General features: G+C 42.8%; 52 protein-coding genes, 1 tRNA gene and 3 rRNA genes. 18 read left to right on the forward strand and 38 right to left on the reverse strand.

From position 1 onward, the window contains the following. Positions 1-36: 36 nt before the first annotated feature. The 4 genes from rrf to CHJ_RS14870 all read right to left on the reverse strand — a co-directional run bounded on the left by rrf (position 37) and on the right by CHJ_RS14870 (position 5,379). Positions 37-152 (reverse strand): 5S ribosomal RNA (gene rrf / locus CHJ_RS14855). Between the two features lie 294 nt (positions 153-446). After that, positions 447-3,338, reverse strand: a 23S ribosomal RNA gene (locus CHJ_RS14860). Between the two features lie 330 nt (positions 3,339-3,668). Further along, positions 3,669-3,744: transfer RNA gene (locus tag CHJ_RS14865), tRNA-Ala, on the reverse strand. 83 nt (positions 3,745-3,827) lie between these two features. After that, positions 3,828-5,379 (reverse strand): 16S ribosomal RNA (locus tag CHJ_RS14870). The 16S, 23S and 5S rRNA genes sit together here with 1 tRNA gene alongside, the layout of an rRNA operon. Positions 5,380-5,994: 615 nt before the next feature. Between CHJ_RS14870 and CHJ_RS14875 the strand changes: the two genes are divergently transcribed. Continuing rightward, positions 5,995-6,531 carry a gamma carbonic anhydrase family protein gene (locus CHJ_RS14875; protein ID WP_317918031.1) on the forward strand — a complete coding sequence of 179 codons (537 nt, stop codon included), beginning with the start codon at positions 5,995-5,997 and terminating at the stop codon, positions 6,529-6,531. 51 nt (positions 6,532-6,582) lie between these two features. Here CHJ_RS14875 and CHJ_RS14880 read toward each other — a convergent pair whose 3' ends face one another. From CHJ_RS14880 to CHJ_RS14895, 4 genes are all read right to left on the reverse strand, one after another. After that, the gene (locus CHJ_RS14880; protein WP_171754934.1) at positions 6,583-6,849 is read right to left on the reverse strand and encodes a DUF1488 domain-containing protein; all 267 of its coding nucleotides are present in this window, start codon (positions 6,847-6,849) and stop codon (positions 6,583-6,585) included. Then, positions 6,849-7,682, reverse strand: a complete 834-nt coding sequence (gene aroE / locus CHJ_RS14885) for a shikimate dehydrogenase (protein ID WP_317918032.1) — start codon at positions 7,680-7,682, stop codon at positions 6,849-6,851. The genes CHJ_RS14880 and aroE overlap by 1 nt, the downstream gene beginning before the upstream one ends. 63 nt (positions 7,683-7,745) lie before the next feature. After that, positions 7,746-8,651 carry an oxygen-dependent coproporphyrinogen oxidase gene (gene hemF / locus CHJ_RS14890; RefSeq protein ID WP_171754936.1) on the reverse strand — a complete coding sequence of 302 codons (906 nt, stop codon included), beginning with the start codon at positions 8,649-8,651 and terminating at the stop codon, positions 7,746-7,748. A 7-nt stretch (positions 8,652-8,658) separates the two neighbouring features. Then, positions 8,659-9,216: an L-threonylcarbamoyladenylate synthase gene (locus tag CHJ_RS14895; RefSeq protein WP_171754962.1), complete on the reverse strand. Its 558-nt coding sequence runs from the start codon at positions 9,214-9,216 to the stop codon at positions 8,659-8,661. Positions 9,217-9,520: 304 nt separating this feature from the next. Here CHJ_RS14895 and purE point away from each other — a divergent pair, with 304 nt between their 5' ends. Both purE and CHJ_RS14905 read left to right on the forward strand, forming a co-directional pair. Further along, positions 9,521-10,006 carry a 5-(carboxyamino)imidazole ribonucleotide mutase gene (gene purE, locus CHJ_RS14900; RefSeq protein WP_171754937.1) on the forward strand — a complete coding sequence of 162 codons (486 nt, stop codon included), beginning with the start codon at positions 9,521-9,523 and terminating at the stop codon, positions 10,004-10,006. Between the two features lie 3 nt (positions 10,007-10,009). Beyond that, positions 10,010-11,149, forward strand: coding sequence for a 5-(carboxyamino)imidazole ribonucleotide synthase (locus tag CHJ_RS14905; RefSeq protein WP_317918033.1), 1,140 nt, complete (start codon positions 10,010-10,012; stop codon positions 11,147-11,149). A 17-nt stretch (positions 11,150-11,166) separates the two neighbouring features. On the opposite strand, the gene CHJ_RS14910 is transcribed toward CHJ_RS14905, so the two are convergent. From CHJ_RS14910 to dprA, 3 genes are read right to left on the reverse strand one after another with little or no spacing between them, the layout of a single operon-like run. Continuing rightward, positions 11,167-11,736: a type I DNA topoisomerase gene (locus tag CHJ_RS14910; protein ID WP_317918034.1), complete on the reverse strand. Its 570-nt coding sequence runs from the start codon at positions 11,734-11,736 to the stop codon at positions 11,167-11,169. A gap of 32 nt (positions 11,737-11,768) precedes the next feature. Then, positions 11,769-12,242 carry a DUF494 family protein gene (locus CHJ_RS14915; RefSeq protein WP_171754940.1) on the reverse strand — a complete coding sequence of 158 codons (474 nt, stop codon included), beginning with the start codon at positions 12,240-12,242 and terminating at the stop codon, positions 11,769-11,771. Positions 12,243-12,244: 2 nt separating this feature from the next. Beyond that, positions 12,245-13,348 (reverse strand): DNA-processing protein DprA, encoded by a 1,104-nt coding sequence (dprA, locus tag CHJ_RS14920; protein WP_317918035.1) that lies wholly within the window; start codon positions 13,346-13,348, stop codon positions 12,245-12,247. A gap of 272 nt (positions 13,349-13,620) precedes the next feature. On the opposite strand from dprA, the gene def reads away from it, so the two are divergent. The 5 genes from def (at position 13,621) to CHJ_RS14945 (ending at position 19,307) form a co-directional block, all read left to right on the forward strand. Then, positions 13,621-14,133, forward strand: a complete 513-nt coding sequence (def, locus tag CHJ_RS14925) for a peptide deformylase (protein WP_171754942.1) — start codon at positions 13,621-13,623, stop codon at positions 14,131-14,133. An 11-nt stretch (positions 14,134-14,144) separates the two neighbouring features. Beyond that, the gene (gene fmt / locus CHJ_RS14930) at positions 14,145-15,092 is read left to right on the forward strand and encodes a methionyl-tRNA formyltransferase (protein WP_317918036.1); all 948 of its coding nucleotides are present in this window, start codon (positions 14,145-14,147) and stop codon (positions 15,090-15,092) included. A 63-nt stretch (positions 15,093-15,155) separates the two neighbouring features. Continuing rightward, entirely contained in the window at positions 15,156-16,436 is a 1,281-nt protein-coding gene (gene rsmB, locus CHJ_RS14935) for a 16S rRNA (cytosine(967)-C(5))-methyltransferase RsmB (RefSeq protein WP_171754944.1), read from the forward strand. Between the two features lie 36 nt (positions 16,437-16,472). Beyond that, a complete protein-coding gene (gene trkA, locus CHJ_RS14940; protein ID WP_171754945.1) occupies positions 16,473-17,849 on the forward strand; it encodes a Trk system potassium transporter TrkA in 1,377 nt (458 codons plus the stop codon). A gap of 12 nt (positions 17,850-17,861) precedes the next feature. Continuing rightward, positions 17,862-19,307, forward strand: a complete 1,446-nt coding sequence (locus CHJ_RS14945) for a TrkH family potassium uptake protein (RefSeq protein WP_317918037.1) — start codon at positions 17,862-17,864, stop codon at positions 19,305-19,307. 16 nt (positions 19,308-19,323) lie between these two features. Here CHJ_RS14945 and trhA read toward each other — a convergent pair whose 3' ends face one another. Together trhA and CHJ_RS14955 are read right to left on the reverse strand one after the other, a co-directional pair. Then, complete coding sequence (gene trhA / locus CHJ_RS14950; protein ID WP_317918038.1) at positions 19,324-19,977, reverse strand: PAQR family membrane homeostasis protein TrhA; 654 nt, start codon at positions 19,975-19,977, stop codon at positions 19,324-19,326. A 68-nt stretch (positions 19,978-20,045) separates the two neighbouring features. Continuing rightward, positions 20,046-20,846 carry a sporulation protein gene (locus CHJ_RS14955; RefSeq protein WP_317918039.1) on the reverse strand — a complete coding sequence of 267 codons (801 nt, stop codon included), beginning with the start codon at positions 20,844-20,846 and terminating at the stop codon, positions 20,046-20,048. A 379-nt stretch (positions 20,847-21,225) separates the two neighbouring features. Here CHJ_RS14955 and CHJ_RS14960 point away from each other — a divergent pair, with 379 nt between their 5' ends. The 5 genes from CHJ_RS14960 to CHJ_RS14980 all read left to right on the forward strand — a co-directional run bounded on the left by CHJ_RS14960 (position 21,226) and on the right by CHJ_RS14980 (position 25,120). Further along, positions 21,226-21,393: a hypothetical protein gene (locus tag CHJ_RS14960; protein ID WP_171754949.1), complete on the forward strand. Its 168-nt coding sequence runs from the start codon at positions 21,226-21,228 to the stop codon at positions 21,391-21,393. An 86-nt stretch (positions 21,394-21,479) separates the two neighbouring features. Beyond that, on the forward strand, positions 21,480-21,743 hold the full coding sequence (locus CHJ_RS14965) for a YihD family protein (RefSeq protein WP_171754950.1): 264 nt from the start codon (positions 21,480-21,482) through the stop codon (positions 21,741-21,743). Between the two features lie 253 nt (positions 21,744-21,996). Further along, positions 21,997-23,415: a cytochrome c oxidase accessory protein CcoG gene (gene ccoG, locus CHJ_RS14970; protein WP_171754951.1), complete on the forward strand. Its 1,419-nt coding sequence runs from the start codon at positions 21,997-21,999 to the stop codon at positions 23,413-23,415. A 59-nt stretch (positions 23,416-23,474) separates the two neighbouring features. After that, the gene (locus CHJ_RS14975) at positions 23,475-24,461 is read left to right on the forward strand and encodes a serine/threonine protein kinase (RefSeq protein ID WP_317918040.1); all 987 of its coding nucleotides are present in this window, start codon (positions 23,475-23,477) and stop codon (positions 24,459-24,461) included. A 59-nt stretch (positions 24,462-24,520) separates the two neighbouring features. After that, positions 24,521-25,120, forward strand: a complete 600-nt coding sequence (locus tag CHJ_RS14980; RefSeq protein WP_171754953.1) for a thiol:disulfide interchange protein DsbA/DsbL — start codon at positions 24,521-24,523, stop codon at positions 25,118-25,120. Between the two features lie 65 nt (positions 25,121-25,185). Here the strand turns inward: CHJ_RS14980 and CHJ_RS14985 are convergent, their stop codons facing one another. Both CHJ_RS14985 and CHJ_RS14990 read right to left on the reverse strand, forming a co-directional pair. Beyond that, the gene (locus tag CHJ_RS14985; RefSeq protein ID WP_317918041.1) at positions 25,186-26,067 is read right to left on the reverse strand and encodes an acyltransferase; all 882 of its coding nucleotides are present in this window, start codon (positions 26,065-26,067) and stop codon (positions 25,186-25,188) included. A gap of 90 nt (positions 26,068-26,157) precedes the next feature. Beyond that, positions 26,158-27,687 carry a YifB family Mg chelatase-like AAA ATPase gene (locus CHJ_RS14990; protein WP_317918042.1) on the reverse strand — a complete coding sequence of 510 codons (1,530 nt, stop codon included), beginning with the start codon at positions 27,685-27,687 and terminating at the stop codon, positions 26,158-26,160. 697 nt (positions 27,688-28,384) lie between these two features. On the opposite strand from CHJ_RS14990, the gene ilvG reads away from it, so the two are divergent. From ilvG to ilvA, 5 genes are read left to right on the forward strand one after another with little or no spacing between them, the layout of a single operon-like run. Next, a complete protein-coding gene (gene ilvG / locus CHJ_RS14995; protein WP_317918043.1) occupies positions 28,385-30,031 on the forward strand; it encodes an acetolactate synthase 2 catalytic subunit in 1,647 nt (548 codons plus the stop codon). Continuing rightward, positions 30,031-30,300 carry an acetolactate synthase 2 small subunit gene (gene ilvM, locus CHJ_RS15000; protein WP_171754957.1) on the forward strand — a complete coding sequence of 90 codons (270 nt, stop codon included), beginning with the start codon at positions 30,031-30,033 and terminating at the stop codon, positions 30,298-30,300. The genes ilvG and ilvM overlap by 1 nt, the downstream gene beginning before the upstream one ends. Positions 30,301-30,314: 14 nt before the next feature. After that, positions 30,315-31,253: a branched-chain amino acid transaminase gene (locus tag CHJ_RS15005; protein WP_171754958.1), complete on the forward strand. Its 939-nt coding sequence runs from the start codon at positions 30,315-30,317 to the stop codon at positions 31,251-31,253. Positions 31,254-31,271: 18 nt separating this feature from the next. Then, entirely contained in the window at positions 31,272-33,122 is a 1,851-nt protein-coding gene (ilvD, locus tag CHJ_RS15010) for a dihydroxy-acid dehydratase (protein WP_317918044.1), read from the forward strand. 3 nt (positions 33,123-33,125) lie between these two features. Further along, positions 33,126-34,658 carry a threonine ammonia-lyase, biosynthetic gene (gene ilvA / locus CHJ_RS15015; RefSeq protein WP_171754960.1) on the forward strand — a complete coding sequence of 511 codons (1,533 nt, stop codon included), beginning with the start codon at positions 33,126-33,128 and terminating at the stop codon, positions 34,656-34,658. A gap of 53 nt (positions 34,659-34,711) precedes the next feature. Here ilvA and glmU read toward each other — a convergent pair whose 3' ends face one another. The 23 genes from glmU to CHJ_RS15130 form a co-directional block, all read right to left on the reverse strand. Further along, positions 34,712-36,076 carry a bifunctional UDP-N-acetylglucosamine diphosphorylase/glucosamine-1-phosphate N-acetyltransferase GlmU gene (glmU, locus tag CHJ_RS15020; protein ID WP_317918045.1) on the reverse strand — a complete coding sequence of 455 codons (1,365 nt, stop codon included), beginning with the start codon at positions 36,074-36,076 and terminating at the stop codon, positions 34,712-34,714. Positions 36,077-36,307: 231 nt separating this feature from the next. Beyond that, positions 36,308-36,730, reverse strand: a complete 423-nt coding sequence (locus CHJ_RS15025; protein ID WP_317918046.1) for a F0F1 ATP synthase subunit epsilon — start codon at positions 36,728-36,730, stop codon at positions 36,308-36,310. A gap of 18 nt (positions 36,731-36,748) precedes the next feature. Further along, positions 36,749-38,152 carry a F0F1 ATP synthase subunit beta gene (atpD, locus tag CHJ_RS15030; protein ID WP_171754526.1) on the reverse strand — a complete coding sequence of 468 codons (1,404 nt, stop codon included), beginning with the start codon at positions 38,150-38,152 and terminating at the stop codon, positions 36,749-36,751. Positions 38,153-38,186: 34 nt separating this feature from the next. Beyond that, complete coding sequence (gene atpG / locus CHJ_RS15035; RefSeq protein WP_171754525.1) at positions 38,187-39,053, reverse strand: F0F1 ATP synthase subunit gamma; 867 nt, start codon at positions 39,051-39,053, stop codon at positions 38,187-38,189. Positions 39,054-39,119: 66 nt separating this feature from the next. After that, complete coding sequence (atpA, locus tag CHJ_RS15040) at positions 39,120-40,661, reverse strand: F0F1 ATP synthase subunit alpha (RefSeq protein WP_171754524.1); 1,542 nt, start codon at positions 40,659-40,661, stop codon at positions 39,120-39,122. A gap of 13 nt (positions 40,662-40,674) precedes the next feature. Further along, positions 40,675-41,208 carry a F0F1 ATP synthase subunit delta gene (gene atpH / locus CHJ_RS15045; RefSeq protein WP_171754523.1) on the reverse strand — a complete coding sequence of 178 codons (534 nt, stop codon included), beginning with the start codon at positions 41,206-41,208 and terminating at the stop codon, positions 40,675-40,677. Between the two features lie 15 nt (positions 41,209-41,223). Next, a complete protein-coding gene (gene atpF / locus CHJ_RS15050) occupies positions 41,224-41,694 on the reverse strand; it encodes a F0F1 ATP synthase subunit B (RefSeq protein ID WP_171754522.1) in 471 nt (156 codons plus the stop codon). Between the two features lie 76 nt (positions 41,695-41,770). Further along, positions 41,771-42,025, reverse strand: coding sequence for a F0F1 ATP synthase subunit C (gene atpE / locus CHJ_RS15055; protein WP_171754521.1), 255 nt, complete (start codon positions 42,023-42,025; stop codon positions 41,771-41,773). A 59-nt stretch (positions 42,026-42,084) separates the two neighbouring features. Beyond that, entirely contained in the window at positions 42,085-42,897 is an 813-nt protein-coding gene (gene atpB / locus CHJ_RS15060) for a F0F1 ATP synthase subunit A (RefSeq protein ID WP_171754520.1), read from the reverse strand. Positions 42,898-42,905: 8 nt separating this feature from the next. Then, positions 42,906-43,295, reverse strand: a complete 390-nt coding sequence (locus CHJ_RS15065) for a F0F1 ATP synthase subunit I (RefSeq protein WP_171754519.1) — start codon at positions 43,293-43,295, stop codon at positions 42,906-42,908. Between the two features lie 192 nt (positions 43,296-43,487). Beyond that, on the reverse strand, positions 43,488-44,366 hold the full coding sequence (locus CHJ_RS15070; RefSeq protein WP_171754518.1) for a ParB/RepB/Spo0J family partition protein: 879 nt from the start codon (positions 44,364-44,366) through the stop codon (positions 43,488-43,490). A 29-nt stretch (positions 44,367-44,395) separates the two neighbouring features. Next, positions 44,396-45,169: a ParA family protein gene (locus CHJ_RS15075; RefSeq protein ID WP_171754517.1), complete on the reverse strand. Its 774-nt coding sequence runs from the start codon at positions 45,167-45,169 to the stop codon at positions 44,396-44,398. 10 nt (positions 45,170-45,179) lie between these two features. Then, on the reverse strand, positions 45,180-45,815 hold the full coding sequence (gene rsmG, locus CHJ_RS15080) for a 16S rRNA (guanine(527)-N(7))-methyltransferase RsmG (protein ID WP_171754516.1): 636 nt from the start codon (positions 45,813-45,815) through the stop codon (positions 45,180-45,182). Further along, on the reverse strand, positions 45,816-47,708 hold the full coding sequence (gene mnmG, locus CHJ_RS15085) for a tRNA uridine-5-carboxymethylaminomethyl(34) synthesis enzyme MnmG (protein ID WP_317918047.1): 1,893 nt from the start codon (positions 47,706-47,708) through the stop codon (positions 45,816-45,818). A gap of 478 nt (positions 47,709-48,186) precedes the next feature. Next, on the reverse strand, positions 48,187-48,624 hold the full coding sequence (mioC, locus tag CHJ_RS15090; protein WP_317918048.1) for an FMN-binding protein MioC: 438 nt from the start codon (positions 48,622-48,624) through the stop codon (positions 48,187-48,189). 43 nt (positions 48,625-48,667) lie between these two features. After that, positions 48,668-50,029, reverse strand: a complete 1,362-nt coding sequence (gene mnmE / locus CHJ_RS15095; RefSeq protein ID WP_317918049.1) for a tRNA uridine-5-carboxymethylaminomethyl(34) synthesis GTPase MnmE — start codon at positions 50,027-50,029, stop codon at positions 48,668-48,670. Between the two features lie 104 nt (positions 50,030-50,133). Then, positions 50,134-51,753, reverse strand: coding sequence for a membrane protein insertase YidC (gene yidC, locus CHJ_RS15100; protein WP_317918050.1), 1,620 nt, complete (start codon positions 51,751-51,753; stop codon positions 50,134-50,136). Positions 51,754-51,755: 2 nt separating this feature from the next. Then, complete coding sequence (gene yidD / locus CHJ_RS15105; protein ID WP_171754511.1) at positions 51,756-52,013, reverse strand: membrane protein insertion efficiency factor YidD; 258 nt, start codon at positions 52,011-52,013, stop codon at positions 51,756-51,758. Then, positions 51,980-52,336 carry a ribonuclease P protein component gene (rnpA, locus tag CHJ_RS15110; RefSeq protein ID WP_171754510.1) on the reverse strand — a complete coding sequence of 119 codons (357 nt, stop codon included), beginning with the start codon at positions 52,334-52,336 and terminating at the stop codon, positions 51,980-51,982. Before rnpA ends, yidD begins: the two co-directional genes overlap by 34 nt. 12 nt (positions 52,337-52,348) lie before the next feature. Further along, complete coding sequence (gene rpmH, locus CHJ_RS15115) at positions 52,349-52,483, reverse strand: 50S ribosomal protein L34 (RefSeq protein ID WP_009600312.1); 135 nt, start codon at positions 52,481-52,483, stop codon at positions 52,349-52,351. Between the two features lie 197 nt (positions 52,484-52,680). Then, entirely contained in the window at positions 52,681-53,415 is a 735-nt protein-coding gene (locus tag CHJ_RS15120) for an amino acid ABC transporter ATP-binding protein (protein WP_171754509.1), read from the reverse strand. Next, positions 53,412-54,083 (reverse strand): amino acid ABC transporter permease, encoded by a 672-nt coding sequence (locus CHJ_RS15125; protein WP_171754508.1) that lies wholly within the window; start codon positions 54,081-54,083, stop codon positions 53,412-53,414. The genes CHJ_RS15120 and CHJ_RS15125 overlap by 4 nt, the downstream gene beginning before the upstream one ends. 188 nt (positions 54,084-54,271) lie before the next feature. Further along, the gene (locus CHJ_RS15130; RefSeq protein ID WP_317918051.1) at positions 54,272-55,027 is read right to left on the reverse strand and encodes an amino acid ABC transporter substrate-binding protein; all 756 of its coding nucleotides are present in this window, start codon (positions 55,025-55,027) and stop codon (positions 54,272-54,274) included. Positions 55,028-55,272: the final 245 nt, after the last annotated feature.

Genomic DNA, 55,272 nt, shown 5'->3' on the forward strand with positions numbered 1-55,272 from the left:
AAAAGCCCGTTCAGAGAACGGGCTTTTGTAATGTAAGCCTGGCGATGTCCTACTCTCACATGGGGAAACCCCACACTACCATCGGCGCTATTGCGTTTCACTTCTGAGTTCGGCATGGAATCAGGTGGGTCCACAATGCTATGGTCGCCAAGCAAAATTGGTGTAATAAAACCGCTGGCTAAAACGCTCGCTCTCTACGTTAGATTGCTTATTCGCTCAGTCACTTACCAATGTAAGCTCCTTCTCTCATCTCACAATCTGCCTTGATAGCAAACCTTTTACCTGCGCTCGTATCGAGCTAAGGCTTTATCACTTTAACTTGGAAAACTAACTTTAAAAGTTCTTTACACATTCAATGTTCTATTTGAGTCCACGACCTACACGGATGTAGGAAGTGCTGAGGATTGTCTGAAACAATCTCAGTAACAAAACCCCTTGGGTGTTGTATGGTTAAGCCTCACGGGCAATTAGTACAGGTTAGCTCAACGCCTCACAACGCTTACACACCCTGCCTATCAACGTCGTAGTCTACGACAACCCTTTAGGATACTTAAAGTATCAGGGAGAACTCATCTCAAGGCTCGCTTCGCGCTTAGATGCTTTCAGCGCTTATCGATTCCGAACTTAGCTACCGGGCAATGCCATTGGCATGACAACCCGAACACCAGAGGTTCGTCCACTCCGGTCCTCTCGTACTAGGAGCAGCCCCTTTCAATTCTCCAACGCCCACGGCAGATAGGGACCGAACTGTCTCACGACGTTCTAAACCCAGCTCGCGTACCACTTTAAATGGCGAACAGCCATACCCTTGGGACCGACTTCAGCCCCAGGATGTGATGAGCCGACATCGAGGTGCCAAACACCGCCGTCGATATGAACTCTTGGGCGGTATCAGCCTGTTATCCCCGGAGTACCTTTTATCCGTTGAGCGATGGCCCTTCCATTCAGAACCACCGGATCACTATGACCTGCTTTCGCACCTGCTCGAATTGTCATTCTCGCAGTCAAGCGGGCTTATGCCATTGCACTAACCACACGATGTCCAACCGTGTTTAGCCCACCTTCGTGCTCCTCCGTTACTCTTTGGGAGGAGACCGCCCCAGTCAAACTACCCACCAGGCACTGTCCTCATCCCCGATTAGGGGACTAAGTTAGAACATCAACACTACAAGGGTGGTATTTCAAGGTTGACTCCACTCCATCTAGCGACGAAGTTTCAAAGTCTCCCACCTATCCTACACATGTAGGGTCAATGTTCAGTGCCAAGCTGTAGTAAAGGTTCACGGGGTCTTTCCGTCTAGCCGCGGGTACACTGCATCTTCACAGCGATTTCAATTTCACTGAGTCTCGGGTGGAGACAGCGTGGCCATCATTACGCCATTCGTGCAGGTCGGAACTTACCCGACAAGGAATTTCGCTACCTTAGGACCGTTATAGTTACGGCCGCCGTTTACCGGGGCTTCGATCAAGAGCTTCGACCTAAGTCTAACCCCATCAATTAACCTTCCGGCACCGGGCAGGCGTCACACCGTATACGTCATCTTGCGATTTTGCACAGTGCTGTGTTTTTAATAAACAGTTGCAGCCACCTGGTATCTGCGACTTCCGATAGCTCCATCCGCGAGGGACTTCACCGTCAGAAGCGTACCTTCTCCCGAAGTTACGGTACCATTTTGCCTAGTTCCTTCACCCGAGTTCTCTCAAGCGCCTTGGTATTCTCTACCCGACCACCTGTGTCGGTTTGGGGTACGATTTCTTACAATCTGAAGCTTAGAGGCTTTTCCTGGAAGCATGGCATCAATGACTTCACGCCCTTGGGCGCTCGACATCGGGTCTCAGCCTTAATGATTTCCCGGATTTACCTAAGAAATCAGCCTACACCCTTGAACCTGGACAACCGTCGCCAGGCCCACCTAGCCTTCTCCGTCCCCCCATCGCAATTGTAAGAAGTACGGGAATATTAACCCGTTTCCCATCGACTACGCCTTTCGGCCTCGCCTTAGGGGTCGACTTACCCTGCCCCGATTAACGTTGGACAGGAACCCTTGGTCTTCCGGCGTGGGGGTTTTTCACCCCCATTATCGTTACTCATGTCAGCATTCGCACTTCTGATACCTCCAGCAAACCTTACAGTTCACCTTCAACGGCTTACAGAACGCTCCCCTACCCAATACTCAAAAGAGCATTGCCGCAGCTTCGGTGTATAGCTTAGCCCCGTTACATCTTCCGCGCAGGCCGACTCGACCAGTGAGCTATTACGCTTTCTTTAAATGATGGCTGCTTCTAAGCCAACATCCTGGCTGTCTGAGCCTTCCCACATCGTTTCCCACTTAGCTATACTTTGGGACCTTAGCTGGCGGTCTGGGTTGTTTCCCTCTCCACGACGGACGTTAGCACCCGCCGTGTGTCTCCCGGATAGTACTTACTGGTATTCGGAGTTTGCAAAGGGTTGGTAAGTCGGGATGACCCCCTAGCCTTAACAGTGCTCTACCCCCAGTAGTATTCGTCCGAGGCGCTACCTAAATAGCTTTCGGGGAGAACCAGCTATCTCCAGGTTTGATTGGCCTTTCACCCCTAGCCACAAGTCATCCGCTAATTTTTCAACATTAGTCGGTTCGGTCCTCCAGTTGATGTTACTCAACCTTCAACCTGCCCATGGCTAGATCACCTGGTTTCGGGTCTATACCTAGCAACTCGACGCCCAGTTAAGACTCGGTTTCCCTACGGCTCCCCTAATCGGTTAACCTTGCTACTAAATATAAGTCGCTGACCCATTATACAAAAGGTACGCAGTCACCCCACAAAGGAGGCTCCTACTGCTTGTACGTACACGGTTTCAGGTTCTATTTCACTCCCCTCACAGGGGTTCTTTTCGCCTTTCCCTCACGGTACTGGTTCACTATCGGTCAGTCAGTAGTATTTAGCCTTGGAGGATGGTCCCCCCATATTCAGACAGGATATCACGTGTCCCGCCCTACTCGATTTCACTGATTGTACGTTGTCGGTTACGGGGCTATCACCCTTTATTGCGAGACTTTCCAGACTCTTCACCTGACGCACTAAAAGCTTAAGGGCTAATCCAATTTCGCTCGCCGCTACTTTCGGAATCTCGGTTGATTTCTACTCCTCCGGGTACTTAGATGTTTCAGTTCCCCGGGTTTGCCCTGTTAACCTATGTATTCAGTTAACAGTAACTGCTTATGCAGTTGGGTTTCCCCATTCGGAAATCGTAGACTCAAGTGGCTTTTACTGCCTAATCTACGCTTATCGCAAGTTAATACGTCCTTCATCGCCTCTGACTGCCAAGGCATCCACCGTGTACGCTTAGTCACTTAACCATACAACCCCAAAGGGTCTTATGAGCAACCAAGGTTTCTATCGTTGTCTCATTATTTGAATGAGCGAGACAACATTTCGATTTTGCCGGACTCAAATATAAACAGCATTACTATGTAATGTTGTTTCCAAGAACACTTGAATGTGTGTTGGTACCTAAATCTAAAAAAGACTTAGGATTTGAGAACTTTTAAATTAGATAACAATCAATCAAATTGTTATCTGTCAGCTTTCCAAATTGTTAAAGAGCAAAGATTTTTTTCTACTTAAAGAAATAAACCATTTTTAAGAACACTTAAGTCTTTTACTTAAAAAAGAAATGTACTTAAAGATGGTGGAGCTATGCGGGATCGAACCGCAGACCTCTTCGCTGCCAGCGAAGCGCTCTCCCAGCTGAGCTATAGCCCCATCTAGGAAAAGCAATTCCTTTCTCTTAACTTTCTAAACCATATCAATCTGTGTGGACACTCATAAACGAGCAATCTTCGTATTAAGGAGGTGATCCAGCCCCAGGTTCCCCTAGGGCTACCTTGTTACGACTTCACCCCAGTCATGAACCACAAAGTGGTAAGCGTCCCCCCGAAGGTTAAACTACCTACTTCTTTTGCAGCCCACTCCCATGGTGTGACGGGCGGTGTGTACAAGGCCCGGGAACGTATTCACCGTAGCATTCTGATCTACGATTACTAGCGATTCCGACTTCATGGAGTCGAGTTGCAGACTCCAATCCGGACTACGACGCACTTTTTGGGATTCGCTCACTTTCGCAAGTTGGCTGCCCTCTGTATGCGCCATTGTAGCACGTGTGTAGCCCTACTCGTAAGGGCCATGATGACTTGACGTCGTCCCCACCTTCCTCCGGTTTATCACCGGCAGTCTCCCTGAAGTTCCCACCCGAAGTGCTGGCAATCAAGGATAAGGGTTGCGCTCGTTGCGGGACTTAACCCAACATTTCACAACACGAGCTGACGACAGCCATGCAGCACCTGTCTCAGAGCTCCCGAAGGCACACCTGCGTCTCCGCTGGCTTCTCTGGATGTCAAGAGTAGGTAAGGTTCTTCGCGTTGCATCGAATTAAACCACATGCTCCACCGCTTGTGCGGGCCCCCGTCAATTCATTTGAGTTTTAATCTTGCGACCGTACTCCCCAGGCGGTCTACTTAACGCGTTAGCTCCGAAAGCCACGGCTCAAGGCCACAACCTCCAAGTAGACATCGTTTACGGCGTGGACTACCAGGGTATCTAATCCTGTTTGCTCCCCACGCTTTCGCATCTGAGTGTCAGTATCTGTCCAGGGGGCCGCCTTCGCCACTGGTATTCCTTCAGATCTCTACGCATTTCACCGCTACACCTGAAATTCTACCCCCCTCTACAGTACTCTAGTTTGCCAGTTTCAAATGACCTTCCCAGGTTGAGCCTGGGGCTTTCACATCTGACTTAACAAACCACCTGCATGCGCTTTACGCCCAGTAATTCCGATTAACGCTCGCACCCTCCGTATTACCGCGGCTGCTGGCACGGAGTTAGCCGGTGCTTCTTCTGTCGCTAACGTCAAATAATTGCGCTATTAACGCAACTACCTTCCTCACGACTGAAAGTGCTTTACAACCCGAAGGCCTTCTTCACACACGCGGCATGGCTGCATCAGGCTTGCGCCCATTGTGCAATATTCCCCACTGCTGCCTCCCGTAGGAGTCTGGACCGTGTCTCAGTTCCAGTGTGGCTGATCATCCTCTCAGACCAGCTAGAGATCGTCGCCTTGGTGAGCCATTACCTCACCAACTAGCTAATCTCACTTAGGCTTATCCAATCGCAGAAGGCCCGAAGGTCCCCTCTTTTCCCCCGTAGGGCGTATGCGGTATTAGCTATCGTTTCCAATAGTTATCCCCCTCGACTGGGCAAATTCCTAAGCATTACTCACCCGTCCGCCGCTCGACGTCCAATAAATCATCCGAAGAATCTTTATTGCCGTTTCCGCTCGACTTGCATGTGTTAGGCCTGCCGCCAGCGTTCAATCTGAGCCATGATCAAACTCTTCAATTTAAAGTTTTGATTTTGTTTCTCTATTAAGAGAAACGGGACTCAACGAATACTGACTTCAAAACTGCTCTTACTCGAAAGTAAGAAGTAATTTTAAAGCTATTATCATTCCAACAGAATGATAATGAATTGACTGTGCTCGATACCGAAGTATCAAATTGGTCACTCAGTTCATTGAAACCGTTGTTGATTTCGTGCTCGAAAGCAGAGAATCATCTTCGATTGTCATCAACGAGTGCCCACACAGATTGATAGGTTTAAATTGTTAAAGAGCGTTGCTTCTTGGTTTCCGTTAAGGTCTTCCCTGAAGCGAGGCGGCCATTCTAGCGATTTAATGTGAAGTGTCAAACACTTTTTTACTTTTTTTATTCTTGCTTAAAAAGCGGAATAAAAAGTCACATTGCTAGGCTGCTGCCTGACTGATTTTGCCAGTTAACCCTTGTGGGCTCTGCCGTGTCAGTGAGGGCGCATTATAGAGATCGAAATCACATTGGCAACCCTTTTTTGGAAAATATTTCAGTTATTTTACCGTTTGGATGCTTTTTATCCACTAAAGGCTAATTTTACTAATAATTGTTCTTTATTTATGCTTAACAACGTTTATTAAAAGGAATGATTATGAGTAGATTAAAAAGCTATAAAGGAATATACCCTGACATCGACGAATCCGCTTACGTTGATGAAAGTGCTGTTCTCGTTGGTGATATAGTTATTAGTAAAGATGCCAGTGTTTGGCCACTCGTCGCAGCACGGGGCGACGTTAACCACATTCGAATAGGTGAAAGAAGTAATATTCAAGATGGTAGCGTATTACACGTTACCCATAAAAACACCTCCAACCCTGATGGTTTTCCCCTCATTATTGGTAATGATGTCACTGTTGGGCATAAAGTAATGCTTCACGGTTGTACCATTCACAATAGAGTATTAATCGGCATGGCATCCATCGTTTTGGACGGGGCAGTGATAGAAGATGATGTCATGGTGGGTGCGGGAAGTCTTGTTCCACCAAACAAAACCTTAGAAAGTGGTTACCTCTATGTTGGCAGCCCTGTTAAGCAAGCCCGACCTTTAAAAGAGTACGAGCTCGCTTTCCTAAAGCAATCCGCTGAAAACTACGTTAAAAATAAAAACGAATACTTAAGTGAAATATAGTAGTTATAGTATTCATAGACTAAACGATTGAGTCTTTAGTTAATGATGGGGTTATAACTTTATCTCTATTTGTCCATCATGGTTAAAGTCTTCATCTTCAATCAACTGTTCCGCAAGCTCTTCTATATCAAATCTATATTCGGAAAATATATGAAGAGCTTGTTCCTCTCCTACTATATTCTCACCTTTTAGCTGAGATAAACTGGCTACAGTGATAATGCAGTCAATGCTAAGCCCTGACTGCTGGGCAATAAAAACAATTTGTTGTTTATCTTCTTGCCAGGTTTGCAGATCTGGAAATAAAATCGATTGATTCATTATACCTCCTCAAGGTTACGTCTAAGCTCTCTTAAGATCTGTTTTGTTCCAGGCCTCAACCCTCTCCACAGCATAAAACTTTCTGCAGCCTGCCCAACCAACATACCCAAACCATCATAGCTATGACTGGCACCATTCTCTAATGCCCACTGGTTGAAGGAGGTTAAACCCTTACCGTAAGACATATCGTAACTAATACAATTACCGTCAAAAATTGATGACGTAATATCTGGTACCTGTTTATATAAGCTTGCCGATGTTGAGTTGATGATAAGATCAAATTGATTCCCTACCGCTTCAAAAGGGCACGATACTATATTGCCGTACGGCACAAACATATCAACTAATTGCTGCGCCTTCTCATAAGTTCGATTCACCAATGTCAGTTGTGCTGGTTTTTGATCCAATAATGGTTTAATCACTCCCCTTGCCGCACCTCCTGCACCAATTAACAATATACGGCTATCTTTTAAAGGCACTTGATGTTGAAGCAGATCTTGTACTAACCCTTCACCGTCTGTGTTATCACCAAGGATTTCACCATCATCTAGCTTTTTCAACGTGTTCACTGCGCCTGAAAGCTGCGCTCTTTCTGTTAGCCTATCTGCAAACTGAAATGCCTGCTCTTTATACGGAGCTGTAATATTGCAACCACGCCCTCCTTGCTTAAAAAAATCACCTACTGCCGAAATAAAATCATCATCTTCAGGCTGATAACTTTGATATTGCAAGTTTTGCATAGTCTGTCTAGCAAATAGAGTATGTATAAAGGGAGATTTACTTTGTGAGATAGGGTTACCAAATACGCGATACTGATCAGGAGTGTTAGCCATTTCCTTGCCTACAAAAAAGGGTCAATATTATTGACCCTACCATTTCAACATCAATTCGCCAAGTTACCACTCTCGAGGTTTGAGATACTCTTGATAAAGATTGGCTTCCGCAGAACCTTCTTCTGGCTGGTAGCTATATTCCCAACGAGCAAGTGGCGGCATAGACATCAGTATAGACTCTGTTCGGCCTCCACTCTGTAAGCCAAACAGGGTTCCCCTGTCATACACCAAATTAAATTCCACATATCGACCTCTTCGGTAGAGCTGAAACTCTCTTTCTCTCTCACCAAACGGCATCTGCTTTCGCTTACTGACTATAGGTAAATAGGCATCTGTATAACCATTTCCAACGGATTTAATGTAATCAAAAGAACGTTCAAAGCCCCATTGATTAAGGTCATCAAAGAAAAGCCCCCCTATACCACGGGTTTCCTCTCTATGAGGCAGATAAAAATAGTCATCACACCACGCTTTATGTTCTTTATAAACATGGTTCCCAAAAGGCTGACAAATAGCTTTTGCTGTATCATGCCAATGTTGACAATCCTCCATAAATGGATAGAAAGGCGTTAGATCAAACCCACCACCAAACCACCAAATAGGTTCTTCACCCTCTTTTTCAGCAATAAAAAAACGAACATTGGCATGTGAAGTCGGTACATATGGATTATGCGGATGAAGAACTAATGAAACCCCCATGGCCTCGAAGTTCCTTCCTGCAAGTTCTGGTCGATGAGCCGTTGCAGAAGCTGGCATTTTTTTACCAAATACGTGGGAGAAGTTAACCCCACCTTGTTCAAATACACCACCATCTTTGAGAACCCTTGATCGCCCACCGCCACCAAGTTCTCGCTGCCAAGTATCTTCAATAAATTTTTCTTTTCCATCCACCATTTCTAATTGGTGACAAATGGAATCTTGAAGCGACATAAGAAAATGCTTCACTGCATCCTTGTCTATTTTGGACATAAATTCCTTATCCTTCTCGCAAAATGGTCAATGTTTTAGCATCACGAATTTCTGAAGGTTTAGATCTTCCTCCAGTCTCCCCTTCAACAATGACAACTGAGGTTTGTCCCAACTGTTGATACACCTCATTTGTCGTCATACAAGGCACCATGCCCGTCAAATTGGCACTAGTAGAGGTGATAGGCTTACCAAAGGCATCACACAATGCCTTAACCGTAGGATGATCCGTAACACGAACTGCAACCGTATTAAATTGGCCTGACACAAATGGTGAAACTAAATCACTAGCTGGCATTACCCAAGTAATCGCAGCTGGCCAAGATTGTTTAATCTGCTCTAGTTGCTCTGCGGTTAAAGACCTCTCATCAACATACGGACGCAACTGTTGATAACTGGAAGCAATTAAGATTAACCCTTTCTCCACAGGACGCTGCTTAATCGCAAGCAGCTCTTTAATCGCATCAATATTATCAGGGTCACAACCCACACCGAAGACTCCTTCTGTGGGATAAGCGATCACTCTACCTACTTCAAGCGCTTGTACGGCTTTATCTACATTTTCCATATTCATGATTAATCGATTCATTGTTCCTTTTAGTGTACAAATTCCTATTTCATCTGACTAAGCTTATTTATCTCTATTTATAAGATAATCCATTTCATTGAAATTACGCGTTATCAGGGCCTCAAATTAATCTCTGTTAACTATTATACCCAACAATAAAATTGACAAGATACGCTAACGGCTTTTCACTGCATTAAGGTGCTAACATGGATAAAATGTTTGACGCAAACGTTTTCCTTCTGGTTTTTTAGCCTTATAATGCGCGAAAATAATCCAAAACCAACGCGCTACATCAGGAGTTAATATGAAAGTCGGTATTATCATGGGGTCAAAATCGGACTGGCCAACGATGAAACTCGCTGCAGAGATGCTTGATCTCTTTGGTGTTCCATACGAAACCAAAGTGGTATCAGCTCACCGAACTCCTCAACTATTAGCTGATTATGCTAGTGGAGCGAAAGAGAACGGAATTAAAGTCATTATTGCTGGCGCAGGCGGCGCAGCCCATCTACCAGGAATGACTGCAGCATTTACCAGCATCCCTGTACTAGGTGTTCCAGTCCAATCGAAAGCACTAAAAGGAATGGACTCACTACTCTCTATTGTTCAAATGCCAAAAGGCATCGCAGTGGGAACGCTGGCAATAGGTGAGGCTGGGGCGGCAAATGCAGGACTGCTCGCAGCACAAATTATTGGAACGCAAGATGACCTTGTAATGCAGAAAGTCGAGAAGTTCCGTAGCGACCAAACTGAAACTATTTTAGCCAACCCTGACCCAAGCGAGGAGTAGTGCATGCATGTTCTTGTTTTAGGGGCTGGTCAACTTGCCCGAATGATGGCTCTAGCAGGTGCACCATTAAATATCACTATTTCAGCATTTGATGTTCGATCAAACAATATTGTCCACCCACTCACGCTAGAAGTATTAGGAACTGGATTAGAGGGTGCAATTGACAAGGCAGATGTCATCACCGCAGAGTTTGAACATATTCCAAATGATGTATTAGATATCTGCCAACAAAGTGGTAAGTTTCTACCAAATGCAGCGGCTATTCGAGCGGGGGGAGACAGAAGACAAGAGAAGACACTTCTCGATCAAGCCTCGGTTAACAACGCAAAATACTACGTAATTAATAGTCGAGAAGATTTTGACATTGCAATTCGTCATGTTGGTTTACCTATGGTACTGAAAAGTACGCTTGGTGGCTATGATGGCAAAGGACAATGGCGATTGACTCAATCCGATCAAATAGAATCAATTTGGTCGGAACTACATCAGTGTATTCACGAGACCAAAAACCAAGCCATTGTGGCCGAAGAATTTGTCTCTTTTGACCGAGAAGTATCACTGGTGGGCACAAGAAGCAAACAAGGTGAAATAAAGGTCTATCCATTAACCGAAAACATTCACACCAACGGTGTATTAACCCTTTCAACTGCCATAGCAAATGCAACCTTACAAAAACAAGCGGAACAAATGTTTATCGCGATTGCAGAAGAGTTGAATTATGTTGGCACTTTAGCGATAGAGTTCTTTGATGTTAAAGGCACTTTATTGGTTAACGAAATTGCACCACGAGTTCACAACTCAGGTCACTGGACTCAACAGGGAGCGGATGTTTGCCAATTTGAAAATCATCTACGGGCAGTGTGTGGCCTGCCATTAGGCAGCACTCAATTACTTCGTCCTACTGCGATGATCAATATATTGGGTGAGGACTCACTTCCAGAACAGCTACTTGCAATGAACAATTGTCATATTCATTGGTATGGTAAAGAGAAAAGACCGGGTCGAAAAATGGGTCACATAAATGTATCTGCTGAAAGTACTTTGGAGTTAGGTAAGCAACTACTTACTATCAGTGATATCGTTGATAAGTCGTCATTTCCAAGCATAATCGAAGGGGCGAATAAACTCATTAATCAAGCATAAACTCAGCTATCGCAGTTTTAACTTCCTTGAGTGTGCTGACATTTTCGGTTAGCACACTGAATGGAGTCCCCTTTCTGAGTATGTTTATCTACCAATAGAGGATAACCACACTGCTCACACTTACCTTTTCTAGGTTGCTGGTTAAGGGCAAATTTGCATTTAGGAAAGTTATCACAGGCGTAAAAAACTTTACCAAACCGAGATTTTCTTTCTACTAAATGGCCAATAGAACATTCCGGACAAAGAAAACTTGCATCATCGTCCTTGTCCTCTTCTTTATGATCTAAAGACTCAATATGATTACAGTCGGGATAACTACTGCAGCCAATAAACATGCCATAGCGCCCCTGCCTTAATACCAGTTCACTTTGGCAACTAGGACAGGCAACCCCTAACGCTTTGACAATATGACCATCATTTTGATGGAGTGGTTTAATATAATCACATTTAGGATAAACAGAACAGCCAAGAAAAGGGCCATTTTTGCTATGACGAACACTCAGCTCCCCGGAGCACTTAGGACAAGGATCGTGCTCTAACGCATGTTCATGCGCGGTAAACAGTTGATGATCAATTTTGCCACTCATAATGCTTTACTGCCTTAAGATAAAAAGCGAGATCAGTGAAGAATGCCCGTCTCTGCGGTATATAAGAGCTCTTCCATTAATGTGTATGCGTTCTCATTTCCCGGCACATTAAACAGCACCATTAAGATAACCCATTTTAAATCATCAAGATGTAATTCTTGAGTTTCTAATCCCATAACTCGATCAATGACCATCTCACGAGTTTCAGTTGTTAACACATTAACCTGTTCAAGAAAAATCAGAAAACCTCGACACTTAACGTCGAGTCGACCCATCTCTTTTTCGGTATAAATACGAGTAGAAGTTGCCGCGTTAGTTTCAATGACTGAGCGAGTATCACTCTGCTGCAATGCAGCAAGATCTTCTAACCAATCTAACGCTTTATATATCTCTTTTTGATGGAAACCAGCTCTCAATAGCTCTTCTTCAAGTTCGTCTTGGTCCACCATCAACTCAGCATCACTATGGATGTAGGTTTCGAACAAATACATTAAGATGTCCATCATAGCTAACCCCTCCTCATTCGAATATAGCCACCAGTAACGGCAGCAACATGCCCTTGAAGCTCGAGCTCAAGAAGCTGCATCATTACTTTACTCACAGGTATATTGGTCCTCTGTGCCAAAATATCAACTGGTGTAGCCTCTACTCCTACGTTAGCTAACAGTTGATGAAATGGCAATTGTTCATTTTCATCTTGTTGGTCAAAAAGTTCCAACTGCTTATCAATAGACCAATTTAACAAGCTTTCTATTTCAACCAATATATCTTCACAATTCTGAACGAGCTTAGCTCCCTGCTGAATCAACTTATTACTACCCAAACTATGTGGGCTCTGTATGGTACCGGGAAGAGCAAAAACATCACGATTTTGCTCCAGAGCATAACGAGCAGTTATCAATGAACCACTTTTTAACGCCGCTTCAACAACCAACACGCCACAAGATAAACCACTGATAATTCTGTTTCGACGGGGAAAGTGCTCAGCCCTAGGTTTCGCATTGGGACGGAACTCAGAGACTAGCGCACCACTATCAATGATTCTTGATGCCAATGATTTGTGTCTTGAGGGATAAATATTGTCTAATCCAGAACCTAATACCGCGATCGTTTTTCCTTTTGCAGATAACGCCCCGTCATGAGCATAACCGTCTATACCTAAAGCGAGCCCACTGGTGATAATTAATTTCTGCTCAACTAAGCTCGCAGAAAAGCGCTTAGCTAGGTTAAGGCCATCAATACTGGCATTCCGGCTTCCTACAATAGCGATCTGTGGTCTAGAGAGTAGTTTCGGATCGCCTTTAATAAATAATACTGGTGGGGGTGACGCAATCTCCTTTAATAGAGAAGGATAAAGCTCACAATTCAAAGTAATAATATGATTGCAGCAGCTAGCATCTCGCCACTTTAAACACAACTCCGCATCACTTCTTGCCTGATGCTTTATATAGTGTACTTGCTTACTGTTAAAGCCTATAGACTGCAGCCTGGCTGTAGAGTAACCGACAATATTTTCTGCCGAATCTAAATAAAGTAGCTTGGTAAGTTTATAACCACCAATATTTGGGGTGGCACTTAGCATTAGCCAGGAGAGAAGCTGTTTTTCTTTCATATCTCACTCTCAATAGACTTCAACGATATAACACAATGATTTTGCTTAGAAAAAAAACCGTTTTCATTAAGAAATTGATCGCCATTGTGACCGAATTAAATGAAGATAAAAAAATGGATAAAAAAAACACAAAAAAAAGAGTAAACTACTCAAAAATTGGCATCACTCCACCTATCTATCAGGTTGAATGCTGTCATTTGGTCATTAAAATGTCTAGAATTGAGTCAACCAACATAAAGCTGATTCGGCACAGTTCAATTTTTTGAGTGTATATGTCTGTATTACAAGTATTAACTTTTCCAGATGATCGCCTTCGCACAGTCGCAAAGCCTGTAGAGAAAGTGACCGCTGAAATCCAAAAATTCGTCGACGACATGATTGAAACCATGTACGAAGAAGAAGGTATCGGCCTTGCCGCTACTCAAGTCGACTTTCATCAACGTATCGTCGTTATTGATATTTCTGAAACTCGCGATCAACCAATGGTGTTAATTAATCCTGAAATCACGGAAAAACGTGGAGAGGATGGCATCGAAGAAGGTTGTCTTTCTGTACCAGGCGCAAGAGCTCTGGTATCAAGAGCATCAGAAGTCAGCGTTAAAGCCCTTAATAGAGATGGTGAAGCATTCACATTTGAAGCAGATGACCTATTGGCTATCTGTGTTCAGCATGAGCTTGACCACTTAGAAGGGAAATTATTTGTAGATTATCTTTCCCCCTTAAAGCGTAAGCGAATCAAAGATAAGCTGGAAAAAATAAAACGCTATAACGAAAAAAACAGATAAACGAGGTTTCCTTGAGCCAACCATTACGTATTGTCTTTGCAGGAACTCCTGACTTCGCCGCCCGTCACTTGGCGGCGTTGTTGTCTACGGAGCATGAGGTTATTGCTGTTTATACTCAGCCTGACCGACCAGCAGGAAGAGGCAAAAAACTAACCGCGAGTCCGGTTAAAAATATTGCATTAGAAAATAACATTGCCGTCTATCAGCCTGAAAACTTTAAGTCTGATGAAACAAAACAGCAACTACGTGATCTAAATGCAGACTTAATGGTAGTGGTTGCTTACGGGTTACTATTACCACAAGCCGTATTAGATACTCCAAGACTAGGTTGTATCAATGTCCATGGCTCGATCCTACCAAGATGGAGAGGAGCCGCTCCTATCCAACGTTCAATTTGGGCAGGAGACAAAGAGACCGGGGTTACCATTATGCAGATGGATATCGGCTTGGACACGGGTGACATGCTAAAAATTGCCAGTTTACCGATAGAATCTAGCGATACCAGCGCATCAATGTACGATAAATTGGCTGAATTAGGTCCTAAAGCGCTGGTGGATTGCTTATCCGATATCGCAGCGGATAAATCAGTAGCAGAGCAACAAAAAGATGACTTGGCAAGCTACGCTAAGAAGCTGTCTAAAGAAGAAGCAAAAATTGATTGGTCGCAACCTGCCGAGTTTATTGAACGCTGTATAAGAGCGTTCAATCCATGGCCGATGAGTTATTTTTCCGTCGCGGATAATAATATTAAAGTGTGGAAAGCTCGTGTAGAAAATCATCGCTCAGACAAATCTGCAGGCACCATTTTGCAAGCAGACAAAAGCGGGATCTATATTTGTACTGGAAAAGAGACGTTAGTGCTTGAACAAATTCAAATTCCAGGTAAAAAAGCGATGTCGGTACAAGATGTTCTTAACTCTAAAAGCAGTTGGTTTGAAATAGATAGCCAACTAAGTTAAAACATCAACAGAAGGCTAGCTCTGCTAGCCTCTTCTTTTTAGAACAACAATTAAGGTTATATCATGAATGTTCGCGCCGCCGCGGCTAAAGTTCTTTATCAAGTAGTAGATAAAGGCCAGTCACTATCCACTGCACTGCCTGAAGCGCAGCAAACTATAAAGCCTCGTGATCATGCGTTGTTGCAAGAGATCTGTTACGGCGCGTTACGTTATTTACCTCGCCTAGAGTCCATCGCAAACCAATTAATGGATAACCCGTTAAAAGGTAAAAAACGAGTTATTCATCACCTTGTTTTAGTTGGTATTTACCAAATCAGTTTTATGCGTATACCGGCTCATGCAGCAGTAGGAGAAACGGTAGAAGCGACCAATACTCTTCGTGAACCTAGACTACGCGGCCTAATAAACGCGGTATTACGAAACTATCAAAGAAATCAAGATGAACTGGATCAACAGGCCGTAAGTCATGATGCAGGTAAATATGGCCATCCGAGCTGGCTGCTAAACATGCTAAAAAACGCTTACCCAGACCAATGGCAAACAGTTGTAGAAGCAAACAACAGTAAAGCGCCAATGTGGTTACGTGTAAATAGCCAGCACCACAGTCGAGATGAGTACCTCGCGCTACTAGAAAAAGAAAACATAACGGGCTCAACTCTATCCGAAGCAGATGATGCCATTAAACTGGATTCACCCTGTGATGTATCCCTTCTTCCTGGCTTTGATAAAGGCTGGGTATCGGTTCAAGATGCAGCGGCACAGTTGTCAGTTAATTATCTACAACCACAAGATAACGAACTCATTCTCGATTGTTGCGCCGCTCCCGGTGGTAAAACTGCCCACATTCTAGAGCGAACCAATAACTGCAAAGTCGTGGCTATTGATAGTGATAAGTTCCGACTAAAACGAGTTTATGACAACCTTAATAGACTGCAATTACAAGCTGAAGTTATTTGTGGCGATGCACGCACACCAACAGCTTGGTGGTCTGGAGAGAAGTTTGACCGAATACTGCTTGATGCTCCTTGCTCTGCAACCGGCGTTATCCGTCGTCACCCCGATATTAAGTGGTTACGTCGCTTAAATGATATTACGGCATTAGCTACTCTACAGAGTGAAATAATGGACGCGATGTGGCAACAGCTTAAAGTCGGTGGCACAATGGTTTATGCAACCTGTTCAATCTCACCTCAAGAAAATGTACAGCAAGTCACTGCATTTTTGCAGCGAACAGAGGGTGCACAACTTGTTGGTTCAGAGATTGACAATCCGGGTAGACAAATACTTCCTGGCGAAGAAAATATGGACGGTTTCTATTACGCCGTACTGGTAAAACAAGCGTAGAACATTACTTATTGATTCCTAAAGAGATCAAATAACATGAAAATCATTATTCTTGGTGCAGGTCAGGTCGGCGGCACATTAGCGGAAAATTTAGTTGGTGAAAACAACGACATCACCATTATCGATCGAGATGGCGACCGTTTACGAGAGCTACAAGATAAATATGATTTACGTGTTATTAATGGCTTTGCTAGTCACCCAGAAACATTAAGAGAAGCGGGTGCTCAAGATGCTGATATGCTTGTAGCGGTAACCAACTCTGATGAAACCAATATGGCCGCTTGCCAAGTTGCATTCACCATATTTAATACACCAAACCGAATTGCTCGAATTCGCTCTCCTGAGTACTTAAAAGAAAAAGATGCACTTTTTCAATCGGGTGCCGTTCCTGTAGATCATCTCATTGCCCCAGAGGAGTTGGTAACAAGTTATATTCAACGCCTTATACAGTACCCGGGCGCCCTTCAGGTTGTTAGTTTCGCCGATAAAAAGGTCAGTCTTGTCGCGGTTAAAGCGTATTACGGTGGCCCTCTGGTTGGAAACGCACTATCGACTCTTCGAGATCATATGCCGCATATTGATACTCGTGTAGCCGCAATATTTCGTCAAGGTCGACCAATTCGCCCTCAAGGTACAACCATTATCGAGGCCGATGATGAAGTCTTCTTTGTTGCTGCTAGCAATAACATCCGTTCAGTAATGAGTGAGTTACAGCGATTAGAAAAACCTTATCGCCGAATCATGATTGTGGGAGGAGGAAACATTGGAGCGTCACTCGCAAAACGCCTAGATCAAGACCATAGCGTTAAGCTAGTAGAACGAAGCTTAACTCGTGCAGAGAAGTTATCTGAAGAGCTAGAGAATACCATTGTATTTTGTGGTGATGCCGCTGATCAGGAACTATTAACTGAAGAGAACATCGATCAAGTTGACGTCTTTATCGCGCTAACCAATGAAGACGAAACCAATATCATGTCTGCCATGCTTGCTAAACGGTTAGGGGCAAAGAAAGTAATGGTGCTTATTCAGCGTGGCGCTTATGTTGACCTTGTGCAAGGTGGCGTAATTGATGTTGCCATCTCTCCACAGCAAGCCACTATTTCCGCGTTATTAACCCACGTACGTCGAGCAGATATTGTTAACGTATCGTCATTACGCAGAGGAGCTGCAGAGGCGATTGAAGCCATTGCTCACGGTGATGAAACTACGTCAAAAGTCGTAGGACGAGCAATAGGAAAACTTCGCTTACCACCTGGAACAACCATTGGGGCCATTGTTCGTGGTGACGAAGTGATGATAGCGCATGACAAAACTGTCATTGAGCAGGACGACCATGTGGTGATGTTCTTAGTTGATAAGAAATATGTACCGGATGTAGAAGCGCTATTCCAGCCAAGCCCATTTTTCTTATAACATCACACAGCTATGGTAAACCTTAGACCCATTCTGTTTGTTATTGGACTCGTGCTATCCAAATTAGCACTGTTCATGTATGTCCCAACATTAGTGGCTTTTCTATCAGGCACTGATGGCTTTCTTGAATTTGGTAAATCGGTATTAATTACCCACTTAATCTCCTTTATCTGCGTAACATTAGGACGAAAAAAACCGTTTAGACTCGGAGTTAGGGATATGTTTCTTATCACCTCTTTGGTGTGGACTATCTCTAGCGCTTTTGCTGCGTTACCTTTTGTATTTATTAATCACATCAGCTTTACTGACGCCTATTTCGAGACCATGTCGGGTATAACAACCACAGGTTCAACCGTATTAAGCGGCTTGGACAATATGGCGCCCAGCATACTGTTATGGCGTTCCATTTTACAATGGTTAGGCGGTATTGGCTTTATTGTGATGGCCGTTGCAATACTTCCCATGTTAAATGTTGGAGGCATGCGACTGTTCCAAACAGAATCATCAGACTGGTCAGATAAAAGCAGTCCAAGAGCCAAAACCGTTGCCAAGAACATAGTTGCCGTCTATTTAGCGCTGACCATAGCCTGCTTTATCGGTTACCTTATTACTGGAATGGGGCCATTTGATGCGGTAAATCATGCATTTACAACGCTTTCAACGGGGGGCTACTCGACATCAGATAGCTCTATGAACCTTTTCTCTAATGGCGCGCATTGGGTAGGTACGGTGTTTATGTTTTTGGGGGGATTGCCCTTCCTTCTATTTGTCAGTGCGATTAGAAGCCGTTCATTACGTGCTTTGTACCATGATGCTCAAGTAAAGGGATTTACGATCCTATTTCTTGCCACCAGCTTAGTGGTCGCAATTTGGTTACAAGTTCATAATCACTATAGTTTCCCTGATGCTATCCGTGTCTCTATGTTTAATATTGTCTCCGTGGTAACCACAACGGGATACGGATTAGAAGATTTTACTGCATGGGGAGCGCTTCCAACGGTCATATTTGCCTTCTTAATGCTATCAGGCGCCTGTTCAGGCTCCACATCTGGCGGTATTAAAATATTCCGTTTTCAAATAGCCATAACACTGCTAAATAAACAGATGATGAAGCTGATTCATCCTTCCGGTATTTTCGTTCAACGCTACAACAAACGTCCCGTTAACGATGACATTGTTCGCTCCGTGGTCGCCTTTGCCATCACTTTTTTTGCCACTATTATTATTGTCGCCGCTTCATTAGCCTCGCTCGGCCTCGACCCTGTTACCAGTATTTCAGGCGCAGTAACGGCCGTTGCTAATGTTGGACCGGGTATGGGCACAGTGATTGGCCCAACAGGTAACTTTTCATCATTACCTGATATAGCAAAATGGATTTTAAGTTTTGGAATGCTGATGGGACGACTGGAAATACTCACTATTTTGGTACTATTTTTCCCCGCATTTTGGAAAAGCTAATCGCTATCTAGATAAACTAAACAGGATCGATATAGAGATAAATAGCAAAGAAATGGCAAATACAGCCTAATAAAACAAAACCATGCCAAATAGCATGGTTAAATGGAACGCGTTTAGACACGTAGAAAATCACACCTAGAGAATATACAACACCACCAATAGCAAGCAACACAAGCCCTGCTATATCAATATATAAAGCGAGTTGATAGATAACGATCAATGAGAGCCATCCCATCAACAGATAAGTGACCAAAGATAACTTTTTATATTTATAAACAAAGGCTATTTTAAACACAATCCCTACCAATGCTATCCCCCAAATCACCGCCATTAACCCCATAGCTAAAGGTGTTCTTAATCCCACCATTAAGAATGGAGTATAGCTACCTGCAATCAATAAATAGATTGCACAGTGATCCAGTGTTTTTAATGTTCGCTTCGCATTTTGATAAGGAATGGCATGGTAAAGCGTAGAAGCGGTAAACAGCAAAATAATGCTCGCACCATACACAGTCATGCTAACAATTGTCATCATATCTGCTTGAGCGCTTACCGCTTTAGTTAGCAGAAGAACTAAACCAATAACCCCCAGCACAACACCTATGCCATGGGTAATACTGTTAGCAATCTCTTCCTGCTGACTGTAATTAGTGTTCACTGGGCGACTCATACTCTACTCTCCATTTTGCGACGGCTTAACTCAATCCATAGCCAGTAAACACTGAAAGACCACAAATATTATGTTGTCGATTTTAAGTATTCGATCACTTTTTCACCGGCTTCTTGCTCAGTGAGAGTGAGAGGCAGCTTCAAGTGTCGCTTCAATTCACCTTTGCCTAATAGACTAGAAAGCATTCCTTTTATGCCCTCTTTCTGCCTATCTATTTCAAACCACAGTTCTAGCTCTTCAGGGTGACGGTACAACACTATCTCCAGCTCTCTCCACACCCCATGAAACGGCCCTGTTGTAGGGACAAACTCAAACTCTTGAACGAATGGCATATCAAAACCCGATGTCGCTTCACACTCGACTTGTCGAATTCTCAACCCTTGTTCTTCTAACTCAGAAAATATGCCATCCAACAATCTATCAGGTCGAACCGTTAGCATATCTTTATCGGTAGGATCTTTGGCTAAAGAGATATCCAACCCTGTTTCTAACCAAACTTTCGTGTCACCAATTGAGACAGGTGTATTTAGGGGAATATCCAGCTCGACATCAAACTGCCGATGTTGACCGGGCTCTATGGTAAAAGCGTACGGCAAGGTCCAGCTCGCTAAAACATAGTTTTTAGATACTTTTTTCGTTTCTGTTTGGCTTCCGCCTTCACTAGAATTACTTTCTACCTTCTCTTCAGCAAAATATCGGCAGTAAATCTTTAACTCAATGTTCTCAATATCCTGAGCGGTCGAACCACCATACACCTCTATAGAAATGTTGGCTTTTTCACCGGCGATCAAAAACTCTTGCTGTACTATCGAGTCTACTCGTGCAGAACCAATGCCAAAACTTGCTAGCGTTTTTTTAAAAAAAGACATGGGCAACCCTCTCTATCAGACAACTTAACCAAAACAGACACTAATTCGCGACTTTTCGCTTGTTCATACTCTAATCTATATCAATAACATAACAGAGCATCTTTTTGTTTTCTAACATAACTCATATTAGCGTTATATAAATAAAACAAACCAGCATAATGCGAATAAATTTCAAACTAAAAGTGATTAAAAAAAAGACATTATTTTCCGTGATAGCTCGATCCTGTAAGATCTTGATGATATGCTTAATATAGATATGTAATCACATGTCTATACACCTGATTATCTATAGGAATGGCAAGCGCCAAAACGAGATTTATCTCATAGTTGATCGGGCCATTAATTTGGCAAAGGAAGTGCCTGACTGTTAGGTAAAGTAGTGAGACCAACATCTGTCAGGTTTTCGCGCACCAATCGAAGCGCGTCATATCACCGCTGTGGCTCTGCCTCTGCTCCTGTTACTCAAAAACCAGCACCAACAACGTCGCTGGTAAAACGAGCAGCATTAGCCAAGAATGCAGAAGCCAAAGTTACACATGCGGCATAATAAAAAGCGCAGTCTTAATCCGCTGCGCTTTTTTCTTTCTCGAGTATTTGCTAACTTACCTTCATAATCAATAAATGGAGTACGTGATGAAATGTCACCGAGTTAATGAAGTGATCGAGCTTCTCCACCCTGAATGGCAAAAAGAACCAGACTTAAACCTTATGGAGTTTATTGCCAAGTTAAGTCAAGAAGCGGGGTACCAAGGAAGCCTTAATGACCTCACCGACGATATTCTGATTTATCACCTAAAAATGAGAAATTCAGAAAAAGATCAAATGATTCCGGGGTTAGCTAAAGATCAAGAAGATGACTTTAAAACAGCAATACTCAAGGCTCGTGGTATTATTTAGCCGCCTTTTACAACTGAATCATTATAAAACGACACACTATGTGTCGTTTTTTTGTTCAAGCTTCACAGAAATATGTTAAAAATAGACCGCCATTAAGAAACATATATGTTAACAGTTATATAATTCACGGCGAAATAGGCAAACCGTCTCACATTCCATCGTGAGGGTATTGCTCTATTAATAATAACAATGAAAGTAATGTCAAAAAGATGCCGCTCAACAGGCATCAAAAATCAGCCCACAAGGAAAGCAAATGAGTCAGGATAAAATAGATATAAAAGATGTGACTCCCAAAACTTACAACCCAAAAACTCACAAAGGCAACCAAGACCGGTTTAACCCAAACAACCGAATCTATGTCAGGGAAAGCAAAGGCACATTTCAAAAACTAAGACGTTATGGTTCTTGGTTCTTACTGTTGCTATTTGGTCTAACACCTTGGATACCCTATGGTGAAAGACAAGCAATTTTACTCGATATTGGTAGCCAACAGTTTAACTTCTTCGGTACAACACTCTACCCTCAAGATCTCACTTTGCTTGCATTGCTCTTTATGATTGCGGCTTTTGGACTCTTCTTTATCACAACATTTTTAGGACGGGTTTGGTGTGGGTATTTATGCCCTCAGACAGTATGGACATTTATGTACATATGGTTTGAAGAGAAATTAGAAGGCTCTGCCAACAAACGAAGGAAACAAGACAGCAAAAAGCTCACCTCAAATTTGGTATTAAGGAAAACCTTAAAACATCTAGCGTGGTTTGCTATCGCCCTCATCACAGGCTTTACCTTTGTCGGCTACTTTGTACCCATTAAATCACTGGTTATTGATTTTCTAACCTTTAACAGTACATTTTGGGCCGGATTTTGGGTTCTGTTTTTCGCTATTTGTACTTACGCTAATGCTGGCTGGATGCGTTCTATCGTCTGTTTGCACATGTGCCCTTACGCACGTTTTCAATCTGCCATGTTCGATAAAGATACCTATATTGTCGGATACAATCCCGAGCGTGGAGAATCAAGAGGAGCAAGATCACGAAAAGCAGATCCAAAGAAAATGGGACTTGGTGACTGTATTGACTGTGATCTTTGTGTTCAGGTATGCCCTACAGGAATAGACATTAGAGACGGCCTTCAGTATGAGTGTATAAACTGTGGCGCGTGTATTGATGCATGTAATGTCACCATGGACAGAATGGGTTATGAGAAAGACCTGATTAGCTATACTACTGAACATCGTTTATCGGGCAATAGCACCAAAATCATGAGACCCAAACTCATTGGTTATGGCTCAGTGATGATATTAATGATTGCTCTATTTTTTGTTCAAATTGCAAGTGTTGAACCTGTTGGCATGAGTGTACTTAGGGATAGAAACCAACTATTCAAGGTGAATAGCAGTGGCATGACAGAGAACACCTATACCCTTAAAGTCATCAATAAAACACAGCAACCGCAACAGTACCAATTAGATGTGAGCGGATTAACTGATGTCACTTGGTATGGTAAGCAAACTATTCAGGTCTCTCCAGGAGAAGTTCTTAACCTTCCTATTAGTTTAGGTGTCACCTCAGACAAACTTAGCTCACCTGTTTCCACAATTCAGTTTATACTCACTGACAGCAACCAATTTACTATCACAGTAGAGAGTCGATTTATAAACAAATTATAAATCGACCATTTGATAGAAAAGGGCTCGGCAACGAGTCCTTTTTGTTTCTGGAACTAAATATGATAAATAATGCTTTTAATTTTGATGCCTTAACACCCGATTTTATGTGGTATGCCTTAGAGAGTATTGGTATACGAGCAGAGTCAGGTTTGTTGGCATTAAATAGCTATGAGAACCGCGTTTACCAATTTGTTGATGAAGAGAAAAAGCGTTATGTGGTCAAATTTTATCGACCTCAACGCTGGAGTAAAGAACAGATACAAGAAGAACACGACTTTACACTAGAGTTACTTGAACATGATGTCCCCGTTGCTCCACCAGCGATTATAAATGGGCAATCACTTCATCAATACAATGGTTATCTGTTTGCGCTATTTCAAAGCGTTGGAGGCCGCCAATTTGAGGTCGACAACTATGAGCAGTTAGAGTGGGTGGGCCGTTTTATGGGACGAATCCACAATGTCGCAAAACAGAAAACGTTCTTACATAGACCTCAAATATCATTACAAGAGTATCTATATCAGCCAAGGTCATACTTGGAAAACTCTACCTTTATTCCATCACATATAGAAAACAGCTTTTTTAGCGATTTAAACTTGCTAATAAAATCGATAGAAAAAAATTGGTCAGACGAATATCAAACCATCCGCCTACATGGCGATTGTCATCCAGGAAATATTTTATGGCGTGATGGCCCTATGTTTGTTGACTTAGATGACGCCAGAAACGGGCCAGCTATTCAAGATTTGTGGATGCTATTAAATGGAGATAGGACGGATAAACTGGCACAACTCGATACTATCTTAGAAGGGTATGAAGAGTATTGTGACTTCAACTCATCAGAGCTTGCACTTATTGAGCCTCTTCGTGGTTTGCGCATGGTGCATTACATGGCTTGGCTTGCTAAACGATGGAATGATCCTGCCTTTCCTTTAGCTTTCCCATGGTTTGCAGATGCAAGGTACTGGGAAAATCAAGTTCTGGCAATAAAAGAGCAGATAGCAGCATTGCAAGAACCTGTATTGACGCTGACACCGCAATGGTAGCCAATCACCCTAAAAACTGATAGAAATACAGTCTAAACAATAAAGGAGAGATTCACTTAATGAAAAAAGTATTTATTCTACTGGCGACTCTTTTAGCCAGCGTTTCAATACATGCCGCTCAATTTAATGAGGGGGATCATTACCAAGTATTGGATGTAAACAAATCATCTTCACCTGTAGTCACTGAGTTTTTCTCTTTCTATTGCCCACACTGCTTAAAGTTTGAACCCTTTATCAATGAGTTGAAAAAGAAAATTCCGGACAATGCAAAACTGCAAAAAGTCCATGTCTCATTTATGGGTGGAAACATGGCAGTGCCTGTAGCAAAAGCTTATGCCACCATGGTTGTGTTAAAAGTAGAAGAGACCATGGTGCCTTACTTCTTTAAACAAATTCAGATATTACAAAACGCCCCTCAATCAGAAGCCGATATTCGTCAAATGTTTATAGATAACGGCATAGATGGAAAGAAATTTGATTCTGCTTACAACGGTTTTGCTGTTGATTCCATACAAAAACGTTTCGACAAGCAATTTACATCTACCGGTCTACAAGGGGTTCCCGGGGTCGTCGTCAATAATAAGTACCTAGTAAAAACAGATAAATTAAAAGGCTACGATGACTATTTTGATTTGGTGAACTTTTTACTAAAAAAATAGCACTGACAACGAGCTGCAGTAACAAAAAGTACTCATTATTAAAATGGAGCCTAAGGCTCCATTTTCTATTCTTGGTAGAGTTTTTCTAACTCACCATCTTTCTCTTGCCATCGTTCACTAAGCCATTGCTGGAATGCACGTTTGTAAGGCTTATCATTAAAGTAATCCCCCTTAACCGATTGATCAACGGGCAGGACATTTACTTTAACCACAATACGCTTCATTTTTCCCATTAATAGATCGCTAAATGGAGAAGTTCGGTTTTCAGGGTAAGCAATAGTCACATCAAGAATGGCATCAAACTGCTCCCCCATCGTTGCTAAGGTATACGCTATTCCACCGGACTTTGGCGGCAGCAAATGCTGATACTTACCTCGACTCTGATGCTGTTTCTCTTTGGTAAATCGAGTACCTTCAACATAGTTAACTACTGTGGTAGGAGTAAATTTAAATTTTTCACATGAGCGACGAGTTGTCTCTAAATCTTTGCCTTTTAAATGCGGATGACGAATCAAGTACTCTCTAGAATATCGCTTCATAAATGGCATATCTAACGCCCAACAAGCCATACCAACGAAAGGTACATAGAGTAATTGCTGCTTTAAAAAGAACTTGGGCATAGGGATTTTGTCCTTAAATACACAACAAAGAACCACAATATCACTCCAGCTTTGGTGATTAGAGATCATCAAGTACCAAGAGGATTTATCCAGTTGTTCCACTCCCTCTATCTGCCACTCTATTTGGCTAAATAAAGTGAGAATTAACGAGTTTAAAGTCGCCCAGAGCCACATAAGCTGATTTGCGCTAAGAGAAACTAATCGCTTGGCATTTTCCGTAGGAGTGATCATTTTAATCAATGCCAACAAGCAGATGGCAATAGAACAAAAGGCACTGTTAACAACCACAAGAGCAACAGTAACCATTAGCTTTATGTATTCCAGCATCAAGAAAAAACCTATCTAAAGTGATCAAAACGCCAAGCATTATACAAATGAATATCCAGAATGGAATATGACAAACATCACTCTAACAAATCAAACTATCTGAGCGGTTAAGCTCTTTAGCAGACGATCCATCGCACGATAACCTAGCGCTTCTGCAATATGTGCTTTCTCTATCTGCTGGCACCCTTCCAAATCCGCTATGGTTCTCGCCACCTTTAAAATTCGGTGGTAAGCCCGTATCGATAAGCCAAGTTGATAGATTGTCGTCTCTAAAAAGTCCGCATCTTGTTTCTCTAATAGGCAATATTTATTAATGTCTCTATTGGTTAATAGACCATTAATCGTGCCACTCCTATTTAGCATACTCTCCCTTGCCATATTAACTCTTTGTTTAACCACCTCAGTTGACTCTCCTCTTTCGCCTTTCGAGGTAAGCATTCCCTTCGGCAAAAGAGGTATTTCCAGAGACATATCAAAACGATCCAATAAAGGCCCGGATAATCGGCTTAAATAGCGAAGAATGGCCTGTGGGTTAGTCCGTGAGTGGTTTCCTTCGTAGTAGCCTGTTGGGCTAGGATTTAATGCACCTACCAATTGAAATCGGGCAGGAAAACGAACCTTTCCTGCTGCTCTTGAGATAACTATTTCTCCTGACTCCAATGGTTCTCGCAAAGAATCTAACGTTTTTCGTTCAAACTCTGGCATCTCGTCAAGAAATAGCAGTCCATTATGAGAGAGTGAAATTTCCCCCGGACGAGGAACCGATCCTCCTCCCACTAACGCCACCATTGATGACGAATGATGAGGAGAGCGAAATGGTCTTCTCCGCCAATTATTGATATTAATATCCTGATCATCAATCAAGGAAGCGATAGAGGCCGTTTCTAATGCCTCTTCATCACTCATGCAGGGCAGCAAATCACACAGCCGTGATGCCAGCATTGTTTTTCCTGTTCCCGGAGGCCCCAGAAACAGCAAGTTATGACAACCCGCAGCAGCTATTTCTAACGCTCTCTTACCTTGTTGCTGTCCAATGACATCTCGCAAATCACGGCAGTGTCCCTTACTTGAGTGAACGGAGCGCGGTGATTGAAACAAGCTCAGTGTTTTCTGCCCACACAGATCAGCACATACATCCAGCAAAGAGAGCGCTGACTTATGTCTATTGTCAGCAACTAACGCCGCTTGATCACCATTGTCATTTGGCACAACCAAACACCGTTGGGCTTTGCTGGCCGCTAACGCCGCCGGTAGAACCCCTTTTACTGAGCGAAGCTCACCAGACAAAGCAAGCTCCCCTATAAATTCACAATGATTAAGTCGATCAATGGCGATCTGCTCAGATGCAGCCAAAATACCTAATGCAATAGGAAGATCGAATCTTCCTCCCTCTTTCGGAAGATCTGCCGGAGCTAGGTTTACCGTGATCCGCTTTGCTGGAAATTCAAAGTTAGAGTTAATGATGGCACTACGTACCCTATCCTTAGACTCCTTAACGGTGGTTTCAGGTAAGCCAACTAATGCAAACCCCGGCATTCCGTTACTAATGTGGACCTCTACCGTTACTTCAGGCGATTCAACCCCCACACTGGCTCTACTATGTACAATTGCTAATGCCATCTAATCCTCAATATTTACGGTTTTGAAACTATTTCGCTCATCTATTCGGCTTATACTCAAGTAACCTCAAGATGCTTGTTCAGCGAGAGTTTATTGGCTTCTGATCAAGGCACTGATTTGAAGGCATAGTCATTCTACGGCAAGAATCAGTAACACAGAGCAGGAGCCAATAAAACTCGCCCTTTGGGAGCTCATCAACATGACCATTTCTGCGTCAGATAACCTTGAAAGGGGATGCCATTCCTTCGATTATCTTTCTTGAACTTGACCCTGTTGATGTAGCTCTGAATCCTGCACCTTGAGGTCACTTGAGTATATATAGCTCAAAAATAAAACGGGTAAATATGAAAAAAGACTGAAGTTTTGCTTGTCAAATAGTCATTTTCTATGTTACCACTAGGTACGCAAACATTTACGCACAACAAAATCGAATAAAAAATGAACTTTAACGCTCGCATCAACGCACTCATTATTCTAATTCTCGTGGTCATTATTGATACCGCGCGGGGGCGAGTGAGCAGCAGAAAGTAACAAACGAATTGCTAAAAAACCCCCGCACTGAAAAGTTCGGGGGTTTTTTTAAACCTTAAGTTAATGCAGGTTTAGCCAGTTATTTAATTAAACAGGAAGTATAGGAGCACAGTATGTGCAATAAAAATAACGCGTTTGGACAAGCGCAATATAACGGGAGCAACCAATGAATGGTTCAAATTTAGTTGTTGCCGCATTAAAACAGCAAGGTATTAAAACCGTATTTGGCTATCCCGGTGGTGCCATCATGCCTATCTATGATGCTCTTTATGATGGCGGTGTTGAACATGTCTTATGCCGACATGAACAAGGGGCCGCAATTGCTGCAATTGGGATGGCAAGAGCGACACAAGATGTTGCAGTCTGCTTAGCAACATCTGGCCCGGGAGCAACTAACCTAGTAACTGGCCTTGCAGATGCACTGCTTGATTCTGTTCCTATCGTCGCGATTACAGGTCAGGTGGCAACCCCATTAATTGGAACCGATGCTTTCCAAGAAATGGATGTAATTGGTATGTCTCTATCTTGTTCTAAGCACAACTATTTGGTTACCGATATTGATGACCTTGCACCAACATTGGCGGAAGCCTTTATCGTAGCCAAGTCAGGCCGTCCAGGGCCAGTGGTTGTAGATATAGCAAAAGATGTACAGCTGGCTGAAGCTCCCGTTCATGAGCTCCCTTTTATAGAGCCACCCGCCATTCCCGTTGTAGACTCAGAACTCATCAACAAAGCACAAAATATTCTTAGCAAGTCAGACAAACCTGTTCTTTATATTGGTGGTGGCGTTCAAATAGCCAAAGCGACAGAAACGGTAAGAACTTTCTTAGCCAATAATCCTATGCCTACAATCAGCACTCTTAAAGGACTTGGCAGCATCGAACGTCATGATCCTAATTACTTAGGTATGGTAGGAATGCATGGCACCAAAGCCGCAAACTTAGTCGTTCAAGATGCCGATCTTCTTATTGTTGTTGGTGCACGCTTTGATGACAGGGTGACCGGTCGACTTGACTCTTTTGCGCCAGATGCTCGGGTAATCCACATAGATATTGATGCCGCTGAATTTAATAAGCTCCGTCACTCTCATGCATCATTACAAGGGGATATCAATGAGTTGTTACCACAGTTATCGGTACAGCAAGATATCTCCCCTTGGCTTCAATATACCTCAGATCTCAGAAGTGAATTTAAGTGGCGCTATGACCATCCCGGAGAGCCTATTTATGCGCCCCTACTATTAAAACAGTTATCTGACATGATGCCAGACAGCACCATTGTATCTACCGATGTTGGCCAACATCAGATGTGGGCCGCACAACATATTCAACCAAGACGACCTGAAAACTACATCACCTCTGCTGGTTTGGGCACGATGGGATTTGGTCTACCTGCCGCAATTGGTGCCAAAATTGCTCGCCCAGACGATCAATCCGTCCTTATTACTGGTGATGGTTCTATTATGATGAATATTCAAGAACTCGGCACCATCAAGCGTAAGCAGGTTCCAGTCAAAATAGTATTACTTAATAATCAGCGCCTTGGTATGGTTAGACAGTGGCAGTCACTGTTTTTTGATGGTCGCCATAGTGAGACCATTCTTGACGACAACCCCGATTTTGAAATGCTAGCAAGCGCATTTGGTATTGCGAGCAAAACCATAACCACAAAAAGTGAAGTTGAACCTGCACTAAAAGAGATGATGGAGTGTGAGTCTGCCTATCTTCTTCATGTCGTGATCGACGAAGAAGAGAACGTGTGGCCACTAGTACCACCTGGTGCAGCGAACCAAGATATGCTGGAGAATACCTAATGGATAGATACTTATTAAAAATCGAAGCCAACGATAAACCAGTATTAGTTGAGCGCATTTTGCGAGTGGTTAGACACCGTGGTTTTGCAATTAAGCAAATACTTGCGACACAGAACCATGAGAGTAAAGTGGCTCAAATAGAGATTGTTGTAGACAGTGATCGTCCTATCACATTGATTACCAATCAAGTGGAAAAATTGTGGGATGTAACGGATGTACACACCACTCGACTGAAAAAAGACGAAATGCTCAGCGCATACAAAATTTAAGAAAGGATTCTATTATGGCGACAAACACAGCTGATTTTATCTGGTTCAATGGTGAAATGGTGCCTTGGGCAGAAGCAAATGTTCACGTACTCACCCACGCTATGCATTATGGCACTTCGGTTTTCGAAGGCATTCGCTGTTACGACACACCAAAAGGCCCGATTGTATTTAGGCATAAAGAGCATATGCAGCGCCTAAAAGATTCTGCCAAAATCTATCGCTTTCCAATTCCTTACTCCGTTGATGAGCTGATGGAAGCTTGTCGACAAACTCTACGTGATAATAAATTGCAATCAGCCTATATTCGCCCGCTCGGTTTTGTTGGCAATGTTGGCCTAGGTGTATGCCCGCCAACAGAGACAGAAATGGATCTCATTATTGCAGCTTTTCCATGGGGGTCTTATCTAGGAGAAGAAGCTCTAGCAAGTGGTGTCGATGCTATGATTTCAAGCTGGAATCGTGCCGCACCTAATACCATACCGACTGCCGCTAAAGCGGGCGGTAATTACCTATCATCCTTGTTGGTCGGTGGTGAAGCTCGACGTCACGGTTATGCAGAAGGTATCGCTTTAAGCGTTGATGGTTATTTGTCTGAAGGGGCCGGTGAGAATATTTTTGTGGTAAAAAATGGGGTAATTTGTACCCCTCCAGCCACCAGCGCCATCTTACCGGGCATTACTCGTGACTCCATTATGATTTTAGCTAAAGAGCTAGGTTATCAAGTACGCGAAGAGAATATTGCTCGAGAAGCACTTTATCTAGCAGACGAAATATTTATGACAGGTACCGCAGCAGAAATTGTTCCGGTACGAAGTGTCGATCAAATTACCGTAGGGGAAGGCAAAAGAGGCCCGATTACGGAAAAAATTCAGTCCACATTTTTTGGGCTTTTCAATGGAACAACTGAGGACAAATGGGGTTGGTTAGATCCTGTTTATTCACCACAGAAGTAATATAAGGAATTAAAAACAATGTCTCAACAGATCAAATACCGCAGCGCCACAACCACACACGGCAGAAATATGGCGGGAGCACGTGCTTTATGGCGCGCAACGGGCGTAAAAGAAGAGGACTTTGGTAAACCGATTATTGCTGTGGTTAACTCCTTCACCCAGTTTGTTCCGGGTCACGTACACTTAAAAGACATGGGCCAGTTAGTTGCCAAAGAAATTGAACAAGCAGGTGGTATTGCCAAAGAGTTTAATACCATTGCAGTCGATGATGGTATCGCGATGGGACACGGGGGTATGCTGTATTCTCTGCCTTCTCGTGAACTTATTGCTGACTCCGTTGAGTATATGGTGAATGCCCACTGTGCCGATGCCATGGTCTGTATTTCAAACTGTGACAAAATCACTCCTGGAATGATGATGGCAGCATTAAGACTGAACATCCCGGTGATTTTTGTTTCTGGTGGACCAATGGAAGCGGGCAAAACAAAATTGTCTGATCAACTCATAAAGCTGGACTTGGTTGATGCCATGATTCAGGGTGCAGATCCTACAGTATCAGACGAACAGAGTGAGCAAATTGAACGTTCAGCCTGTCCAACTTGCGGCTCTTGCTCAGGCATGTTTACTGCAAACTCAATGAACTGCCTAACCGAAGCTCTAGGTTTAAGCCAACCGGGTAACGGCTCGATGCTGGCCACGCACGCAGACCGAAAAGCACTATTCTTAAACGCTGGCCGTCGTATCGTTGAATTGACCAAACGCTATTACGAACAAGGCGATCTATCAGCACTTCCACGTAATATTGCCAATAAAGCTGCCTTTGAAAATGCCATGGCGCTGGATATTGCAATGGGTGGGTCGACCAATACCGTATTGCACTTGTTAGCAGGCGCTCAAGAGGGAGAAATAGAGTTTGATATGCAAGATATCGATCGGATGTCTCGCAAAGTTCCTCACTTATGTAAAGTTGCCCCTTCTACGCAGAAGTATCATATGGAAGATGTGCACCGCGCAGGTGGCGTAATGGCCATCTTAGGTGAACTTGATAGAGCAGGACTACTCAACAACCAAACTAAAACGGTTCTGGGTATTTCTATGCAAGACCAGCTGGCTCAATACGACATCATGCAAACAGAATCTGAAGAGATAAAACAGTTCTTCCGTGCTGGCCCTGCTGGCATTCGCACAACAGAAGCGTTTTCTCAAAAGTGTCGTTGGGACACATTAGATGACGATCGCAAAGAAGGGTGCATTCGCACCAAACAAAATGCCTTTAGCCAAGATGGTGGCCTTGCGGTACTAAAAGGCAATATAGCCATAGATGGCTGTATTGTTAAGACAGCTGGCGTTGATGAAAGCAATTTGACTTTCCAAGGACCAGCGGTGGTATTTGAAAGCCAAGAAGACGCTGTTGGTGGCATTCTTAACGGTAAAGTGACCGCTGGTGATGTGGTTGTTATCCGTTATGAAGGACCAAAAGGCGGTCCGGGTATGCAAGAAATGCTATACCCAACTACCTATTTAAAATCGATGGGACTGGGTAAAGAGTGCGCACTGCTTACAGATGGTCGTTTCTCTGGTGGTACATCTGGGCTATCTATCGGTCACGTTTCACCAGAAGCAGCCAATGGCGGCATTATTGGTTTAGTGAATCAAGGGGATATTATTACTATTGATATTCCAAATCGCTCGATTACTTTAGATATCGATGACCAAGAACTATCTCGCCGCCGTGCCAATCAAGAGACATTAGGTTGGAAGCCAGTTAATCGTCAACGCGAAGTCTCTTTTGCTCTAAAAGCATACGCAAGTATGGCTACTAGTGCAGATAAAGGTGCCGTTCGCGATAAGTCGATGCTAGAGGACTAGCGAATGACCGCAACAAAACAGACCGGCGCAGACTATCTGCGCCAAATATTACGCGCTCCCGTTTACGAAGTTGCCACCGTGACTCAGTTGCAAGATATGCCACGCTTATCTGAACGCATAAACAATAAGGTGCAAATCAAACGAGAAGATCGTCAGCCCGTACACTCTTTTAAGCTACGTGGCGCTTACAACATGGTTGCCAGCTTATCTGAACAACAGAAGCAGGCAGGGGTCATTGCGGCATCAGCGGGAAACCACGCTCAAGGCATGGCGCTTTCTGGAACAAAACTAGGTATTAAAACCACCATAGTTATGCCTAAAACAACCCCTGACATAAAAGTAGAAGCTGTTCGTAGTTTTGGCGGCAATGTGGTTCTGCATGGAAGCAACTTTGATGAAGCAAAAGCAGAAGCAGAGATACTTTCTAAGAAACACAACTACACGTTTGTACCTCCATTCGATCACCCTTTAGTTATTGCGGGTCAGGGGACTATTGGAATGGAAATGTTGCAGCAAAACGGGCACCTTGATTACATTTTTGTTCCCGTTGGCGGTGGAGGTTTAGCCGCTGGTGTTGCTGTGCTAGTAAAACAGTTGATGCCGGAAATAAAGGTCATTGCTGTTGAGCCGGAAGACTCTTCTTGCCTGAAAGCCGCTCTGGATGCTGGCGAACCCGTCGTACTTGACCAAATAAGCATGTTTGCTGATGGTGTCGCGGTTAAGCGCATTGGCGATGAAACATTCCGTTTATGTCATCAATACTTAGACGGTCATATTGCTGTGTCCAGTGATGAAATCTGCTCTGCTGTGAAGGATATATTTGAAGATACCCGAGCAATTGCAGAACCCTCAGGGGCCCTTGCCCTTGCTGGACTGAAAAAATTTGCCGAACAAAATAATCTTCAACAAAACAACTTAGCGACTGTACTTTCTGGTGCAAATACCAATTTCCATGGTTTGCGTTATGTCTCAGAACGTTGTGAGCTAGGAGAAAAGCGGGAAGGATTATTAGCTGTTACTATTCCTGAACAACCGGGTGCATTTTTTAAATTCTGTGAGATTATTGGTGGTCGAGCCGTCACAGAATTTAATTATCGGTATAGCGATGAGAACTTAGCCAATATTTTTGTTGGGGTTAGATTACAAGAAGGGCAAGAAGAGCTAGACAGCATCGTTCACGAGCTGCATGAAGGCGGTTACCCTGTGGTGGATCTATCTGATGATGAGATGGCCAAACTTCATATTCGATATATGGTTGGTGGAAAACCTTCAAAACAGTTAAAAGAACGCCTTTATAGCTTTGAATTTCCAGAGTATCCGGGAGCACTACTTAAGTTTTTAAGTACTCTGGGAACACACTGGAATATAAGCCTATTTAATTATCGTAATCATGGTGCAGATTATGGGCGAGTATTATGCGGGTTTGAGTTAGATGAAAGCGACTTACCACGGTTCTCTTCTCATCTACATGAGCTAGGTTATCAGTACAAAGATGAATCTAATAACCCTTCTTATCAGTTTTTTTTACAAAAATAACCAGTCACTATCGCAATAAAAAAGGAGCCTCTGGCTCCTTTTTTATCTCATAACTATTTCTTTATTTTTACAGGACGTTGCCAGTCAGCAATTTTTCGCTCTTTAGCTCTTGTAATCACTAACTCACCTTCATCTACATCCTTGGTCAGAGTGGTACCTGCACCTATAGTGGCACCATTTCCAATGGTAACTGGCGCGACCAACTGACAATCAGAGCCCACAAATACGTCATCACCAATGACCGTTTTAAACTTATTTGCACCATCGTAATTACAGGTAATAACACCTGCACCGACATTGGTTCGTTGGCCAATTTCAGCATCGCCGATATAGGTTAGGTGGTTGGCTTTAGAGCCTTCACCGATCAAACCATTTTTCACTTCAACAAAGTTACCGACATGAGCATCATTACGAAGCTCTGCTCCCGGCCGTAGACGAGTAAATGGACCAACAGTACACTCTTCCCCTACCGTAGCACCTTCTATCACGCTATAAGGGCGTACAAGCGTATTATCGTCTATCTCACAGTCCTTAAGTACGCAACCTGCACCAATAACAACGTTATCACCTAAGGATACACTTCCTTCAATAATGACATTAATATCAATCTCTACATCTCGACCACATTGAAGCTCACCACGTAAATCAAAACGACTAGGGTCACGGAGCATTACCCCCTGTTCAAGTAGCTTCTCTGCCTGCATATCTTGATAAGCACGCTCTAAACGAGCCAATTGAACACGGTTATTGACACCTTCAACTTCAACTGTTCTTATTGGATGAACCGCTTCAATAGCACGACCATCAGCGTGAGCAGCGGCTATAATATCGGTCAAATAGAACTCACCTTGTGCATTATCATTACTCAATTGGCCTAACCAGCGCTTAAGGTCACCCCCGGTAGCCACCAATACTCCTGTATTGATTTCTTGAATGCGTTTTTGTGACTCGTTAGCGTCTTTTTGTTCAACTATTGCCACGACCGCATCGTTTTCACGAACAATTCGGCCATAGCCAGTTGGGTTATCTAGTATCACTGTCAAAAGCGCGATACCGCCTTCAGGTTGAGCGCTCAATAAATTATCAAGTGTTTCTGTAGAGATAAGTGGAACATCGCCATAGAGAACCAAAATCTTCTCATCATCACGAAATTTATCTGAAGCTTGATCCACGGCATGACCGGTACCTAATTGATCCGCTTGCAGTACCCAATTAACAGGCGCATCAGCAAGAGTCTGTTTCATTTGGTCGCCGCCATGACCATAAACTAAGTGAATATTTTGTGCACCAAGATCTCCACATGTATCAATTACATGTTTAGCCATCGGCTTTCCTGCCAGAGTATGCAAAACTTTAGGAATAGCAGAATACATACGAGTACCTTTACCCGCAGCGAGGATCACCGCACTAAATGTCATTAGAGTAACCTTTGAATTATTTATCTGTAGAAGGATGATTTTAACGCGTCAATTGAGAAAAGAAACTGTGTAAATGAAATTGTGCTGATATTTCACAGTGAGAATAAAAATATTATCGATAATACTGCTCACTAATAGCGCCTTAGCTATTTAGAAGAATCAAATTTGTTACTATCAAGAAAAACAAAAAGGCGACCAATTGGCCGCCTTTCTCACATAACACCAAAATAATTAGCGTCTATTTTTTGTCAGTTCGATCACTCGAAGCTGAGCAATGGCTTTAGCCAGTTCACTGGCCGCTTGTGCAAAGTCCATATCGCCATGCTGATTTTGGATATTCTCCTCAGCCTTGCGCTTGGCCTCTTCTGCCTTAGCTGCGTCTAGTTCGTCACCACGAATCGCAGTATCAGCCAGTACAATCGCTGTACCAGGCTGAACTTCAACAATACCACCAGAAACATAAATGATTTCTTCGTGGCCGTGTTGCTTAACAATACGCACCATACCAGGCTTAATAGCGGTCAGCAGCGGAGTGTGTCCATGGAAAATACCAAGTTCACCTTCGCTCCCGGTCACCTGAAACGTTTCAACTAGCCCAGAGAAGATGTTCTTTTCTGCACTTACTACGTCCAAGTGAAAGGTTATTGCTGCCATATCGCCTCCTATTTAGCCTTATAGCTTCTTAGCATTCTCAATAGCATCGTCGATTGCACCACAGTACATAAACGCTTGCTCAGGAATGTCATCGTATTCACCAGCTAGTAGACCTTTGAAGCCACGTAATGTCTCTTTAAGAGATACGTAGATACCAGGGTCACCTGTAAATACTTCCGCTACGTGATAAGGCTGAGTAAGGAAACGCTCAATCTTACGTGCACGTGATACTACGAGTTTGTCTTCTTCTGACAGCTCATCCATACCTAGGATTGCGATGATATCTTTCAGCTCTTTATAACGCTGAAGTGTAGACTGAACGCCACGAGCTACGTCGTAGTGTTCCTGACCTACTACCAATGGATCAAGCTGACGTGAAGTCGAATCCAATGGATCAATCGCTGGGTATAGACCCATCGCTGCGATGTTACGGCTAAGTACAACCGTTGCATCTAAGTGAGCAAACGTCGTTGCTGGAGATGGATCCGTCAAGTCATCCGCTGGTACATATACCGCCTGTACAGACGTGATAGAACCCGCTTTTGTTGATGTGATACGTTCCTGTAGAACACCCATCTCTTCAGCTAGTGTTGGCTGATAACCTACCGCAGATGGCATACGACCTAGTAGAGCCGATACCTCTGTACCCGCAAGGGTATAACGATAAATGTTATCGATGAACAACAGTACGTCACGACCTTCGTCACGGAAACGTTCTGCCATTGTCAAACCAGTCAGTGCAACACGTAGACGGTTGCCCGGTGGCTCGTTCATCTGACCATATACCATTGCTACTTTAGACTCTTCAGGATTCTCAACGTTAACAACGCCCGCTTCCTGCATCTCATAGTAGAAATCGTTACCTTCACGAGTACGTTCACCAACGCCCGCGAATACTGAAAGACCTGAGTGTTGTAGTGCGATGTTGTTGATAAGTTCCATCATGTTAACGGTCTTACCTACACCTGCACCACCAAATAGACCAATTTTACCACCTTTAGCAAATGGGCAAATCAAGTCGATTACTTTAACACCGGTCTCTAGAAGTTCAGACACATTGGACTGCTCTTCATAACTTGGTGCTTCACGGTGAATAGCATAGTGCTCTTCCGCGCCAATATCACCACACTCATCAATCGCATCACCTAATACATTCATGATACGACCAAGAGTTTTAGTACCTACTGGTACAGTGATTGGAGCGCCAGTATTCTCTACTACTAATCCACGACGTAAACCATCAGAGCTACCCATTACGATTGCGCGAATCACGCCACCGCCAAGCTGTTGTTGAACTTCAAGAACCAAACGTTCTTTCGCTTCAATAACATTCAGAGCATCGTATACACGAGGTACTTCGCCCTGTGGGAACTCTACGTCGACTACCGCACCGATGATCTGTACGATCTTACCTGTAGCCATCGTTAATCCTCTAACTAATTAGTTTTACCTATGCTTAAACCGCTGCTGCGCCCGATACGATCTCAGACAGTTCTTGTGTAATAGCCGATTGACGGGCTTTGTTATACACAAGTTCTAAATCTTCAATCAGGTCACTAGCATTGTCTGTAGCTGCTTTCATCGCAATCATTCGAGCTGCTTGCTCACAAGCAAGATTCTCTACCACACCTTGATACACTTGAGATTCAACATAACGAATCAATAGTGCGTCTAGTAATGGTTTCGGCTCAGGCTCATAGATATAGTCCCAAGAATGAGTGCGTTTCATATCTTCGCTATCCGATTTAGGCAAAGGTAGTAATTGATCGATCGTTGGTTCTTGAACCATAGTGTTAACAAACTTGTTATACACTACGTATAGACGATCTAACTCGCCTTCATCATATTTCTTCAGCATTACGCCAACTGAACCGATCAAGTCTTCCAAGCTTGGATCATCTCCAAGGCCAGATACTTGAGCAGCCACTTTAGCGCCACTGTTATTGAAAAATGCTGTTGCTTTTGAACCGATAACGGCTAAATCAATTTCAGCATCTTTCCCTTTCCACTCTTGCATGTCTAACATGGCTTTTTTGAACAAGTTAATGTTCAAGCCACCACACAAGCCGCGGTCAGTAGAAATCATGATGTAACCAACACGTTTGGCTTCACGTTCTTCTAAGTACGGATGTTTGTACTCAAGGTTTCCGTTTGCCAAATGACCGATCACTTTACGCATTGTTTCAGCATATGGACGAGAAGCTCCCATCGCGTCTTGAGAACGACGCATTTTAGAAGCAGCTACCATTTCCATCGCTTTCGTGATCTTTTGAGTGCTTTTAACACTCCCGATCTTAGTACGAATCTCTTTTGCGCCGGCCATCGTATTACTCTCTCTTTATGATAACTTCGTTAATGGTGACCCTAAGGTCACCGACTCACTTATCAATTACCAGGTCTGGGTTGCTACGAAATCGTCAACAATCTTTTTAAGTTGTGCTTCGATTTCATCATTGTATGCACCCGTCGTATCGATCTCTGTTACAAAATCGGCAAACTGGCTACGAGCAAACGAAAGTAGTGCATCTTCGAAATCAGCAAGCTTATTCAGCTCGATAGTTTCCAAATATCCACGTTCTGCCGCAAAGATAACTAGTGATTGGTCAAAAACAGACATAGGAGCATATTGTTTCTGCTTCATTAGTTCTGTTACTTTTTGACCATGGTCTAGCTGCTTCTTAGTCGCTTCATCAAGATCCGATGAGAACTGTGCAAACGCTGCAAGTTCACGGTATTGAGCTAGTGCTGTACGGATACCGCCAGATAGCTTCTTGATGATTTTCGTCTGAGCTGAACCACCTACACGAGATACTGAAATACCTGGATCAACAGCAGGACGAACACCTGCACTGAACAGTTCAGTTTGTAGGAAGATCTGACCATCAGTAATCGAGATTACGTTGGTTGGTACGAATGCTGATACGTCACCGGCTTGTGTTTCAATGATAGGCAATGCAGTTAAAGAACCTGTCTTACCTTTCACTTCACCTTTAGTGAAACGCTCTACGTACTCTTCGTTTACACGAGCAGCACGCTCTAGTAGACGGGAGTGTAAGTAGAATACGTCACCTGGGAAGGCTTCACGGCCTGGTGGACGTTTAAGTAGTAGAGAAATTTGACGGTAAGCTACCGCTTGTTTAGATAGATCATCATAAACAATCAGTGCATCTTCACCGCGATCTCGGAAATACTCACCCATCGCACAACCTGCATATGGTGCAAGGTATTGCAACGCAGCAGATTCAGAAGCAGATGCAACAACAACGATAGTGTTAGCTAACGCGCCGTGCTCTTCTAGTTTGCGAACCACGTTAGCAATAGTCGATGCTTTCTGACCGATCGCTACGTAGATAGAGTAAATACCAGAGTCTCTCTGGTTAATGATGGCATCAATTGCCATCGCTGTTTTACCTGTTTGGCGGTCACCGATGATAAGTTCACGCTGTCCACGACCGATAGGGATCATGGAGTCAACTGACTTATAACCAGTTTGTACAGGTTGGTCTACCGATTTACGGTCGATTACACCCGGAGCGATAACTTCTACAGGAGAAGTCAGTTTCGCTTCGATTGGACCTTTACCATCGATAGGCTCACCCAGTGTGTTTACCACACGACCAAGCATTTCAGGACCGACTGGTACCTCAAGGATACGACCAGTACCTGTTACTTTCATGCCTTCTTGTAGGTCGGCATAAGGACCCATTACTACCGCACCTACCGAGTCACGCTCAAGGTTAAGTGCTAGTGCGTAACGGCCACCCGGTAGTTCAATCATTTCACCTTGCATCACGTCCGCTAGGCCGTGAATGCGAATAATACCATCGCTTACCGATACGATAGTACCTTCATTACGAGCTTCACTTACAACATCGAAAGATTCGATACGTTGTTTGATTAGGTCGCTTATTTCCGTGGAATTAAGTTGCATGCTCCAATCCCCATCAAGACTTCAATGCATCGCTCAAACGATCAATTTGACCGCGAGTTGAGTTATCGATGACTAGGTCTCCGGCTCGAATAATAACCCCACCAAGTAGGGTCTCTTCTACACTACAATTCAGGTTAACTTTACGTTCTAGACGTTTTTCAAGTTTTTTGCTGATTTTTGTAAGTTGTTCTTTGGTCAGTTTAGAGGCAGAAATAACTTCTACATCAATCACTTTTTCCAGTTCATGTTTCAGAACTAAAAACTCTTCACAAACTTCAGGAATAGCCTTTAATCGACCATTCTCAGCCATCACCTTAATAAGGTTTTGACCATGTTCATCAAACTGATCGCCACAAACGGCAACAAAGATATCTGCAAGTTTATCTGCAGAAACAGAACCGGTTAACAGCTCTGCCATATCTTCGTTATTTACTACTTCAGTAGCAAAAGTAAGCATTTGGCTCCATTGATCCAATGCCTCTTTTTCTACCGCAAAGTCAAACGCTGCTTTGGCATAGGGGCGTGCTATTGTTGTCAGTTCAGACATATTGCACCCCTTGCATTAAAGTTTTGCAGTAATGTTGTCGAGAATATCTTTTTGCGCATCTTTATCGATAGAGCGCTCCAAAATTTTCTCCGCACCAGCTAAAGCCAGAGTAGCAACTTGTTTGCGCAGTTCATCTTTCGCGCGATTACGTTCTGCTTCAATTTCTGCTTCCGCTTGAGCTAGGATTTTCTGGCGTTCTGCCTGAGCTTCCTCGCGAGCTTCATCAATAATTTGAGCTTTACGTTTGTTCGCTGAATCAATGACCTCAGTTGCTGTGCGCTTCGCTTCTTTCATTTGATCTGAAGCGTTAGCTTGTGCTAAATCCAAGTCTTTTGCTGCTCTTTCCGCAGCATGTAGACCGTCAGCAATTTTTTTCTGACGTTCTTCAATAGCACCCATAATTGGCGGCCATACATATTTCATGCAGAACCACACAAACAGTGTAAATGCTATTGCTTGACCTAGCAGAGTTGCGTTCATATTCACAACAGCTACTCCTCTATTTTGTTCACCAACGAAAAATTGCTAATCAACGACAAAGTTTATGACTTTGTTCTGTTGATTAACCTAGTTGACCAACAAATGGGTTAGCAAATGTGAATAGAAGTGCTATTACGATACCAATCATAGGAATCGCATCAAGTAGACCCGCGATGATAAACATCTTAACTTGTAGCATAGGAGCCATCTCTGGTTGGCGCGCAGCACCTTCAAGGAATTTACCACCTAGAATTGCGAATCCAATCGCAGTACCAAGAGAAGCAAGACCGACGATAAGACCCACGGCGATTGCTGAAAAGCTCAGTAAAGTTTCCATTACTATCTCCAATTTATAGTTGTTGGCTTAATGTGCCTAATAAAAGCTGTAAAATTTAATTAGTGATCCGGGTCTTCATGTGCCATCGATAGATATACGATAGTCAGCATCATGAATACAAACGCTTGGATACAAATAATCAGAATATGGAATATTGCCCATGGAAGAGCACCTACCCATTGTAACCACCACGGTAGCATTGCCGCGATAAGAATGAATACAACCTCACCTGCAAACATGTTACCGAATAAACGCATACCAAGAGAAAGAGGTTTAGCCAATAGCGAAACAACTTCTAAAAGTAGGTTAAACGGTATCATCACAGGATGATTGAATGGATGTAAAGCCAATTCTTTCGCAAATCCGCCCAGACCTTTTATCTTGATGCTGTAATAGATCATCAAGGCAAAAACGCCCAGAGCCATTGCCATGGTGATATTTACATCAGCAGAAGGAACCACTTTTAAATAAGGGATACCTAGCCAATGTTGTGCTGGATACGGTAAGAAATCAATTGGAATTAAATCCATGATATTCATTAGTAATACCCAACAAAAGATAGTCAGTGCCAACGGGGCAATCAATGGGTTGCGTCCATGAAAGGTTTCTTTGACGTTATCAGCGACAAATTCAACCAACATTTCTACAGCACATTGGAGCTTACCCGGTACACCTACTGTTGCTTTCTTTGCTACAGAGCGAAATACCCAAAGGAATAACATCCCTGTAAACACAGAAAAAAACAGGCTATCGATATTCACGTTCCAGAAACTGGTCTCCTCCGCTACTAAACCCAATTTATACAAAGAGAGGTTAGTAAGGTGGTGCTCAATATATCCGGACGCTGTTAGCGCTTCACCTGGCGCAGCCATAACTCATCCTATTTTTTTTTGTTAATGAATAGCGCGGGCAAAAAGATGTTAATCCCTAATGCCAGCAAATAGGTTAGCTTCAGGGGAACTAAGTCCACCTGCATACACATGTAAACAGCAGAAAACAGAATGACAGTAATTAGGATTTTTAATGCTTCACCAGTATAAAACGAAACCGTCACTGCTTTCGCAGCTCTAGCCCCACTGTACATAAAAGCGAAAAGCGCAAATACGGCATTGGCGATAACAAAAATACCCCCACCGATTAACGCAGAAACTCCCCAATCAACACTAATGGCCAAAGCCATTCCTGCTGCTACAACTGTAACCACGCTAGATTGAATCAATAACAATCGCTTTGCAAGCTCTCGCCCTGGTCGCGCTAGCGTAGCTACCATGTATTCATACCTCTATATTAATTCCAACGGCGTACTATATACGTCCACATCACTGTGCTTGGAAAAACGGCGAAAATTATACGGTCAGTAACTATTAATGCAATACAAATGCAGCATTAATTAACGTTTTTGTTTACAAACCTACAACTTTCACAAGAATTCTTGTAACAATTCATATTTTGGTGAAGATGATCACTCACTGTCGAGCAATTTTATTAATTGCTCTAATTTGTGAGGTTCATCAAATGTAATTGTCAATTTTGACTTTCCATTTGCAGAACGAATCAAAGCAACATTAGAGCCTAAAGAGTGAGTTAATCGCTCTGAAATCTCAATCGCTTCCTCATCGACAGATGCTTCTACCGGCTTAGGAGCTAAATACTTCTTAACATACTGCTCAGCCTGACGTACGGTCATCTGTTTTTCAGAAATAACCTGTGCAACGTCTGTTTGATCACCACTTTCCAAAACCAACAGAGCACGAGCGTGCCCCATTTCTAATTTTTTTTGTTCTACCAGCTGTTTAACATCACTATCAAGCTGATTGAGTCTCAGCAAGTTAGTCACTGTTGTTCTCGATTTACCGATGACTTCAGCGACTTGTTGATGCGTCAGTTCAAACTCATCTTGAAGACGCTCTAACGCTTGAGCTTCTTCGATGACATTTAGATCTTCTCGCTGAATGTTTTCGATAAGCGCCATGGCAATGGCGGCTCTATCTTCTACATTTTTTATAACACACGGAACCTTTTTTAAGCCCGCCTGTTTTGCTGCTCGCCAGCGTCTCTCACCCGCAATAATCTCATAGCGATTATCTTGCAGTTGTCGAACCACAATAGGTTGAATAATTCCTTGCGATTGAATTGAAGCAGCCAGCTCTTCTAGTGCCTCTTTCGACATCTCTTTACGTGGTTGATAGACACCAGGTTGTAAATTTGAGATCGCCAGCTCAGCTAAATTACCCTCAGCCGAAATTGACTGGCTCTCATCCGCAACCTGCTGTTTTTCTCTTGCAAGAGAGCTGGTTGCCAATAGGGCATCTAAGCCTTTTCCTAAACCACGTTTAGACATTTAGGTATATTCCTCTATTCCTTAAAAACTTATGCAGGGACTTCTTCGCGTCGAAGAATTTCCCCAGCTAACGCCAAATATGCTTTTGCACCTGCTGAATGCTTATCGTAATACATGGCCGGTCGACCATGACTAGGCGCTTCTGCTAATCGAACATTACGAGGAATAACAGTACGGTATACTTTACCACCAAAATGTTTCTTAAGTTGATCAGAAACTTCGTTAGACAAACGGTTTCTCGGATCAAACATGGTTCGTAATAAACCTTCTATTTTTAAGTTTTCATTTACAACAGCGGCTAACTTACTGATGGTATCCATCAATGCCGTTAAACCTTCTAGTGCAAAATACTCACACTGCATAGGAACTAACACAGAGTCAGCTGCTGCCATGGCGTTGATTGTAAGTAGGTTTAGTGAAGGTGGACAATCTATAAAGATGAAATCATAGTTATCGCGAATTAAAGCTAGTGCATTTTTTAACCTAACTTCACGGGCAAACACTTCCATTAATTTGATTTCTGCAGCCGTCACATCACCATTGGCAGCGATTAAATCGTATCCACCACTTGTCGTAGTACACACCACTTCTTCAAAAGGGGTATCTTCAACAAGAAGGTCATAAGCCGTGGCATCAACTTGGTACTTATCTACCCCGCTAGCCATAGTAGCGTTACCTTGTGGGTCAAGATCGATAACCAATACTTTGCGTTTGGTTGCGGCCATAGACGCTGCTAAATTAATGCATGTTGTCGTCTTTCCGACGCCACCCTTCTGGTTGGCTATAGCTATAATTCTTCCCACAGTAACCTCTCTATTTTTCTCGATTAGCTAAGACTACAAGATGTCGTTCACCTTCTAGCTCAGGAACTTTCAAAGCTTTGATTTCGATCACATTACACCACTTTGGTAGCAGTGTTAATTCATCATCTGCGAGTTGACCTTTAAGTGCAAAAAAACAACCTACATCTCGTTTTGGTAAATGATGACACCATTCCACCATATCTGTCATCGACGCAAATGCACGACTTAGCACCACATCAAATTTTTCATCTGGCTGAAACTCTTCTACTCGGCTTTGCACCGTTGTCACGTTTTCTATTCCAAGTTCGTGTATCACTTGCTTAATAAAACGAATTCTTTTACCTAGACTATCCAGCAAATAAAACTGTTTATCCGGATTCATTATCGCTAAGGGAATTCCTGGAAGCCCCGGTCCTGTACCGACATCAATAAATCGTTCTCCGCGTAAGTGAGGACTTACAACAATACTATCCATAATATGTTTAACAAGCATATCCATTGGATTACGAACCGATGTCAGGTTGTACGCTTTATTCCACTTATCCAACATTTGCACATAACCTACCAACTGCTCACACTGTTTTTGGCTAGGGGTGAGCTCCGTCTGTTGGATCAGTGAAGTCAGTTTTTGATTGAGTGAATCCACTTATTCATCTCCCTTTTTCAACATGCCCTGTTTTTTCAAATAAACCAGCAAAATAGAGATAGCAGCAGGTGTGATACCGGAAATTCTAGATGCGACACCAATGGATTCAGGTTTAGCTTCACTTAACTTGGCGACAACTTCGTTAGATAAGCCTTGAACCTGAGAATAATCTAACGTGACTGGAAGTTTGGTGTTTTCATGTCTTAATGATTTTTCTATCTCATCTTTTTGACGCTGAATATACCCTTCATATTTAACTTGTATTTCAACTTGTTCTGCCGCTTGTTGATCCTCAATAGCAGGTGCGAAAGCATCTAACGTGGTCAGTTGTTGATAAGTCATCTCGGGTCTTCGCAGTAGATCTTCACCACTTGCTTCTCGTGACATAGGGCTTTTAAGTACAGCATTTAGTTTTTCAATGCCTTCTGACTTCGGATTCATCCAAGTATCTTTTAGACGTTGACGCTCAAGCTCAATATTGTTTACTTTTTCATTAAAACGCGCCCAACGTAGATCATCCACTAAGCCAAGCTCTCGGCCTTTTTCAGTTAATCGCAAATCAGCATTATCTTCTCTAAGTAGCAGACGATACTCTGCTCTGGAGGTGAACATACGATACGGTTCTTTGGTTCCCATTGTTGATAAATCATCAATAAGAACCCCCATATAAGCTTGATCTCGACGAGGGCTCCAGCTCTCTTTTTCTTGGCTATACAAACTGGCATTAAGACCAGCCATTAGTCCTTGAGCAGCTGCTTCTTCATATCCTGTGGTGCCATTTATCTGTCCAGCAAAAAACAGACCTTGAATAAACTTACTCTCATAGCTCTTTTTAAGATCTCGTGGATCGAAGAAATCGTACTCTATGGCGTATCCTGGTCTCATAATATGAGCATTTTCTAGCCCTTTCATTGACTGGACAATTTTAACCTGAACATCAAAAGGCAAACTTGTTGATATGCCATTAGGATAAAGTTCTGTCGAGGTTAACCCTTCAGGTTCAATAAAGATCTGATGGCTGTTCTTATCCGCAAAACGCATCACTTTATCTTCAATCGATGGGCAATATCGAGGACCTATACCTTCAATTACCCCTGCATACATAGGGCTTCGATCTAAATTGGCCCGAATAACATCATGAGTTTTCTCATTGGTATGAGTAATATAACAAGGGATCTGTTTTGGGTGATCACTACGTTGACCTAAAAACGAGAATACCGGAGTAGGATCATCACCATGTTGAACTTCTAGCTGCGAAAAATCGACGCTATTTGCATCAATTCTTGGTGGCGTTCCTGTTTTTAAACGATCGACTCTAAGTGGTAATTCACGCAATCTATTCGCAAGCGCGATAGAAGGAGGATCGCCTGCGCGGCCTCCTGACGAACTTTCCATTCCTATATGGATCTTTCCACCAAGGAAGGTTCCTACCGTTAATACAACGGCTCTCGCGTGGAATTTGAGGCCCATTTGGGTAATAACACCCACCACTTGATCATGTTCAACAATAAGATCGTCGGCAGATTGTTGGAATAGCGTTAAATTGTCAGTATTTTCCAATAGCTGACGAATAGCCGATTTATATAATAATCGATCTGCTTGAGCTCGTGTTGCTCGAACAGCTGGTCCTTTGGAAGCATTCAACGTTCTAAATTGAATACCTGCTTTGTCAATGGCTTGGGCCATTGCACCACCCAATGCATCCACTTCTTTGACTAAATGTCCTTTACCTATTCCGCCAATCGCGGGGTTACAAGACATCTGTCCTAATGTATCAATGTTATGAGTGAGCAATAAGGTCTTTTGACCTGTTCTTGCTGACGCAAGTGCTGCTTCTGTACCAGCGTGACCACCACCGATAACAATGACATCAAATTTTTCGTGATAAAGCATGGAGCGACCTTAGGTAAACAAGCTATTTGAGGAAAATAAAAAAGGAGCGCTATTCTACCTTCTTTGTCCTTTGCTGAAAATGGATTTCACCAATTTTTAACGTAAAGCTAAAAGCTTAATATATATAAGATCTTATATAGAGATCTTTTATTAGATCTATTATTAGAGAGGCACGATCATGTGGATAAGGGGAAAATGATCAATAAGATCAATATCATTGAAACGATCAATTACTGTGATCTTACTATGATCTAACAGAGGATTAGCTGGGATCAAAATGGCTAGTTATCCACAAGGCTTGGATCTAAGGAAAGTTATTATTGGGATAACTATAGGTTGATCACTGGATAACATCATTTTATACACATTAGGTATAACTTGGTTGATTAAAACGTGAATAACTGTAGATTAAATGAGATTGATATTGAAAAGTGCTTATAAAATAAAGGGTTACGATAAACGTAACCCTTTAAGTATGTTATTGGAAACTTTTTAGGTTTTCCGTTAACCATTTTTCTGCGGGGTCTTCAGGTATCGGTTCTGCTAGTACATCAATGGTAAAATAGTCAGTGAGTGGCGTAGCACCTATATCTTTTAATAGATCATATGCGTGTTTACCCGCTGCGCAAAAAGTATCATAACTGGAGTCTCCAATGGCTATGATCGCATATTTGACTTGATCCATTTTTGGTGGTGTCTCTTGTAACTGTTGAATCCATGGTCGTATATTCTCAGGATACTCGCCTGCTCCATGGGTAGAAGTAATCACTAACCAGATACCGCTATTATCAATGTCATCAAAGTTAGGATTATTATGGATAACCGACGCTAAGCCTTGTTTTTCTAGCATTTCACTTAGGTGGTCGCCAACATATTCTGCGCCTCCTAAGGTACTGCCAGTTATAATTTGAATCATAAAAGGTCCTATTAACTAATAGGGAAAAGAGTCATTGTTAACCCTATTTTCCTATACAAAAAGAAGAGAATATACGCCCTAAAAGATCGTCAGAACTAAATTCTCCCGTTATCTCGTTTAAGTGTTGCTGTGTAATTCTTAGCTCTTCTGCCAATATTTCTCCAGCCATATAACCTTCAAGTTGTTGCTGGCCTATTAATAGGTGCTCGCTGGCTCGTTCTAGAGAGTCAAGGTGTCGTCGTCTTGCCATAAAGCTGCCTTCGCTTCCGCCAGAAAAGCCCATGCACTCTTTTAAATGGGCACGCAGAGCATCAACGCCATCACCTGTTTTAGCGGATAACTTGATAAGTGTTGGATCGTTAACATGGCAAATGCCCAGATCTTCTTTGGTTTTATCTACCTTGTTTCGGATCACCGTCATACCGATATTTTCAGGCAAATTATCGATAAAGTCGGGCCAAATGTCTTTAGGATCCGTGGCATCTGTCGTTGTTCCATCAACCATAAATAATACACGGTCTGCTTGAGCGATCTCTTCCCATGCTCTATCTATACCAATTTTCTCAACTTCATCTAACGCCTCTCTAAGCCCGGCTGTATCAATGATATGTAATGGCATACCATCAATATGGATATGCTCTCGTAGTACATCCCTAGTTGTACCCGCTATATCTGTGACAATGGCTGAGTCCTTGCCTGATAACGCATTTAACAAGCTTGATTTTCCCGCATTAGGTCTGCCAGCGATAACGACTTTCATCCCTTCGCGCATAATGGCCCCTTGACTCGCTTGCTGTCGAACCGCATCAAGGTTATCAATTATTGTCTGTAGATCGGTACTTACTTTTCCATCCGCAAGAAAATCGATTTCCTCTTCTGGAAAATCGATGGCGGCTTCAACATATATTCGTAAGTGAATTAGCGAATCTACTAGCTGGTTAATTTTATTGGAAAATTGACCTTGTAGAGAGTGTAGGGCAGATTTTGCGGCTTCTTCAGAACTGGCATCAATAAGATCGGCTATTGCTTCCGCTTGAGTAAGATCCATTTTGTCATTTAAAAAAGCTCTTTCTGAGAACTCTCCGGGACGTGCAGAACGGACACCACTAATGGTTAAAATCCGCTTTATTAGCATATCCATCACAACAGGGCCGCCATGTCCCTGAAACTCTACGACATCTTCGCCGGTAAAAGAGTGTGGATTTGGAAAATAGAGTGCAATGCCTTGATCGAGCTCGCTGCCATCTTCTGATTTAAAGGGCAAATACTCAGCATAGCGTGCTTTAAGGGTTTTCCCTGTTACTTCTAATGCCACTTGTGCTGCTTTTGGGCCAGATACTCTTATAATGCCAACGCCTCCTCGTCCGGGAGCGGTAGCTTGAGCAACAATAGTGTCTGTAGACATGTTTTTACCTATTAGGCTATAGAGTAGAAAATTACCTGAATTGTAATCAGCCAAAACAAAAAAGGCGACCTTTTGGCCGCCTTTCTTTTATCTTTAATTCTGTGCTACTTCGAATGTAAGCCTTTCTTCTCCAGATTCCTATAAATTAGGGTTTGCTGGATTAGAGTAACAATATTCGATACCAACCAGTAAAGAACTAGACCGGATGGGAAGAACAGGAAGAAACCAGTGAACATGATCGGCATAAACGTCATGATCTTCTGCTGCATTGGATCTGTCACTGTTGTTGGGCTCATTTTTTGAATCATAAACATACTTGCACCCATTAATAGAGGCAGAATGTAGTATGGGTCTTGAGCGGAAAGGTCAGTGATCCATCCAAAGAATGGTGAGTGACGCAGTTCAACAGATTCCATTAATGACCAATATAGGGCAATGAAAATAGGCATCTGTAGGAAGATAGGTAAACAACCACCTAATGGGTTTACTTTCTCTTTCTTATACAGCTCCATCATTTCTTGGCTCATACGCTGGCGATCATCACCGATTCGCTCACGCATCGCTGCCAGTTTAGGCTGCAACATACGCATTTTTGCCATAGAGGTGTATTGCGCTTTTGTTAGTGGGTACATAGCACCACGAACAATAAACGTAAGGATAATAATAGAAAGACCCCAGTTCACCACTACGCCCTGAATCATAGAGAGTAACCAGTGCAATGGCTTAGCAATAAACCATAACCAACCGTAATCCACTACTAGATCAAGGTTTGGAGCGACAGCTGCCATTTCGTTCTGTAGTTTTGGACCAACCCAAAGCGTTGCTTTAAACGCCGCTTGGTCACCGGTAGCCACGGTTTTATTTGGCATACGCACACCGATATCGGCTAGGTTACCAATCACGCGAGTATAAATAGTTGAACCTGGTGCTTCACGAGGAATCCATGCAGATGCAAAGTAGTGTTGCAGCATGCCAACCCAACCTTGTCCGTCAGTAAGATTCAACGAGAGATTGCGATCTTGCATATCTTCAAAGCTGTACTTTTTATAACGTACATCTTGAGTTGAATATGCTCCACCACGGTATGTTGGCATAGTTAAGCTACCACCAGCATCCATAACATTTTGACGTAGGTGAGAATACATACCTACAGTCGCGTTGCTACCAGATTGGTTATTAACGGTATATTCCACATCAATGTCGTACTGACCACGTTTAAAAACAAACGTTTTGATGTATTCAATGCCATTGGCAGAATAAGTCATAGGGATACGTAACTCATCTTGGCCTTCAGCTAATGTGAATGCATCTGATGAAACGCTATAACTAGGACGACTTGTGCTGCTTAAATCGATACCTTGAGGTCCAATTAAACCACTTTGTGCAATATAAACATGCCCAGGTTGGTTTTTTAGAATTTGGAATGGGTCTGCAGAGTCAAGCTCGTCAGAGTACTGAACAAGGTCTGCTGATGTTATATCACCACCAATGGTATCAATAGACAGATTTAATACGTCTGTTGTCACTTTGATCAGTTTGGCAGAAGCTTGCTGCGCAGGCGCTGGGTCAAGTTCATTAGCAGTAGATGGTGCAGGTAGAGTGCTGCCATTTTGTGCCTGTACTACTTGCTGTGGTGCTGGATTCTTTTCAATATTCCACTGTTGATACAGTAAAAAAGAAACCAAAACCAGTGCAAGGAGCAGGATATTACGTTGTGAGTCCATCGTTATTTATCTCTGTCTTTGTCTTGGATTGGTGGAACGGGGTCAAAACCCCCTTCATTCAAAGGATGGCATTTTAATAGACGTTTGCCAGATAACCAACACCCTTTTACAAAACCGTGCATTTTTATTGCTTCTAAAGCATAGGTTGAGCAGGTAGGAGTAAAGCGGCAGCGAGGACCTATAAGCGGGCTTATCACCAACTTATATATATAAATCAATCCTATAGCTAACCACGATAAGGGCGAGAAAGGCGATGCCATAATTTATCAAATAATTTTAATATTTCTTCATTGCTTAAGTCTTGAGCGCTCTTTTTTGCAATAACAACAAAATCTTTTTGTGGCAAATCGTGTTGTTTCATTCTAAAGCTTTGACGAGCTAAGCGTTTAAAGCGATTGCGACCTACAGCAGTTTTAATCTGTTTTTTTGGAACAGCTAAGCCTAGTCTAGGGTGTGAAAGAGAATTATTACGGGCAATGATAGTGAAATGGGGAGAGCCAGCACTGTGTGCTTTCTTAAATACTTTTTGATAATGCTCGGGAGTTAACAAACGTAACTCCCGATTGAACGCGTACGTACTCAAAATAATCGCGAATTATTTTGAAAGGCGCGCACGGCCTTTAGCACGACGTGCATTAATTACTTTACGACCGTTCTTAGTTGCCATGCGTGCACGAAAACCGTGTGAACGCTTGCGCTTTAGAACTGAAGGTTGAAAAGTGCGTTTCATGTTAATACCTTTTACTGATCAGTAGTTTATAGGTTTCTGTTAAACCCGGCGTGGGACTTAACATCCGACGCCTCTCAACAAAGAGGCGGAATTGTAATCACTGGCTCACCAAGAGTCAATAACTGTTAGTCCAAACCAAGCGAATAATTCCGGTCGACGGATTATACGTAGTGTGAACTAAATCGCAAGGATCTTTATTAGATCCCGACCTGATTTAGGAATTTTTTAAGCTTAGCATCCTGTGGATTATCAAAGATATCTTGTGGAGAACCTTGCTCGACGATTTTTCCTTCCGCCATAAATATCACTCGATCTGCCACTTCTTTAGCAAATTGCATCTCATGAGTCACAACCATCATTGTTTGATGACGTGTTGCTAACTGCTTCATTAGACTCAAAACTTCACCTACCCACTCAGGGTCAAGTGCTGAAGTTGGCTCATCAAATAGCAATAGTTCTGGTTGTAGTGCCATTGCCCGTCCGATACCGACACGTTGCTGCTGGCCACCAGAAAGTGCCGATGGATAACTTTCTGCTTTATCTCCCAATCCGATGTCATCTAATATCTGTTGAGACTTCTGGTAAGCTTGCGCTTTTTTCCATCCTCGAACAGTAATGAGCCCTTCGGCAATGTTCTGTTTCGCGGTAAGGTGGGCAAAAAGGGCGTAATTTTGAAAAACAAACCCCGTTTTACGTCTTAACGCCAAAACATCATTTTTAGTATGATGCTCGCTATCAACAGACACATCATCAATGGTAATCGTGCCTTTGTCTGCATGCTCCAGAAAATTTACACAGCGTAATAGTGTGGATTTTCCTGTTCCGCTAGAACCAATAACAACGATGATTTCACCTTGTTTAATCTCTATATCAATACCAGAGAGAACTTCGGTGTTGCCAAATTTCTTATGAATATTGTCGAGTTTTATCATCTTTGGTACGCCCTGTTTAGTTTCGCTTCAGCCCAAATCTGAACACGGGTTAATATCACTACCACTCCCCAGTAGATAAGTGCCACGGCTAAGAAGGCTTCAAAAAACTTAAAGCTAGAAGAGGCTTCCATCTGTGCTTTCGCCATTATTTCTGCCACACCAAGAGTGAATGCCAGTGATGTCGACTTAATCATATCGATAAAGTAGTTCATCAATGAAGGCAGAGCCACGCGTGTTGCCTGAGGCAAAATAATTCGCTGCATCGCTTGGCTAGTGGTCATTCCAACCGACAAACTTGCTTCCATCTGGCTTCTATCAATACCAATGATGGCAGCTCGAATACTTTCTGCCATATAAGCGGCAAAGTGCAGAGTAAGGCCGATGACGGCAGCGGAAAAAGCATCTAACCCGACTAATATCGGAAACACTTGAGGTAAACCGTAATAGAGCAGGAATAACTGAACCAATAAAGGTGTTCCACGGAAGAAGCTAATGTATAACTGACTCAGTTGATCTAGTACTGGAATTTTGAATACACGAATATTGGCAATAACCACCGAAATGATCAAAGCAAAAAATAGCCCAAAGATCGCCATTTCCATTGTGGTGCCGAGATACTTAAACAGTATTGGCAGCAATTCAAACATATATTGAAAATCAAAATTCATCACTATTCCGGGATTTTTATGGTGCTCACAAACAATGAGTGGTCACGACATTAACAGTTACAGACATGGGGTGTTATAGACAATAGCAGTTACAAACAGTGGCCGTTATAAGTAATGACATTTATAGGTAACTCTCAATGGCTTCTCCTTGCCTGAGTAGAAAGGAGAAGCATTAAAGAACTTACCGGTTACTTAGTGATATCGGCATCAAACCATTTGTTTGATATTTTAGCTAGCGTACCGTCCGCTCTCATTGCGGCTAGCGCACTATTGACTTCTTTTTGTAGAGCAATACCTTTGTCATTGTTCACAAATGGCCATGCATTTTGAATGGTGTCGAAAGGTTGACCTGCTAATTGTAATGGCAGTCCAGTTTTCTTAATCAGTTCTAGTACTGATAGTCTGTCCATAACAAAAGCATCAGAACGACCTAGAGCAACATCATGTTCAATACCAGTATCATAAGTTTTGATATTGATTTTGTTATCTTTGTCGTAGTCACGAAGTAGCTGTTCAAAGTTAGAGCCTAGGTTTACCGCAACGGTTTTTCCATTTAGGTCTTCAATACCATTGATGGATGTGTTCCCTTTGCGAACGGCGATTTGAGCACCATCGATGACATATGGGTCAGCAAATAGATATTTTGCTTTTCGTACATCGGTAATTGTTATTTGGTTGGAAATAGTATCAATGCGTCCTGTTTCCAATAAACCAAATAGACCTGAAAAGTTTGCCGTGACATATTCCACGTTATAGTCATTTCTGCGGCCAATTTCATCCCAAAGGTCAACTTCAAAACCTTGTAGCTTGTCTTTTTCAACAAAGGTAAATGGGTAGTATCGACCAGACATTCCTACTTTTACATCTGTAGCAGCATATGTTGCCTGAATTGATGCACTTGATAGTGCAACTGTCGCTAATAATATCTTTAACCAGTTTTTCATTTTGTAAAATTCCGTCACTTATTGGATGAATGGATAATACGACTTATATTTAGCCTAAATAAAATAACTAGTTGTTATTAGACATAACCGAATGAGTAGGCCCGTAGATCTGGGGATAAGTTATAAAGATCTTACTTTTGTTGATATTTTTGTCCATTTGTTGGGGAAAAAATGGCTGATCTAGGGTATAGATTCGGGATAAATGTGAATAACTTCGATCTTATTCACTGGATCCTCGATCATTT

It is taken from the genome of Vibrio sp. MACH09, from assembly GCF_033238805.1.
Classification (GTDB): Bacteria; Pseudomonadota; Gammaproteobacteria; order Enterobacterales; family Vibrionaceae; genus Vibrio.

Bases quoted from the DNA above. Each gene is read 5' to 3' on its own strand.
- CHJ_RS14875 (WP_317918031.1), top strand. From the start codon at position 5,995: ATGAGTAGATTAAAAAGCTATAAAGGAATATACCCTGACATCGACGAA.
- CHJ_RS14880 (WP_171754934.1), bottom strand. From the start codon at position 6,849: ATGAATCAATCGATTTTATTTCCAGATCTGCAAACCTGGCAAGAAGAT.
- aroE (WP_317918032.1), bottom strand. From the start codon at position 7,682: ATGGCTAACACTCCTGATCAGTATCGCGTATTTGGTAACCCTATCTCA.
- hemF (WP_171754936.1), bottom strand. From the start codon at position 8,651: ATGTCCAAAATAGACAAGGATGCAGTGAAGCATTTTCTTATGTCGCTT.
- CHJ_RS14895 (WP_171754962.1), bottom strand. From the start codon at position 9,216: ATGGAAAATGTAGATAAAGCCGTACAAGCGCTTGAAGTAGGTAGAGTG.
- purE (WP_171754937.1), top strand. From the start codon at position 9,521: ATGAAAGTCGGTATTATCATGGGGTCAAAATCGGACTGGCCAACGATG.
- CHJ_RS14905 (WP_317918033.1), top strand. From the start codon at position 10,010: ATGCATGTTCTTGTTTTAGGGGCTGGTCAACTTGCCCGAATGATGGCT.
- CHJ_RS14910 (WP_317918034.1), bottom strand. From the start codon at position 11,736: ATGAGTGGCAAAATTGATCATCAACTGTTTACCGCGCATGAACATGCG.
- CHJ_RS14915 (WP_171754940.1), bottom strand. From the start codon at position 12,242: ATGATGGACATCTTAATGTATTTGTTCGAAACCTACATCCATAGTGAT.
- dprA (WP_317918035.1), bottom strand. From the start codon at position 13,348: ATGAAAGAAAAACAGCTTCTCTCCTGGCTAATGCTAAGTGCCACCCCA.
- def (WP_171754942.1), top strand. From the start codon at position 13,621: ATGTCTGTATTACAAGTATTAACTTTTCCAGATGATCGCCTTCGCACA.
- rsmB (WP_171754944.1), top strand. From the start codon at position 15,156: ATGAATGTTCGCGCCGCCGCGGCTAAAGTTCTTTATCAAGTAGTAGAT.
- trkA (WP_171754945.1), top strand. From the start codon at position 16,473: ATGAAAATCATTATTCTTGGTGCAGGTCAGGTCGGCGGCACATTAGCG.
- CHJ_RS14945 (WP_317918037.1), top strand. From the start codon at position 17,862: ATGGTAAACCTTAGACCCATTCTGTTTGTTATTGGACTCGTGCTATCC.
- trhA (WP_317918038.1), bottom strand. From the start codon at position 19,977: ATGAGTCGCCCAGTGAACACTAATTACAGTCAGCAGGAAGAGATTGCT.
- CHJ_RS14955 (WP_317918039.1), bottom strand. From the start codon at position 20,846: ATGTCTTTTTTTAAAAAAACGCTAGCAAGTTTTGGCATTGGTTCTGCA.
- CHJ_RS14965 (WP_171754950.1), top strand. From the start codon at position 21,480: ATGAAATGTCACCGAGTTAATGAAGTGATCGAGCTTCTCCACCCTGAA.
- ccoG (WP_171754951.1), top strand. From the start codon at position 21,997: ATGAGTCAGGATAAAATAGATATAAAAGATGTGACTCCCAAAACTTAC.
- CHJ_RS14975 (WP_317918040.1), top strand. From the start codon at position 23,475: ATGATAAATAATGCTTTTAATTTTGATGCCTTAACACCCGATTTTATG.
- CHJ_RS14980 (WP_171754953.1), top strand. From the start codon at position 24,521: ATGAAAAAAGTATTTATTCTACTGGCGACTCTTTTAGCCAGCGTTTCA.
- CHJ_RS14985 (WP_317918041.1), bottom strand. From the start codon at position 26,067: ATGCTGGAATACATAAAGCTAATGGTTACTGTTGCTCTTGTGGTTGTT.
- CHJ_RS14990 (WP_317918042.1), bottom strand. From the start codon at position 27,687: ATGGCATTAGCAATTGTACATAGTAGAGCCAGTGTGGGGGTTGAATCG.
- ilvG (WP_317918043.1), top strand. From the start codon at position 28,385: ATGAATGGTTCAAATTTAGTTGTTGCCGCATTAAAACAGCAAGGTATT.
- ilvM (WP_171754957.1), top strand. From the start codon at position 30,031: ATGGATAGATACTTATTAAAAATCGAAGCCAACGATAAACCAGTATTA.
- CHJ_RS15005 (WP_171754958.1), top strand. From the start codon at position 30,315: ATGGCGACAAACACAGCTGATTTTATCTGGTTCAATGGTGAAATGGTG.
- ilvD (WP_317918044.1), top strand. From the start codon at position 31,272: ATGTCTCAACAGATCAAATACCGCAGCGCCACAACCACACACGGCAGA.
- ilvA (WP_171754960.1), top strand. From the start codon at position 33,126: ATGACCGCAACAAAACAGACCGGCGCAGACTATCTGCGCCAAATATTA.
- glmU (WP_317918045.1), bottom strand. From the start codon at position 36,076: ATGACATTTAGTGCGGTGATCCTCGCTGCGGGTAAAGGTACTCGTATG.
- CHJ_RS15025 (WP_317918046.1), bottom strand. From the start codon at position 36,730: ATGGCAGCAATAACCTTTCACTTGGACGTAGTAAGTGCAGAAAAGAAC.
- atpD (WP_171754526.1), bottom strand. From the start codon at position 38,152: ATGGCTACAGGTAAGATCGTACAGATCATCGGTGCGGTAGTCGACGTA.
- atpG (WP_171754525.1), bottom strand. From the start codon at position 39,053: ATGGCCGGCGCAAAAGAGATTCGTACTAAGATCGGGAGTGTTAAAAGC.
- atpA (WP_171754524.1), bottom strand. From the start codon at position 40,661: ATGCAACTTAATTCCACGGAAATAAGCGACCTAATCAAACAACGTATC.
- atpH (WP_171754523.1), bottom strand. From the start codon at position 41,208: ATGTCTGAACTGACAACAATAGCACGCCCCTATGCCAAAGCAGCGTTT.
- atpE (WP_171754521.1), bottom strand. From the start codon at position 42,025: ATGGAAACTTTACTGAGCTTTTCAGCAATCGCCGTGGGTCTTATCGTC.
- atpB (WP_171754520.1), bottom strand. From the start codon at position 42,897: ATGGCTGCGCCAGGTGAAGCGCTAACAGCGTCCGGATATATTGAGCAC.
- CHJ_RS15065 (WP_171754519.1), bottom strand. From the start codon at position 43,295: ATGGTAGCTACGCTAGCGCGACCAGGGCGAGAGCTTGCAAAGCGATTG.
- CHJ_RS15070 (WP_171754518.1), bottom strand. From the start codon at position 44,366: ATGTCTAAACGTGGTTTAGGAAAAGGCTTAGATGCCCTATTGGCAACC.
- mnmG (WP_317918047.1), bottom strand. From the start codon at position 47,708: ATGCTTTATCACGAAAAATTTGATGTCATTGTTATCGGTGGTGGTCAC.
- mioC (WP_317918048.1), bottom strand. From the start codon at position 48,624: ATGATTCAAATTATAACTGGCAGTACCTTAGGAGGCGCAGAATATGTT.
- mnmE (WP_317918049.1), bottom strand. From the start codon at position 50,029: ATGTCTACAGACACTATTGTTGCTCAAGCTACCGCTCCCGGACGAGGA.
- yidC (WP_317918050.1), bottom strand. From the start codon at position 51,753: ATGGACTCACAACGTAATATCCTGCTCCTTGCACTGGTTTTGGTTTCT.
- yidD (WP_171754511.1), bottom strand. From the start codon at position 52,013: ATGGCATCGCCTTTCTCGCCCTTATCGTGGTTAGCTATAGGATTGATT.
- rpmH (WP_009600312.1), bottom strand. From the start codon at position 52,483: ATGAAACGCACTTTTCAACCTTCAGTTCTAAAGCGCAAGCGTTCACAC.
- CHJ_RS15120 (WP_171754509.1), bottom strand. From the start codon at position 53,415: ATGATAAAACTCGACAATATTCATAAGAAATTTGGCAACACCGAAGTT.
- CHJ_RS15125 (WP_171754508.1), bottom strand. From the start codon at position 54,083: ATGAATTTTGATTTTCAATATATGTTTGAATTGCTGCCAATACTGTTT.
- CHJ_RS15130 (WP_317918051.1), bottom strand. From the start codon at position 55,027: ATGAAAAACTGGTTAAAGATATTATTAGCGACAGTTGCACTATCAAGT.